This window comes from Burkholderia sp. Se-20378 (assembly GCF_017104665.1).
In the GTDB taxonomy this organism is placed as follows: Bacteria; Pseudomonadota; Gammaproteobacteria; order Burkholderiales; family Burkholderiaceae; genus Burkholderia; species Burkholderia lata.
In genome coordinates this window covers 1-45,039 of the sequence record NZ_JAAGPG010000018.1, presented here as the reverse complement: position 1 = coordinate 45,039, position 45,039 = coordinate 1, and the positions used below count along the sequence as shown (strand labels likewise).

Annotated in this window: 43 protein-coding genes; 33 read left to right on the top strand and 10 right to left on the bottom strand. The window is 64.1% G+C overall.

Going from position 1 to position 45,039, the window contains the following annotated elements:
* The first annotated feature begins 123 nt into the window (after positions 1-123).
* Both G3N93_RS04685 and G3N93_RS04680 read left to right on the top strand, forming a co-directional pair.
* Positions 124-1,251, top strand: a complete 1,128-nt coding sequence (locus G3N93_RS04685; RefSeq protein WP_206132376.1) for an aminotransferase class V-fold PLP-dependent enzyme — start codon at positions 124-126, stop codon at positions 1,249-1,251.
* 177 nt (positions 1,252-1,428) lie between these two features.
* A complete protein-coding gene (locus G3N93_RS04680; RefSeq protein ID WP_206132375.1) occupies positions 1,429-1,839 on the top strand; it encodes a GNAT family N-acetyltransferase in 411 nt (136 codons plus the stop codon).
* Between the two features lie 62 nt (positions 1,840-1,901).
* Here the strand turns inward: G3N93_RS04680 and G3N93_RS04675 are convergent, their stop codons facing one another.
* Positions 1,902-3,131, bottom strand: coding sequence for a peptidoglycan DD-metalloendopeptidase family protein (locus G3N93_RS04675; RefSeq protein WP_206132379.1), 1,230 nt, complete (start codon positions 3,129-3,131; stop codon positions 1,902-1,904).
* A 426-nt stretch (positions 3,132-3,557) separates the two neighbouring features.
* Here G3N93_RS04675 and G3N93_RS41425 point away from each other — a divergent pair, with 426 nt between their 5' ends.
* Positions 3,558-3,899: an SMI1/KNR4 family protein gene (locus G3N93_RS41425; protein WP_374196413.1), complete on the top strand. Its 342-nt coding sequence runs from the start codon at positions 3,558-3,560 to the stop codon at positions 3,897-3,899.
* Between the two features lie 124 nt (positions 3,900-4,023).
* Here the strand turns inward: G3N93_RS41425 and G3N93_RS04665 are convergent, their stop codons facing one another.
* Positions 4,024-4,482 (bottom strand): GNAT family N-acetyltransferase, encoded by a 459-nt coding sequence (locus G3N93_RS04665; protein ID WP_206132374.1) that lies wholly within the window; start codon positions 4,480-4,482, stop codon positions 4,024-4,026.
* Between the two features lie 269 nt (positions 4,483-4,751).
* Between G3N93_RS04665 and G3N93_RS04660 the strand changes: the two genes are divergently transcribed.
* On the top strand, positions 4,752-5,618 hold the full coding sequence (locus G3N93_RS04660; protein WP_206132373.1) for a helix-turn-helix domain-containing protein: 867 nt from the start codon (positions 4,752-4,754) through the stop codon (positions 5,616-5,618).
* An 87-nt stretch (positions 5,619-5,705) separates the two neighbouring features.
* Entirely contained in the window at positions 5,706-6,620 is a 915-nt protein-coding gene (locus G3N93_RS04655; RefSeq protein WP_206132378.1) for an alpha/beta hydrolase, read from the top strand.
* Between the two features lie 342 nt (positions 6,621-6,962).
* On the opposite strand, the gene G3N93_RS04650 is transcribed toward G3N93_RS04655, so the two are convergent.
* Positions 6,963-7,664 carry a hypothetical protein gene (locus G3N93_RS04650; protein ID WP_206132372.1) on the bottom strand — a complete coding sequence of 234 codons (702 nt, stop codon included), beginning with the start codon at positions 7,662-7,664 and terminating at the stop codon, positions 6,963-6,965.
* A 59-nt stretch (positions 7,665-7,723) separates the two neighbouring features.
* On the opposite strand from G3N93_RS04650, the gene G3N93_RS04645 reads away from it, so the two are divergent.
* The 4 genes from G3N93_RS04645 to G3N93_RS04630 all read left to right on the top strand — a co-directional run bounded on the left by G3N93_RS04645 (position 7,724) and on the right by G3N93_RS04630 (position 10,275).
* Entirely contained in the window at positions 7,724-8,092 is a 369-nt protein-coding gene (locus G3N93_RS04645; RefSeq protein WP_011356259.1) for a VOC family protein, read from the top strand.
* Between the two features lie 284 nt (positions 8,093-8,376).
* On the top strand, positions 8,377-8,823 hold the full coding sequence (locus G3N93_RS04640) for a hypothetical protein (protein ID WP_174981606.1): 447 nt from the start codon (positions 8,377-8,379) through the stop codon (positions 8,821-8,823).
* 114 nt (positions 8,824-8,937) lie between these two features.
* Complete coding sequence (locus G3N93_RS04635; RefSeq protein ID WP_206132371.1) at positions 8,938-9,432, top strand: GNAT family N-acetyltransferase; 495 nt, start codon at positions 8,938-8,940, stop codon at positions 9,430-9,432.
* Positions 9,433-9,510: 78 nt separating this feature from the next.
* Positions 9,511-10,275, top strand: a complete 765-nt coding sequence (locus G3N93_RS04630) for a hypothetical protein (protein ID WP_241026396.1) — start codon at positions 9,511-9,513, stop codon at positions 10,273-10,275.
* Positions 10,276-10,411: 136 nt separating this feature from the next.
* Here the strand turns inward: G3N93_RS04630 and G3N93_RS04625 are convergent, their stop codons facing one another.
* From G3N93_RS04625 to G3N93_RS04615, 3 genes are all read right to left on the bottom strand, one after another.
* Positions 10,412-11,470 (bottom strand): S1C family serine protease, encoded by a 1,059-nt coding sequence (locus G3N93_RS04625; protein WP_206121538.1) that lies wholly within the window; start codon positions 11,468-11,470, stop codon positions 10,412-10,414.
* On the bottom strand, positions 11,460-12,098 hold the full coding sequence (locus tag G3N93_RS04620; RefSeq protein WP_174938172.1) for a hypothetical protein: 639 nt from the start codon (positions 12,096-12,098) through the stop codon (positions 11,460-11,462). The genes G3N93_RS04625 and G3N93_RS04620 overlap by 11 nt, the downstream gene beginning before the upstream one ends.
* Positions 12,099-12,511: 413 nt before the next feature.
* On the bottom strand, positions 12,512-13,483 hold the full coding sequence (locus G3N93_RS04615; RefSeq protein ID WP_174938174.1) for a LysR substrate-binding domain-containing protein: 972 nt from the start codon (positions 13,481-13,483) through the stop codon (positions 12,512-12,514).
* Between the two features lie 136 nt (positions 13,484-13,619).
* Between G3N93_RS04615 and G3N93_RS04610 the strand changes: the two genes are divergently transcribed.
* Both G3N93_RS04610 and G3N93_RS04605 read left to right on the top strand, forming a co-directional pair.
* The gene (locus G3N93_RS04610) at positions 13,620-15,920 is read left to right on the top strand and encodes an NADP-dependent malic enzyme (RefSeq protein ID WP_174938176.1); all 2,301 of its coding nucleotides are present in this window, start codon (positions 13,620-13,622) and stop codon (positions 15,918-15,920) included.
* A 417-nt stretch (positions 15,921-16,337) separates the two neighbouring features.
* Complete coding sequence (locus G3N93_RS04605; protein ID WP_174938178.1) at positions 16,338-17,306, top strand: hypothetical protein; 969 nt, start codon at positions 16,338-16,340, stop codon at positions 17,304-17,306.
* 40 nt (positions 17,307-17,346) lie between these two features.
* On the opposite strand, the gene G3N93_RS04600 is transcribed toward G3N93_RS04605, so the two are convergent.
* Together G3N93_RS04600 and G3N93_RS04595 are read right to left on the bottom strand one after the other, a co-directional pair.
* Positions 17,347-19,041, bottom strand: a complete 1,695-nt coding sequence (locus G3N93_RS04600) for a bacteriophage N4 adsorption protein A (protein ID WP_206132370.1) — start codon at positions 19,039-19,041, stop codon at positions 17,347-17,349.
* A complete protein-coding gene (locus G3N93_RS04595; RefSeq protein ID WP_241026395.1) occupies positions 19,038-20,996 on the bottom strand; it encodes a glycosyl transferase family protein in 1,959 nt (652 codons plus the stop codon). Before G3N93_RS04595 ends, G3N93_RS04600 begins: the two co-directional genes overlap by 4 nt.
* Before the next feature lie 964 nt (positions 20,997-21,960).
* On the opposite strand from G3N93_RS04595, the gene G3N93_RS04590 reads away from it, so the two are divergent.
* From G3N93_RS04590 to G3N93_RS04565, 6 genes are all read left to right on the top strand, one after another.
* Positions 21,961-22,266 (top strand): hypothetical protein, encoded by a 306-nt coding sequence (locus tag G3N93_RS04590; protein ID WP_241011418.1) that lies wholly within the window; start codon positions 21,961-21,963, stop codon positions 22,264-22,266.
* A 12-nt stretch (positions 22,267-22,278) separates the two neighbouring features.
* Positions 22,279-23,919: a DUF2334 domain-containing protein gene (locus G3N93_RS04585; RefSeq protein ID WP_206121533.1), complete on the top strand. Its 1,641-nt coding sequence runs from the start codon at positions 22,279-22,281 to the stop codon at positions 23,917-23,919.
* Between the two features lie 106 nt (positions 23,920-24,025).
* Positions 24,026-25,003 carry a hypothetical protein gene (locus G3N93_RS04580; protein ID WP_206132368.1) on the top strand — a complete coding sequence of 326 codons (978 nt, stop codon included), beginning with the start codon at positions 24,026-24,028 and terminating at the stop codon, positions 25,001-25,003.
* A gap of 316 nt (positions 25,004-25,319) precedes the next feature.
* Positions 25,320-26,519 carry a PLP-dependent aminotransferase family protein gene (locus G3N93_RS04575; protein ID WP_206121531.1) on the top strand — a complete coding sequence of 400 codons (1,200 nt, stop codon included), beginning with the start codon at positions 25,320-25,322 and terminating at the stop codon, positions 26,517-26,519.
* Positions 26,520-26,531: 12 nt separating this feature from the next.
* Positions 26,532-26,723 (top strand): hypothetical protein, encoded by a 192-nt coding sequence (locus G3N93_RS04570; protein ID WP_206132367.1) that lies wholly within the window; start codon positions 26,532-26,534, stop codon positions 26,721-26,723.
* 95 nt (positions 26,724-26,818) lie between these two features.
* Entirely contained in the window at positions 26,819-27,406 is a 588-nt protein-coding gene (locus G3N93_RS04565) for a pyridoxamine 5'-phosphate oxidase family protein (protein WP_206132366.1), read from the top strand.
* Positions 27,407-27,441: 35 nt separating this feature from the next.
* Here the strand turns inward: G3N93_RS04565 and G3N93_RS04560 are convergent, their stop codons facing one another.
* Both G3N93_RS04560 and gcvA read right to left on the bottom strand, forming a co-directional pair.
* Positions 27,442-27,723: a hypothetical protein gene (locus tag G3N93_RS04560; RefSeq protein WP_174938190.1), complete on the bottom strand. Its 282-nt coding sequence runs from the start codon at positions 27,721-27,723 to the stop codon at positions 27,442-27,444.
* Between the two features lie 33 nt (positions 27,724-27,756).
* Positions 27,757-28,689 (bottom strand): transcriptional regulator GcvA, encoded by a 933-nt coding sequence (gene gcvA / locus G3N93_RS04555; RefSeq protein WP_174938192.1) that lies wholly within the window; start codon positions 28,687-28,689, stop codon positions 27,757-27,759.
* A gap of 134 nt (positions 28,690-28,823) precedes the next feature.
* Between gcvA and G3N93_RS04550 the strand changes: the two genes are divergently transcribed.
* The 16 genes from G3N93_RS04550 (at position 28,824) to G3N93_RS04475 (ending at position 44,998) form a co-directional block, all read left to right on the top strand.
* Positions 28,824-29,528: an SDR family oxidoreductase gene (locus tag G3N93_RS04550; protein WP_039354670.1), complete on the top strand. Its 705-nt coding sequence runs from the start codon at positions 28,824-28,826 to the stop codon at positions 29,526-29,528.
* A 204-nt stretch (positions 29,529-29,732) separates the two neighbouring features.
* Positions 29,733-31,010, top strand: coding sequence for an epoxide hydrolase family protein (locus tag G3N93_RS04545; protein ID WP_206132365.1), 1,278 nt, complete (start codon positions 29,733-29,735; stop codon positions 31,008-31,010).
* A gap of 334 nt (positions 31,011-31,344) precedes the next feature.
* The gene (gene fabI / locus G3N93_RS04540; RefSeq protein ID WP_374196410.1) at positions 31,345-32,154 is read left to right on the top strand and encodes an enoyl-ACP reductase FabI; all 810 of its coding nucleotides are present in this window, start codon (positions 31,345-31,347) and stop codon (positions 32,152-32,154) included.
* Between the two features lie 61 nt (positions 32,155-32,215).
* Positions 32,216-34,564: a DUF3141 domain-containing protein gene (locus G3N93_RS04535; RefSeq protein ID WP_206132364.1), complete on the top strand. Its 2,349-nt coding sequence runs from the start codon at positions 32,216-32,218 to the stop codon at positions 34,562-34,564.
* Positions 34,551-35,525, top strand: a complete 975-nt coding sequence (locus tag G3N93_RS04530) for a phosphate acetyltransferase (protein WP_374196412.1) — start codon at positions 34,551-34,553, stop codon at positions 35,523-35,525. The genes G3N93_RS04535 and G3N93_RS04530 overlap by 14 nt, the downstream gene beginning before the upstream one ends.
* 4 nt (positions 35,526-35,529) lie before the next feature.
* Complete coding sequence (locus G3N93_RS04525) at positions 35,530-36,708, top strand: acetate/propionate family kinase (RefSeq protein ID WP_206132362.1); 1,179 nt, start codon at positions 35,530-35,532, stop codon at positions 36,706-36,708.
* A gap of 33 nt (positions 36,709-36,741) precedes the next feature.
* Complete coding sequence (locus tag G3N93_RS04520) at positions 36,742-36,996, top strand: RNA-binding protein (protein WP_124581688.1); 255 nt, start codon at positions 36,742-36,744, stop codon at positions 36,994-36,996.
* A 269-nt stretch (positions 36,997-37,265) separates the two neighbouring features.
* Entirely contained in the window at positions 37,266-38,309 is a 1,044-nt protein-coding gene (locus tag G3N93_RS04515; protein ID WP_206132361.1) for an alpha/beta fold hydrolase, read from the top strand.
* The gene (locus G3N93_RS04510; RefSeq protein ID WP_206132360.1) at positions 38,309-38,851 is read left to right on the top strand and encodes a cytochrome P460 family protein; all 543 of its coding nucleotides are present in this window, start codon (positions 38,309-38,311) and stop codon (positions 38,849-38,851) included. Before G3N93_RS04515 ends, G3N93_RS04510 begins: the two co-directional genes overlap by 1 nt.
* A 303-nt stretch (positions 38,852-39,154) precedes the next feature.
* Positions 39,155-39,481 (top strand): DUF4148 domain-containing protein, encoded by a 327-nt coding sequence (locus G3N93_RS04505; protein ID WP_206132359.1) that lies wholly within the window; start codon positions 39,155-39,157, stop codon positions 39,479-39,481.
* An 84-nt stretch (positions 39,482-39,565) separates the two neighbouring features.
* A complete protein-coding gene (locus G3N93_RS04500; RefSeq protein WP_206132358.1) occupies positions 39,566-40,357 on the top strand; it encodes an alpha/beta fold hydrolase in 792 nt (263 codons plus the stop codon).
* Positions 40,358-40,432: 75 nt separating this feature from the next.
* Positions 40,433-41,833: an amidase family protein gene (locus G3N93_RS04495; RefSeq protein WP_174940152.1), complete on the top strand. Its 1,401-nt coding sequence runs from the start codon at positions 40,433-40,435 to the stop codon at positions 41,831-41,833.
* A 426-nt stretch (positions 41,834-42,259) separates the two neighbouring features.
* The gene (locus G3N93_RS04490; RefSeq protein WP_174938214.1) at positions 42,260-42,730 is read left to right on the top strand and encodes a rhodanese-like domain-containing protein; all 471 of its coding nucleotides are present in this window, start codon (positions 42,260-42,262) and stop codon (positions 42,728-42,730) included.
* 28 nt (positions 42,731-42,758) lie between these two features.
* Positions 42,759-43,697 (top strand): serine O-acetyltransferase EpsC, encoded by a 939-nt coding sequence (epsC, locus tag G3N93_RS04485; protein ID WP_174938216.1) that lies wholly within the window; start codon positions 42,759-42,761, stop codon positions 43,695-43,697.
* Positions 43,698-43,705: 8 nt separating this feature from the next.
* A complete protein-coding gene (locus tag G3N93_RS04480) occupies positions 43,706-43,927 on the top strand; it encodes a helix-turn-helix domain-containing protein (RefSeq protein ID WP_011356215.1) in 222 nt (73 codons plus the stop codon).
* A gap of 138 nt (positions 43,928-44,065) precedes the next feature.
* A complete protein-coding gene (locus tag G3N93_RS04475) occupies positions 44,066-44,998 on the top strand; it encodes a family 2A encapsulin nanocompartment shell protein (protein WP_006479760.1) in 933 nt (310 codons plus the stop codon).
* Positions 44,999-45,039 lie beyond the last annotated feature (41 nt).

The following is a 45,039-nucleotide window of genomic DNA, read 5'->3' as shown; positions in this document are numbered from 1 at the left end:
CGCGGCCTTCGTTAGAATCTGCTTTCGTCGAGAAAATAACGCAATTGCATGGGTGCAGGGCGGTATCGCATCACGGACACTGCTCACCCGGATTCCATCGTTCATCTTTCACCGGAGGCGAGCATGCCAGGATTACTTCCCGATGTTGACCGCGAGGGGCTCCTCGAATATTCGGTGGTGTACACCGATCGATCGGTCAACCATATGTCGCAACGCTTTCAGGGCGTCATGCGCGACATCTCCGGCACGCTGAAAAAAGTCTACAACGCGAAGTCCGTCGTGATCGTCCCCGGCAGCGGGACGTTCGGCATGGAAGCCGTCGCGCGGCAGTTCGCAACGAACAAGAAGTGTCTCGTCATCCGCAACGGCTGGTTCAGCTTCCGCTGGTCGCAGATCTTCGACATGGGCAGCATTCCGTCCGAAACGACGGTGCTGAAGGCGCACCCGGTCGAAGCGGGGCGGCAGGCCGCATATGCGCCGGCCCCGATCGACGAAGTGGTCGCCGCGATCAAGGAGCACAAACCGGATCTGGTGTTTGCGCCGCATGTTGAAACCGCGTCCGGGATGATGCTGCCCGACGGGTATCTGCGCGCGGTGTCCGACGCCGTGCATGCGGTCGGCGGCATGTTCGTGCTGGATTGCATCGCGTCCGGCACGGTCTGGGTCGACATGCAGGCGAGCGGCGTCGATATCCTGATCAGCGCGCCGCAGAAGGGCTGGAGCGCGTCGCCGTGCTGCGCGATGGTCATGCTCGGCGAGCTGGCCCGCGAACGCATCGATGGCACGACCAGCACCAGCTTCGCGTGCGATCTGCGCAAGTGGCTGCAGATCATGGAAGCCTATGAAGGCGGCGGGTTCGCGTACCACGCGACGATGCCCACCGACAGCCTCACGACGCTGCGCGACGTGATGAAGGAAACCGAGGCGTACGGCTTCGACAAGGTGAAGGCGGAGCAGCTCGAGCTCGGCAAGCGGATTCGTGCGTTGCTGGCCGAGAAGGGTTTCCGGAGCGTGGCGGCGGAAGGGTTCGAGGCGCCGGGTGTCGTGGTCAGTTATACGGATGACGACGGGATTCGCACCGGGAAGAAGTTTGCGGATGTCGGGTTGCAGATCGCGGCAGGCGTTCCGTTGCAATGTGACGAGGGGGAGGATTTCAAGACCTTCCGTCTCGGGTTGTTCGGCCTCGACAAGCTGCATGATGTCGATGGGGCGGTTGCACGGTTTGCGGATGCGCTGGAGCGGGTTCTGTAAGGCGCTTGGTGGATTTGGCGAGGTGGTGGACGGTGGGTGGCTGCACCTGCGGTCTATCGCCTCGCCGGATTGATGGTTGTGGTGTTGTCTGATGCGCGCGTTCGGGTTCGTGGTTCGATGTACTCATGCGCAGCGAGGTCGGTCCATCTGCCTGTACGGCTAACCTGAAGGGTTCGCATGGCATACGTCGTTCGACAGGAAGTCCCGGCGGTATCCACATACATCGACATTCGTCTTGCCGCAGGGCTGAGCAGGAAGTCGGAGCAGGCTGCGACGATCGGGTTGAGGAATGGGTTATTCAGCGTCGTGGCGTATTGCGACAGCGATCCGGTCGGAATTGGCCGCGTAATTGGCGACGGCGGTTGTTTCTTTGAGATCGTCGATATCGCGGTGTTGCCCGCTCACCAGAAGAAGGGCGTGGGCGACCTGATCATGCAGGCGCTCATGGGCTACGTTCACGAGCATGCGCCGCCAACCGCGTATGTCAGCCTGATGGCGGATCACGGGACACCGAAGTTCTACGAGCGTTACGGTTTCCAACCGTCGGTGCTGCCCGAGAAGGCGGGGATGTTTCTGCGCATCATGTAACGGTGGGGCGTCGTTTTTCCTGTCGCGGTGCGGCGGCACCGGCGTACGCCGGTGCGCCCGCGCTAATTCACGCATTCCGGCACCACCGGGTCGTTGCTGCCCGTGTAGACGAATCCGTCGGAGATCCATTGATTCGAGTCGAGTCGATACCAAAGCCGTGTGGCGCCCCAGTTGCCGTTCACGGAGTCGCCGTACTGGTGGCAAGCGAGCTGGACGGTGCGCCCATTCTCGAGCGAACCGACGACCGGCGCCGACAATGAAGGCGCGCTGCGCAGATTCGCTGAACCCGGTGCCTGGACACGCGCGCTGACGGGCGTGGACGGATCGCCAGAATCCGCACTGCCGTAGTTGACCAGCCATGCCTGCGGGGAGACGCGTCGCTGATTGCGAACCGCGTATCCGGAATACGGCGAAGTGCCTTCGAAGAATTGCCAGCCGCCGATCGTCATGCCATTGACGGACACGTCATTGCCATCCTTGCTCAATGAAAAGTGAACATGCGGCCCCGTCGTTTGTCCGCCGCACGGCAGGCCGTTTCCGACGCTGCCGAGATATTCCCCCTGGCGAACACGCGTACCGCTGTTCAGCGACGTCAGCTGGACCATGTGGTAATAAGTCGTCGCATAGCCATTGTCGTGAACCACCTTCACGATGGCACTGCCGTCGCGCTCGCAGCTCTTGTAAAGATAGCCGTCTCGCGCCGCCAGCACGCGGCCGTTGCCACCCGAGAAGTCGAGGGAGTTATACGGCCTGCTTTGTCCGGACCAGCCGTGTGCACCGCCCGTCCAATACCACCCGGCATTCTGTTCCCACGGCAACGCAAGGCCTGGTTGCGGCAATGCAGCCGACCGTGGTGCAAGCGATGCGCGTCTCGACGCCAGATTTTTCCGTTCGTCGGCCGCGAGCAGCGTAGGTGGCGCCGCATCGAGCAATTCTCCAAACTTGCTGCTGCCCTCCACACCCGAGATCCATTGGCCATTCATGTTGCGCGCAATGAACAGCTTCGTGACGGGATCGCCGGATTCATCCTCGTGCAGGATTTGTGTCGCAGTGCCAAATACCCACCCGGAAACGTCGTCGGTTTTGATTGCCTCGACCAGGCTGTCGTCCGACCGGGCCGGCAGCTTCAACGTTCCACCCGATCGGGATTGAAGCGCCTGCCCGATCGAGCGTTGCAACGACGTCTCGATTGGCGCCGCATGAGCGAATTCGGCAAGGCTGGCTGCAATCAGCAGGATTCCAATGGAGTATTGAATCGAATTCGAGGCAGAACGATTTAATAAATTGCGCATGGTTAAATGCACCGCGAAGAGGGTTTGCAAGAAGTTCATGACGGCGCCAGCAAGCCTACATCATTCGCCAATCATTGCAAGGAAAATGAAATATATCTGGATGTGTTTTTAAATTGGATGCTTCGGATGAAATTGTTGATGCGATAGTTTCAAAGTGATTTGACCACTCGGTGAACCGGAGTCGATTGATCTGGAATCACCTTGCAGCGTGGCCTCGAAGCGTCATCCATGCCCAGCCTCGTGGCGAACCGCGTCGTGAGCTGCTTTGATCGACAAAGGATTCAATAGCCGGTTAATTAGGTTGGATTGTTTATAAAAAAGAAATGGTCATGGTGTGGTCTTGTTAATATCATTTTCATCTTCCTGACAAATATAGCAGTTTGATTTCAATCGGATCGATATTTAAATTGAGCCGCGACAAAATAAATCATTTCGATTGATGAATTTTCCGGAAGCGATGCGCTGCTGAGCTCGCACGAGATCCTCGCGCAATGGCGTATCTGGAAAGGTCTCGTCGACGGAGGCGATTTCGACGGCGTGGAATCGGAACCGGATCCAGGCATCGGGGACGACTGGTACAACCTGAAGTGGATTCCATTCACGCACGACGGTAGCGGCAATCATCTGTGTATTGACCTCGATCCCGCGGACGACGGTTTCTCGGGACAAGTGATTCGGGTCTGGCATGATGACGCGCGACGCGAGCGCATAGCGGGGGGCTTTTCGGAGTGGCTTGCCCGTATCGCCGGCGAGGGACAATCAGGCTGAGCACGCGCCGAGCATGACGGTGGCGGGGTGTTGGCCGTTACGTTGATGAGCATGCTCCAAGGGCAATGCCGGTGGACCCTTGGACAAGCGCTTGGCTGCGCAGCACGGACAGGCGTTTCGTGCGCTACCGTGTCAAGCAGTACAAAACATCGGGACACCCTTCCTCGTTTCGGCTTCCGTCACTGTATGCAATCGCAACGAACCCGTGCCGCTCATAAAACGCAGCAGCATCGCGATTCAACTGGAACGTATAGAGCTGGAGCTTGCCAACCGTTTGCGATTTCACCGATTCGAGGAGGGAGGAACCAATCCCTCGTCGCTTGAATTCGGGGCACACATACAACTGATCAAGCCATGCCACGCCGTCAGCGACAACGTGCGCAGCCATGCCGACGATGCGATCATCGTTCACGGCAACGGTAACGTTGCCCGACGGCACAAGCATGTTGGCAACCCAATCGCGGACGGCGGCTTCCGGATGCGCGAGCGGCGCGTACGATGCCAGCGTATTGCGTGACCGTAGATAGACTTCAGCCACCTCGGCGGCATCATCCGCAATCGCTCGACGCAAGATCAAGGGCATGTATCTCCCGCTCCGAAATCGTCAAAAAGTGAACAACGATAGCAGCACGGAATCGAACTTCCAAGATCGCGCAGCGCGCTGTTGAAACTGGCAAAACCGGAAGTTCAGCGCGACGTATCGAGTGCACGGTACAGCGAATCGCCAGCGCGATCGCGTTACCGATTCGCAGCTTCATTCCGGAAATCCCGAGACTCGACATTCCCGTATCATCTGTCCGACTCACCGGGATCGCATGACCTGGCGATTCCGCACAAACGAGAGGACGAGCGATGAAGGTCGAAGGGCGCGGCCACGGCAAAGCGATCGAACAAAACGCGGCGGCATCCACGAAGCGGGCCGGGATCGCACCCGTCACGAAGAGCACCGACCCGCGCGACTACCAGCACGCACCCGGCATCGCCGCCGTCATGCCGAAAGCCTTCCCCGACGGCTTCGTCGTGGCAGAGCACCGGCACCCGCGTGCACAACTCGTCTACACCACGACCGGCATCGCCGAAGTCATCGCCTGCCAGTCGCTCTGGATGATCCCGCCGCATCGCGCACTGTGGATTCCGCCCGACCTGCCGCACGCGATGCGCGCCCACGGGCAGCTCGAAATGCGCACCGCCTACGTCGACCCGCAAGCGTACCGATCGGCCACCCCGGATCAGCCGAGCCTGGTCAACGTGTCGCCGCTGCTGCGTGAGTTGATCGTGCGCGCGTCGGCGTTCCCGGTCGAGGTCCATCCCGACGGACGCGACGATCTCGTCATCCAGCTGATGCTGGCCGAAATCGAATGGTCGCCCGAGCAACCGTTGCGGCTGCCGTCCGGCCAGGACCGGCGTCTTGCCCGAGTCTGCGACGCGATTCTGGCGAATCCGGCCGATCAACGAACGCTGACGGAATGGGCCGATGAAGTCGGTGCATCGAGCCGGACACTGGCCCGCCTGTTCACCGCCGAAACCGGGCTGTCGTTCAGCCAGTGGCGCCAGCAGGCCCGGATTTCGGCCGCGCGTCCGCTGCTGGCATCGGGGCGCTCCGTGATCGCCGTCGCGGCCGAACTCGGCTACGAAACCACGAGCGCGTTCTCGACCGTGTTTCGCCGGTTTACCGGCATGACGCCCAGTGCCTACGCGAAACTGTCCGATTCCGCGTAGCAAACGTCTTTCCAGCAAACGCGGGGCGTAGCGCGCACGCTTATCGTGTCGGTCATCGAACCCACTGACCGAACGAGGCAAGCCGACATGAAGCGACATGACATCGAATTCCAGTCCGAAGCCGCCACGCTGCGAGGCTGGTACTACGAGCCGACAGAGCACATCGCCGATACCGCAACGTATCCGGCCATCGTGATGGCGCACGGCTTCTCCGGTGTAAAGGAACAATATCTGGACCGCTACGCCGAGGTGTTTGCCGCCAGCGGCTTTGGCGTGCTGCTCTACGATCATCGGAATTTCGGCGCGAGCGACGGGTATCCGCGTCAGGAGATCGACCCCGTGCAACAGAAGCGCGGCTATCGCGATGCGATCAGCTATCTGCTCACCCGCCCGGACGTCGACGCCGCACGCATCGGCATCTGGGGCACCAGTTACAGCGGCGGCCACGTGCTCGAAGTCGCGGCGATCGACCGGCGCGTCAAATGCGTGGTGTCGCAGGTGCCGACGATCAGCGGGTATCAGTCGGCGTTGCGCCGCACGCGTTCCGATCTGGTGCCGGCGGCGCTGGCTCGCTTCGATGAAGATCGTCGGCAGCGATTCGCGGGCGGTGCGCCGGCGATGTTGCCGGCTGTCAGCGCAGATCCCACGGCGGCCTGTGCGATGGCGGGCGCGGATGCATACCGGTTCTTCACCGAATCGGCGGCGCGGTTTGCACCGAACTGGAAAAACGAAGTGACGCTGCGCAGCGCCGAGATGTCGCGCGAGAACGAGCCGGGCCAGTACGTCGATCGCATCTCGCCCACCCCGTTGCTGATGATCGTGGCTGACCAGGATCTGCTGACGCCCACCGACCTTTGCCTCAAGGCGTGGGGAAACGCGCTGGAGCCGAAGCGGCTGCTCATGATCGCGGGCGGACATTTCACGCCTTATATCGAGCACTTCGACGCAACCAGCCAGGCGGCGGTGGAGTGGTTCACGCAGCATCTGTCCGTTGCGCGTTGATCTGGCCTGTTGCTGCGATGGCGGTGTCCACGGCTTGCGCGAATGTTGCCGCTAGGGGGGGGACGGTGACTGCGATTGAAGGGCAAATGGAAGGTTGAGGCGCGATGGCGTTACTCGAAGCGCCTGAAGCGACGCCGGCGAACGACTCGCGGAGCCAGGTCGTTACGCGGGCTCACGAACGATGCGGCATCACCTGGGCACACACGACGGCGACCGATGGCTTCGTTATATGGAGTAATAGCTGTAATTTGGCCTGAAATTTTCTTTCCGGCGACTCGGGCTAGACTGGTCTCGCCTTGATACCCCCCCAAGGTGTTGTTGTGTTCTCGGCTTGGCCCGCACTCAGGTGCGGGCCAATTTTTCGGGCGGGCGCCAGCGGCGGCCGAACGATCGCCGACCGGATGCACATTGGAGGAAACATAGCGTGACAGTACGCCCGACAGTCCGCGATGCCGGTTCGCTCGTGCGGATCGCCGCGTTGAGCGCGGCGGCGGCAGCCGCGACGGTGTCCGCCATGCCGCCGGCGTTCGCGCAAGCCAGCGAGCCCGTGACCAGCAGCGTGTTCGTGCACCGGTCGTACGATACGGGCAATAGCGCGATCAACGAAAACTTCCAGTACATCGCACATCCGCCGATCCAGCCGGTTGCCGCGAGCGCGCCGCCGGTCGCGCGTGGCGCGCACCGCGGCCGCCGCGGACAAACGGGCACCACGAATTCAGCCGGCGCAACCGGCAGCGGGTCGAACAGCGCGGCCATTCCCTTGCCGACCATGCCGGCGGACGGGCCGTCCGGCGCGCCGGTTTCGCAGTAGTCGTTTCTTTCCGAATCCTTCCAGGCAAGCCTGTCGATCGACGACCGGTCGCAACGCCGCACGCGATCGTCGGCTATCGCCAGGATCATGATGACGTCAGGCAGCACGGTGTGACCGCTCGATGAGGGGTGAGCGGGATGTCTCTTTGTATCTCGCTCGTTGGCCCGACAGTGTCGGGCTTTTTTTGTTTGGTCGCGAGCGGGGGTGCCGGCGACGGCGACGTGTGGCACCATCGCGGTGATTTACACAATCCATCCGGGTGCCGGCAGACCCATCTATCCGAGGGGGAGTCATGTTTGACCATGTCAAATTCGGCGTGACCGACTTTGCAGCCAGCAAGGCGTTTTTCCTGAGCGCACTTGAACCGCTTGGCGTCGTGGTGCAGGGGGAGGGCGAGCCGTCGTACGGCATCGAGATTTCTCCGCCGGGCAAGCCGTCGTTGTGCCTGTTCCTGACGACGGAGAAACCGGCGCATCTTCACATCGCGTTCGTGGCCGACAACCGGCAGCAAGTCGAAGCGTTCTATCGCGCGGCGCTGGCGGCAGGCGGGAAGGACAACGGCGCGCCGGGGCTGCGGCCGCACTATCACGCGAATTACTACGCGGCGTTTGTCATCGGGCCGGATGGACACAATATCGAGGTGGTGTGTCATCAGGCGTAGGGGGGATTCCCTGTCAAAGGGAGTCGGGAGGCGAGGTAGCCCGGGACGTCACGCGTTGATGAACTGTCGCTGACCGATGCCTCCGGAACGATGAGCAAACGCATGCCTTCGAATCTTTTGCAAGAAGCAGTGACCGGCGAGTAACGTCAGGACCCTGACCGTACCTGTCGCGATCGCCGGTGCACTACACTCGGCGGACACGCGTTGCAGCGTGATATCGACAAGCGGCGAATACGATACCAACACCATCCGGGGCGGGAGGCGCTGGCTTCCTGAAAGAGACGATGCCAATCAGCAAATTGAAGGCAATGCCGGCGTTTCGCGACGACGCACCGCGGCAGATCCGTCACGCTATCGCACTTTTCACGATTGTCTGGCTCATCGAGATCGGATTCGCCGTCTGGCTGCTGACGGTGAGTTTCGATCTGGCTGGCCAGGTGTCCGCGGAGAAGGCGGCGCTCATGCGTAAAAACGCCGTGACGATTGCGATAGTCCAGGCCTTCTGGCTTTCGTTGAACGCCGGCCTGATCGTGGGCCTCTGCCGGCGACAAAAGCTCGCGCGCATGCTGGAACTGGTGTTCACGATCGTCACGACGTTGGCCTTCATCGTGGCGGGGCTTCCTTTCGGCATGAGTCTGATCGAAGTCGGCTTTTTCGCCAATGCGATCGCCACCGTGCTCATTTTTACGGGCCCGTGTACGCGCTGGTTCCAGGCGGTGGCTTCTTCATAAGCGCGTCGCGCCTTCGGCTTCTGCTGACGGAGCGAGGACTTGCTGCCAGGAGTGCGCCTTTGCGTGATGGCGGCTTTCGAGTCACGACGTGAAGACTCAACGGAGAATCGAGCGATGACCTCGAAAAGCATCCGCAGGGCAACGGCAGACGACATACCGGCGCTGACGCAGATCCGGAATGACGCGCATGCGAAGAAGCTCACGCACGGCGATCATGTGTGGGGCAAGGAAGGCGACGGATTTTCCGAGGCGTGGGTACGCAACAACGTCTCTCAAAAGGACGTGTATGTCGTCGAACTGGACGGCACGTTGGCCGGGACGTTCTCGCTCGCGTTCGACGAGGACAAGCACTGGGGGCCGCAGGAACCGATCGCCGGTTACGTGCACGGGCTGTGCGTGCGGGAAGGTTTCAACGGGCAAGGGCTCGGCAGCGTCATGCTCGACTGGTGCGCTCGCGAGGTGAGCAGCTCGAACCGGCGTTTCGTTCGACTCGATTGCGCCGTCGACAACGTGACGCTCTGCGCTTACTACGAGTCGCTCGGCTTCATTCGCGTCGGGTTGAAATCAGACGGGATCGTCTGGTCACTGTACGAGAAACCGGCCGAGTAGCGATCAATTGAAGCCCCGGCAATGTCACCCGGACATTTCAACCAACCACTGCACCACCGGAACGCACATGCGAGCTTTATGCTCGGCAAGCACGCTCATTCGACAGAAGCCGCCGGATCATCGACAATTCGCGGCGATCAAAACATGAGAGAAGGGGGCAGGGGCATGCGCAGGGTCTTCAAGTCGCTCGGAGTGATCCTGAGCATTTCCGTCGTGGGTATCGCAGCGGCTCAAGCCGCCTCCAACGAACTCGCATTCCCGCGCTTCACCCAGGCGGAGGGCCGGACTGACAGCGACGGGCTTCCGCTGTCCGGCGCGAAACTCTGCGTGCTTCCCGAGCGTGCGCCGTGCTTCCAGATGCCGCCTGCGCCGCTTCCCAATTCGCCGAAGGAGTTTTACCAGTTCGGACTGATGCCACGGTCCGAACGGTTGCCGATTGCGTCGGGTGGTTCCTGGGTGTTCTTCTCGGGGATGTTCTCGGGCGGCGGCAGCGGGATGCTGGAGCGTGTGGCGATCTTGCGTTATGGCGCGAACGGCAAGATCGAAAACCTGATGCCGGAAGTCACCCAGACGGAATCGGCTGACCGCGCGATGTGGAAGGTGCCGGACGTGTCGCCCTATCCGGTGTTCGTTCGGGCGGACTTCGTGTGGGCCGACAACGAGGATCATTTCGGCAAGCACCTCTTCGATGTCGACGCGTGGGTGTTCGATCCCGCAACCAGCCTGTACAAGAAGCGGTTTTCCTACCGGACGACCCGGCGCTACGACCGCGGCGAAGGCTCGGATCATGTGCTGGCCACCGAACGAGCGGAAATTCTGCGACGCCTCGCGGCCAGCAAGTAGCTGCCGTCGCGGCAATGAATGAGGGGCGGTCACGCGACTGCTTTTGGCGGCCGGACGCGTCATTCAGGCGTCTGCGTCCGACGAAGGCTGTCTTTCCGGTCGCGCTAGCGCGACGGGCAGCCACCGTCGGTCGAAGTCACCGTACGTCGATCAGGGCGGTGCGAGTCACGCCAGGCACACTGTCGGCGACATAACGAACCGTTTCCTGCCCCTTGAAACTCGTGTCGGGAATATAGAAAACCTGTGCGCCGTGAACCATCTGCCCGGCGCATGGCGAGTTGGATCCGATGGCATAGTCGCCTTCCCGAATATCGATACTCCCGTGCAAGGGGGGCTGCACCACGGTGATGTGTGGCGTGAAGCGTGCGACACATGCTTTCGACCATGATGCGTGAGAACTCAGCAGCACCGGAACGCCGGATGGCGTCGATCTGTGAAAATCCGCGGGACGAACGGGGTCTTCGGATGCCTTGTTCGTGGTTGCGGGTTCTGCCTTGTTCGTGCTTCTGGACCGCTGCGCCAGCTGCAAGCGCGCTCTCTCCGGCACATCTGCCAGCCATTCGGCCGGTATCGCGAAGTTGATGTTTTCCGCCTGGGATGGCGAGATTTGTCTGGCGGTGATGCCGATCAACCTTCCTCGCTCATCAAACAGGCCGCCACCGCTCGAGCCGGGAGAAATGGGCGCCGAGATCTGGATGCTCGTGACGCCGCGATCCGGATCGCGGACGAATCCGGAAATCAGGCCGTCGCTCATCGTGTTCTCGCGAGCAAACGGAGAGCCGATGGCGTAAACATGCTGACCGATCTTCAACGAAGAAAGCGGTGCGACCTGGGCGCCCGGCAGATGAAGTCCCTCAACCGACAGCACACACAGGTCGCGCTCCGCGTCCGGCTCGATCAGGCGGGCGCCATAACTCATGTTGCCGTGCACGATGGCGGCTGCGACGCCATCCGACAGCACGTGGCAATTGGTCACCACCTTCTCGTCGCCTATGACCACCGCGCTCCCGATTTTCTTGCCATTGGGTGTCACCACCACGACACGCCACACGATGGGGCTCAGCCTGTCGTAGAGCGCCGACGCATCGGTGGCGGCGGCGACAGCATCGTGTGAGGACGTGAGCCCCACGCCGAAAAGCGTCACGCCGAACAGGCACGCAAGCGCCGCGACGTATCGAGTCGTATCAACGCGCATGGCTGCCTCCCGGCAACAACCCGTCGAGAGACTCCATCGGTACTGCACCGGAACGGGACGGGTGTTCGGGCGCGTCCTGACGCGACGACGCGGGGCCGAAAGGGCTCTGGTAGGCGATCTTGCCGGCCACCGGGTCGAACACCGACGCCGGCGGAACATGGCCGGGCGTGGCGCCGTCGCTGTGCACGTAGGCGTCGAGTGCAGAAAACACTTCGTTCACGTCCCAGCCGACCATGCGAAGCGGCACGGCTTTCGGATCCTGCAGCATGTGTATGGTGACCCACTTGCTGCGTGAAATCGAGACCCCGCCCGGCAGGAAAATCACGCCGCCGTACGCGACTTTCCGCAGGAATTGCCGGTCGAAATGCGGGTCTGCGGGAGGCCGGTCGTTCATCGACAATCCACCGGTGGGCGCCTCGGGAACAAGGACGAAATACCGAAAGCCCATCTGGCGCGTGAGATCGGCACAGCGGTACAGGAGGTAACGCCCGACCTTCTCGTCCGACGTCTTGGGATTGCCCGTGAACTTGACGCGATAGGTTGCTTCGTCGATCCGCTCGTCGGTATACCCGCCGGCGGTAAGGGAGCTTCCAAGTCGTTGGTATGGCGTCGCGCATGCGGTGAGCATGCACAGAGTTGAAAGTGCAAGGAATGATTTTGTAAGTGAATTCATCTACGCCCCGTGCTGCATGAATCCTTGAATTATTCTTTCGAGCCCTAACGATCGCGTCACTGTACCAAATGCCCGTGAGCGGCAGTGTGATCGAGCGCGATTCCGTCGCGGCAGTGTACGACTGTCGGTGGTTGCAGCACCATCGATTAACAATGGTTTGCAAGGCAGTGCGTGGGGGCGCGGCTTCGACCGGTTGCAGCCGATCGAAACCTTCGAACAAGCGCGGCTATCCGGGGCGCGCAAGTTAGCGATCCGGTTATCGAGATAGCCGTTTATTGAGGTCCTTTGCCGGCCGTCGGATCACTCGTCACCGATCTTTCGCAGGCGGTATCGGTTTCGCGCTTTCGTCCGTGCGGTCTCCGCAAACCCTATCGCTGCACGTCCCCATACGTCTCCTTGCACACTCCGCGCAGCGCCTCGACGAGCAGATCCCGCGCGGGCGAGCGCGAATCGGCGGCACGCGTGAACAGCGCGATGGGCGGAAGCGTCCACACCAGCGAGTAAGGCACGATCGCCACCCCGGCGATCCGCACCAGTTCTTCCGCGATATCGGCGGGCACGATCGACACGGCCTCGTCGCTCGACGCGATCATTTCGCCGATCAGCTTGGATGAGTAACTCTCGACGACCGGAACGGGCGGCGCGATGCCGGCCGACAGGAACAGATCGGTCACCTGTTCGCGCATCGGCGTGTGCGGTGCGCCGAGAATCCAGTCGAGCGCGTGCAGCTTGTGCCAGTCGAGCGCGGTGCGGGCCAGTTTCGCGGCAAGCCGCCGGCTCGCGATCATGCGCGGCTGCTGCTGGTACAGCACTTCGAAGGAGACCTGGCCGAGGTCGATCGCCGACGACGCCCGCCCGATCACGATGTCGACGCTGTGATCCCTGAGCTGCAACAGCAGCTGATCGCTGGTGCCTTCGTGAATCGTCACGGTCAGGCGCCTTTCCATGCGCGCTTGCAGCCGCTTGAGCGCCGCCGACAGCATCTGTCCGGAAATGAACGGAATCACGCCGATGTGCAGGTGGGCTGCATGCCCGGCGGCGACCGCCTCCATCTCGCGGGCGAGGTGGTCGAGATCCTTGATCATCGCCTTCGCCCGCTCGAGCACGACCGCGCCGAGCGCGGTGGGCCGCATGCCGCGCGACGAGCGCTCGAACAGCGGCGTGCCGAACATGCTCTCCAGCTCGGACAGCGCGTTCGTCACGGCCGGCTGGCTGCTGGCCATGTGCTCCGCGACGCGCGTCAGCGACCCGTGCTGCTGGATCTGCAGCAACAGCACCAGGTGCCGCATCTTCAAGCGGGCGCCCAGCCGCCTGACCACGTCGTTTGCGTCAAAAGTCATTGACTGGTCACGTATTCATCATGAAAAAGTGATGGACCGATATTAAAACAGAATCATCGCCTTATGGCGGATCCCTAGAATCCCCTTCATGGATCGCGCCGGGACTGGCCTGGCGCCCGTGCCCGGATCGAAAAACATGAAACAGACTGAGACACAGCAGCAGGCAGCGTTCGACTATCACGAATTTCCGACCCCGGGAAAGATCTCGGTCGTCGCCAGCAAGCCGCTCGTGACCCAGCGCGATCTCGCGCTGGCTTACACGCCGGGCGTGGCGGGCGTGTGCGAGGCGATCGCCGCCGATCCGCTGCAGGCGCACCGTTTCACGAGCCGCGGCAACCTGGTGGGCGTGATCACGAACGGCACGGCCGTGCTGGGTCTGGGCAACATCGGCCCGCTCGCGTCCAAGCCGGTCATGGAAGGCAAGGCCGTGTTGTTCAAGAAGTTCGCGGGGATCGACGTCTTCGACATCGAGATCAACGAAACCGATCCGGACAAGCTGGTCGACATCATCGCCGGTCTCGAGCCGACCTTCGGCGGCATCAACCTCGAGGACATCAAGGCGCCCGAGTGCTTCACGGTCGAGCAGAAGTTGCGCGATCGCATGAAGATTCCCGTCTTCCATGACGATCAGCACGGCACCGCCATCACCGTCTCCGCCGCGTTCATCAACGGGCTGAAGGTCGTCGGGAAGTCGATTTCGGAAGTGAAGGTCGTGACGTCGGGCGCCGGTGCCGCCGCGCTGGCTTGCCTGGACCTGCTGGTCGACCTCGGGCTGCCGGTGGAAAACGTCTGGGTGACCGACATCGAAGGCGTCGTCTATCGCGGCCGCACCGTACTGATGGACCCGGCCAAGTCGCGCTTCGCGCAGGAAACCGACGCGCGCAAGCTGGCCGAAGTGATCGGCGGCGCGGACGTGTTCCTGGGCCTGTCGGTCGGCGGCATCCTGACCGCCGACATGCTGAAGGCGATGGCGCCGCGCCCGCTGATTCTCGCGCTGGCCAATCCCACCCCGGAAATTTTCCCGGAACTGGCGCATGCGACGCGCGACGACGTCGTGATCGCGACGGGCCGCTCGGACTACCCGAACCAGGTCAACAACGTCCTCTGCTTCCCGTACATCTTCCGCGGCGCGCTGGATGTGGGTGCGACGACGATCACCCGTGAAATGGAGATCGCCGCGGTTCACGCGATCGCGGGGCTGGCCGAGGAGGAGCAGAACGAAGTCGTTGCGGCGGCCTACGGCGCGTACGACGTGGCGTTCGGCGCGCAATACCTGATTCCGAAGCCGTTCGACCCGCGCCTGATCGTGCGGATCGCGCCGGCCGTGGCCAAGGCGGCAATGGAAGGCGGCGTGGCGAAGCGCCCGCTGACCGATCTTGATGCGTACGTCGAGCAACTGCAGCAATTTGTCTACCATTCCGGCGCGTTCATGAAGCCGCTGTTCGCGACGGCGCGTCAGCTGGTGCGCGACGGCGGCAAGGCGCGGATCGTCTTTACCGAAGGCGAGGACGAGCGCGTGCTCCGCGCGGTGCAGGTGATCGTCGACGAGAAGCTGGCGCGGCCGATCCTGGTCGGGCGCCCGGAAGTGCTGCTGGCGCGCATCGAGCGTTTCGGCCTGCGGATCCGGCTCGGTCAGGACGTCGAGGTGACGAATCCCGAGTATGACGAGCGGTTCCCGCAGTACTGGACGACGTATTGGGAGCTGCGGTGCCGGGACGGCATCTCGAAGGAAATGGCGCGGGTCGAGATGCGGCGTCGCTTGACGCTGATCGGCGCGATGATGGTGCGGCTCGGCGATGCGGACGGGATGATCTGCGGGACGGTGGGCGAGTATCACAACCACCTGCGGTTCGTCGACGAAGTGATCGGGAAGAAGCCGGGTGCGTCGACCTATGCGGCGATGAACATCCTGTTGCTCGACCAGCGGACGGTCGCGCTGGTGGATACGCACGTCAACGACAACCCCGATGCGGAGCAGATCGCGGAATTCACGATTGCCGCGGCGCGTCAGATGGAATGGCTGAACCTGACGCCGAAGGCAGCGTTGCTGTCGCGGTCGAACTTCGGGTCGGGGAGCGCGGCGTCGGGCGTGAAGATGCGCCGGGCGTTGGAGATCGTCCGGGAGCAGGCGCCCGATATCGAGGCGGACGGCGAGATGCATGGCGACTGCGCGCTCGACGAGGGCTTGCGGTCGAGGCTGCTGCCGATGTCGCCGCTGAAGGGCGCTGCCAACCTGCTCGTTTGCCCGAACGTGGATGCGGGGAACATCGCGTACAACCTGCTCAAGACCGAGGCGGGGAGCAACGTGGCGGTGGGGCCGTTCCTGCTGGGCGTCAACGCGCCGGTGAACATTCTGACGTCGAGCGCGACGGTGCGGCGGATCGTGAACATGGCGGCGTTGACGGTGATCGAGGCGAATCGCATCGCGTCTGCCTGAGCAGGTAGCGGAAGCGGGGCGGTGGCAGCTCCGCAAGGCGCCGCGTAGCGGAATCCGGTTGTCGCGGGTTCCGCTACCGGTCGCCTGGTGAACGGGTGCCGCGGGTGGTTCGTGACGCGGTGCCGCGTGCGTCCGTCGAGGTTGGTTGCGACCGGCTTCGGAGGTCGGCAATCGTTTGCACGCAGACCCGGACTTCGGCATTACCCGGAGGCGCACCCGTCACATCCAGGCATGGATGATGCAGTGCATTTAATAAGTATCACGTAATAAATGTCTCGGCGCGACACCCTGGCGTGTCCACTTTTGATACCGATCCTAACCATCTTTTTGGGGCTCGCCACTTTCGATATCATCCGATAATTAGCTTTTATTTTCGTCTAAAATCGCGCTTCTTCTTACTTTAGGACGGAAAGCGTTTTGAAAAGACTGACGAAAAATCTTTCGCGCACGGCCATCGCCGCATGCGTTGCTTATGCTGGGCTCCTGCCTTTATCCCAGTCCGCCCAAGCCCAGGTCGAACCCCTGAAGAATCCCGTCTACGGCGTGACCCTCGACGACCTGACCAAGCTGGACGCGATCGTCGCGTCGCTGCAGAACCTGCCGTACAAGCCCACCGTGCGTGTCGTGTTCGATCCGGGTACGTCGGCCGCCGACTACTACGCGCCGCTGCTGCGCCTGCACGCAGTCGCGTACGTGATGGGTGAAATCTACGATTCTTACTATTTCCCTACGACGCTCGCCACGTATCAGGCACGCACGCAGGAACTGGTGTCGCAGTTGAAGAACACCGTCGACGTGTGGGAGATCGCGAACGAAATCAACGGCGAATGGTTGCGTAACAACCCGAGCGGCACGAACGCCGTGGTCAACTCGCAAGAGCAGCAGATCGGCCAGATGGTTGCGGCAGCCAACCAGATCGTCAAATCGAACGGCGGCAAGACGGCCATCACGCTGTACTACAACGACGACAGCAAGGGCAACAACTGCTGGGAGAAGCCGCAGGATTACTGGAAGACGTGGCCGACTACCTTCCTGTCCTCGACGGTCCGCCAGCAAGCCGACTACGCGTTGTTCAGCTACTACCCGTACCAGGATTGCACGGGGCTGAATCCGACGTGGAAGAACGATTTCGCGGCGCTGGAAAGCATCTTCCCGAACGCGAAGGTCGGCTTCGGCGAAATCGGTACCTCGGAAACTTCCGCGCCGGCGTCGGTGCAGCAGAACCTGATCAAGACCTACTACCCGATGGTCGACAGCATGAACGATCCGCGTTTCATCGGCGGATTCTTCTGGTGGAACTACGTCGAGCAAATGCTCCCGTATTCGACGAGCTCGTACTTCCAGTTGTTGCGTCAAACGATCCTTCCGCTCAAGTCGCCCAACTAAGCGAACAGCGTCATTCAAGATCAAGCGTCAGCGTCGATGGCTAGAACCACAATGTCGCGCGTACCACGAGACCACGTGCGCGTGCCGCTGACGTCAACCCGAACCGGTATTGCACCGTGACATCCAGATAGCTTGCCGGCGCGCTATAGCGGCCTTCGCGAAACCAGTACCGAACCTGGATGCCGGGCCCGGCGCCGATCGCCGTCTTGTCCGGCTGCCGATTGTCATGATCGCCGGCCACCGCGGCGTGCGGGTAGACAGTCAGCCGATCGCTGATCATCGGCAACCGCCAGGTGTGCCCGTAGCGCAACTCCGAATAAATGATGTATCGACCCGCGCTGATGAAGTAAGCGCCCTCGACATACGCCTGCCAGCTGCGCCAGCTCGGCTCGGCCACCCTCAGGTCGGTCCCGCCTTCCGACGAATACCCCAGGCGCATCAACCAGTCCGTCATCGACAGGCTGCCGACGTGGAACAGCCGCTCGGCGGTCAGCACGACGTTCTGGTCGGGCAGCGGCTTGTAACGCGCGCCCACCGAACCCTGCACGGTCGGCATGCCGGTCACGTTGCCCGATCCGTCGTAGGCCGTGCCGTATCCGCGCACGAAGAACTGGAAGATGCGGCCGTTCTGATAGCCGATCTTCGGCGGCTGCCAGTACGCCTCGATACCCGGCTGCAATACGCTGATCGTGCCTTGCGGGCCGAACGCGGCCGACTGGTACGGTACGCTCAGCACGAACCCCCAGGTGCGCTGAAGCTGCTCGACTTCGCGCCGATAGCCGAACTTGTGCTGCGCATCGAACGTGTGTTCGTTCTCATCGGCGTCGAGGCTGTGCTCGAACAGATCGATGGACTCCTGGTTCAGCCCGATCCGCTTGGCGGCGTAGCCCGCGTCCGCGTAGTTCATCGCATTGCCGGCCCCGCCGGAAAATCCCTCATGGAATGCATCGAGCGCCTCGCGATCCTTGTGGTCGCGCAGGAGGTCGTAGGCTTCCTGCAATTTCTGTTGCGCGGTATTGTCCACCGGCGCCTCGGCGGCCTGATCTTCCTGCCGCGCCTGCGCCGCGATCGACGCGGCCATGTTGCGCTCGCCGTCGTTCGTCGCGTCGCTGGCCGCCAGGTCTGCCACGCGGATGGCGGTGTCGCGATCGCCTGCCTGCAGGCTCATCTGTGCGATGCGCAACTGGACCACGGCCGATTTTTCATCGGCCAGCGGCGCCAGCGCAACGCCGGCTTCATGCGGAAGCTTCGCCGCGAGCGCGCTGTCCGACCACGCGAGACGCAGGTTGCGCTGCTGATCCTTGCTCCATTTCCCGGTCGCGACGGCGGCCGCGAAATCGCTGCAGGCCACGTCGTAGCGCATCTGACGCTGCGCCAGGTAGCCATGCTGCGCGCGTACCGCCGCACTCTTCGGAAAACGAACGATCAGCGATTCGACCATGTCGTCCGCTTCGTCGACTTTGCCTTCCCGTCTGTATACGTCGACGAGCAGCAGCCCGAGCTGTTCGCTTCCGGGCTGAATCTTGATGGCGCGCGACGCATACACTTCCGCGAGGGGCAGGTCGCCGGCATTGATCGCCTTGTACGCGCTGTCGGCGAGCTTGTAGGCCTTGGGTGTCAGTTGCTGGGCGGCGGATGCCGGCGCCTGCCAGGCCAGCGACACGGCGATCGCCAGTGCGCTCAACCGTGCGCAGCGCTTGAGGCCGGCCGCGATCGGGATTCTTGAATGCTTCATGCCTGTTCTCCCGAGGGTTTTTGCACGGGAGCGCCCTGCTGCGCTGCCGGGTCGCCGTCGCGTAGGCGAGCGAGTTCGACGAAACGCGAGTGCCGGGAGAGTTCGGCGGCAATCTCCGCATCGCACGCGATGAAGTAGGCCACGTTCGATCGGGCTCCGCGCCGCACGACATCCTGTTCGTCCTGCGACAGCGGCCGCCCGACCGCGATGTTCAACGTGCCGTCGTCCGCGGTCGAGAAGGGGACGGCGCGGTACGCGTATTGCAGCTCGAATGCCAGCGAATCCGCGAAGTGGCCCACCGCGACGTTGCCGAGGCTCACGCGGGGCAGCTCGGCCTGTTCGGCGATCGCATCCGCCAGCGATTCGGCGGATATCGCGCAGCCTTCGACCAGCAGTTCCCCGAGCCGCCTGCCGCAGGTCAGCTGCTTCTCCAGGCTCGCCTGCAACTGCTCCAGTGTCACCACGCCCCAGCCGACCAGGATCTCGCCGACTTTCAGGCGCGCTTTCCCGAGCGCTTCGTTCGACAGGTAGGTATGACTGGTCTTGTCCCATGCGATGGGCTTGCCGGTCACCAGGTGGCGGATATAGATGCGCCACGCGCGGCACACCGCGTAGAAGTTGATCAGGTTGTTGACGAACATCCGCGGAATCGACAGCAGCCCCTGGGTCGGGCCGTTCAGCTTGCTGACGAAATGGAAGCGCTGCCCGGCGCGCGCAAACAGCATCGCGGTGTTGATCCACAGCAGCGGCGTGACCCAGTCGGCCGCCATGATGAGCGAGGCGCCATGCGGAATGACATGGCTGGATCGCTGAAGCGCGCCGAGCAGCAGGAAGTTGATCAGCACGCCATAGGCAACGACCGAGAACAGCGAGGTCACGATGCCCTTGCGATCGTGGAAGAACATGTAGCGGGTGAGCAGGTTGCCTTTCCAGCCGAGCTGCTCCCAGCCCTGAAAGGCAATGCCGAGGATCCAGCGCGTGCGCTGACGGTACGCGGTACGAAATGTTTTCGGAAAATACTCGCGCGTGGCCAGCAGGTTTCGGCTGACGACGCCACCCTGTGCCTGCTTGTCGGTGGCATCGCGCGCGATCCCCGTCAGGGGAATGCACGCGAAGGTTTCCTTCATCCCCAGGTCTCTCAACCGGAAGCTGAAGTCATAGTCCTCGGTCAGCGAGCTGGTGTTGAACGGAGAGCCGTTGCGTTCCTTCATCGCCGCTTCGATCGAGCGCCTGCTGTAGCACGACGCCACGCCCGCGCCCGGGACGACGCCGGTCAGCCGGGCGCGCACCGGCACATCCTTCTGGTGCGTTTCGCTGAAGTCGTCCAGGTAGCAGCCGGCGACGAACTCGTTCCATTTCCGCGGCAACGACAGCACGGGAAGCTGGACCAGGTCGCTGTCCGCCACCGCGTGGTTGAGGTACTTGAGTTCGACCGGATGAATGACGTCCTCGCAGTCGTGCATGACGACGCCCGCGAACTGAATGTGATGGACCGATTCGTAACGCAGGATGGCTTCGATGATCCAGTTCAGGCAGTCCGCCTTGCAGGTCGGCCCGTCGTTCATGACGGTCGCGCGCGTGACCCTGCCCGGATATCGGCGGACCATCCGTTCGACCTCGGCCGTGGTTTCGGCATCGTTGTGATAGGTGCCGACGAAGATCACGTATCGCTCGTACTCGAGCGTCGCCAACGTGTTCTCGATCATCTTGGCGATCACGTCGTATTCTTTCCACGCCGGCACCATCAGCGCCAGATGCCGCTCTTCCAGCGCGCGCAGCATGCCAATATCGACCGTTTGCGATTTTTCTCGGCGCAGGATGCGACGGATTTCAAAGGACCAGTAACAGGCATCCAGCGTGAGGTCATCCAGGGTGCTTACCAGGATGACGATTGCGGTCACAATGGCGACAAGGTTGAGTGCGTATAAATACGTACTCCAAATCATGTTATCCATCATTCTTTCCGCGTTTTATCTTTTATCTGGTTATTCCCCCTCGTATCGACGCAAGACGCAACCTTTCCCGTCCTCGTCGCCCCCGTCACGTCCACTCCGTGGCTTGCGCCACGCGAATGCCCGCCGCTCGAAAAAGCGCTGCGCAGGGCGCGAACTTCCTCGATGTGGCCACGTTGCATCGCGCGCGATGCCACGCGTTCAGTGGATGACTTTTTGACCGCCCGTTTCCTGCTTGCCTGCCTCCGTCCCTGCATGCTTCAACGCTTGCAACCGCTCTCCACCCGACGCACGCGCAGTGCCCCCGCGCACCGACTCCGCAGCACACAACTCATCTAGCAAGTCGTGCGCCATCGCTGCGCGACCCTTGAGCTTGCGGGCGTCGAACGGCGCGGCACAGGATCGGCCGACCGAATCCGAGCCAAATGTTTCAGTGCTGAAACACGCACTCGATTGACCGGACGACACATCGTTTTCAGACCCTCTGACGGGCCGCGGCGGCGGCTCTCGTGAAATCGTCACGCGATTCCAGCGGTGACCGGCGGGACGGATTGGCGTTGAACCGGAAACACGGCACCTCGGTCGTCATTGCGCATGCGTGCCACTCGCGACGATTGCAGCGTTGCATCCTTGCGACGCGCAGCGATTGACTGGTTTTCCCTGAATCGTACGAACATGTTTTGCGCGTTTGTCCGATTTAATTCGCGACACCGCCGCGTTGCACGCCTGAAACGTTTTATCGACACATTTTTGAGCTGTGTCGAGGCGTCAATTTTGTCCCCTTGGCGCTATGCCCATTTGCGACGGATGGTACGGTTCTAGCTTGAAAGTCAAACCATCTCCTCCCGGATTTATTTGTCTGGTTTCAATTGCGCAGCAGAATTTCATGACATGGCGCCCCGATTCCGGATGGTGATTCGACGTGCTCGTTTCGCTAACGAGATGAACTTATTTTGCATATCAAAGGATGAAAATCATGCCTTCGCATCGCAATCAATCTTTTCGAAACGGGTTGAGCGCCGCCGGGTCAATCGCCGCATTGATCACGACGCTCGTCTTCGCCGTCGGCGTTCAGGATGTGGGTGCGCAGCAGACGAGTAATTCTTCTGCCCTGAAGATCAAGCCGCCACCGCTGCCCAACGGCTCGGCCCAGGTCAACGTGAAAGCAGGCATGTCCGACGAGGATTGGGAAAAGGCGTACAAGGAAACGGGACGCCCGAAGTTCAATCGAAAGTTGGTCAAGAAAGCCAATGGCAACGTGGAACGCGACTAGGGAGAAACGGTCATGAAAAAGATCTTGCTCGTCATCGCCCTGCTTGCGGGACTCGCGCAAATGACATTGCCGGGCACCGCGCATGCGCAGGCCACTACCGCCCATACGCTTATCCTGTACGACAATCCGGCCAACGATCCGTTTTCGAAGCTGGGACTGATGTACAGCATCATGCTGAGGAATCTTCTGGGTCACTTCAATACGACGATCGACATGGTGCCGATCCAGAACTACACGGCCGGCATGGTCGGGAGCCACGACGCGACGTTCTATATCGGCGACTACTACAACAACCCGATTCCGACGGCGTTCATGAGCGACGTGATGACCACCACGAAGACGGTGGTCTGGTTCAAGTACAACCTGTGGCAGCTCGCATGGAACACGGCCTACACATTCAACCAGACCTTCGGGTTCAGCTTCCTGGGCCTCGCCGGGATGAACGCAACGCCTTCGGCGAGCAATCCGAATCCAGGCTTTTACGACACCGTCACGTACAAGAACCTGTCGATGGTCAAGTACTACGCGTATAACGCGTCGACCGGCGTCATCAGCGCGGATCCGGATGTCGGCCTGACCCAGATCAATACCACCAAGGCGCAAGCGCTCGTCACCATCAAGAACAGCAAGAGCGGGGCAACCACGCCCTACATCGTGCGCTCGGGCAACTTCTGGTACTTCGCCGACATGCCGTTTTCCTATATCGGACCGACGGATCGCTATCTGGTGATTTGCGACATCCTGCACGACATCCTGCAGACCAATGCACCGGTGAATCATCGTGCGCTCGTCCGCCTGGAGGATCTCGACGCGTACACGACCACGAGTTCGATGCAGTTGCTGACGAACTACATGTACTCGAAGAAGATCCCGTTCACGATGGCCACCATCCCCTTGTATACGGACCCGAACGGCTATTACAACGGCGGCGTGCCGGAAACGATCCACCTGGCGCAGGCAACGGGCCTCAAGAGTGCGCTGAACTACGCGCTCGCGCGTGGCGGCTCGATCGTGATGCATGGCTACACGCACCAGTACGATTCGACGCCGAACCTGTTGAATGCAGTCAGCGGCAACGACTACGAGTTCTGGTACGCCGTGCAGAACCGGCCGGTCGATGAGGACTCCATCCCGTGGGCGGAAGGCAGAATGGCCGATGGCCTGCTCGAGTTCACGACCAACGGCTACAAGATCGTCGGCTTTGCCGCGCCGCAGTACCAGATGTCGCCGGCCGCATCGACAGCCACGGCCCTCACGTTCCCGACCACGTTCCAGCGGGCCGTGTATTACACCGCGACCAATCCGCAAATCGGCACGGGTGCCGCCAACCAGGACTTTTCCGCCGGGCAGTTTTTCCCGTACATCATCAACTCCGATTACTACGGGCAGCGGATCGTTCCGGAGAACCTGGGCAGCGTGCAATACAACATCTGCAATATCGACCCGTTCTCGTGCATCACGTACACGTGGCAGCAAATCGTGACCAATGCGCAGTATGGCCTGGCGGTGCGGGACGGTTTCGCGTCCTTCTTCTTCCATCCGTACTGGCTTGAACCGGATCTCGGATTGCCGGCGTACCAGGACTTCCAGAGCATGATTACCGGCATTACGAATCTCGGCTACAAGTGGGTGGACGGCACGACGGCCAAGTGACGCCGACGTAGCGACAACCTCGTGCGACCCGCATTGGCAACGCGGGCCGCACGTTTGCGTTTGATCGGCTACGATGACGCGCAGGCATGCTTCCGGGGAACCAGCGATGACCACGTACGCGATCCCGGCTTTGCGCAGGATTCGACAGCGTATGGGCCGGTTCCGGCTTGCAGCGCGACCGGGCTCGCCCGCCGTCGCGCCGCGTTCGCCGCGCTCGCCTCGCGCGGCGACGCTCGCGGCGATCGGCGCATCGCTCGTCGTGGCCGCCTGCAGCTGGACCGCGCACGACGTACACGCGGACGGCATCGTCTGGCAGCTGGACAACGCGACGACCAATCCGGTCGGCAGCTGGCAGATACTCGGCATCCACGATCTGCTGATTCAGTGGACCGTCGTCGACGATACCGCGTTCATCGCCAACACCCGCATCCAGCCTGCCGCGCACCTTCCCGACTGGGAACGTATCGGCCGTGAGCCGTGGGCCCGCAACGTGATCCTGGGGCTCGCCGGCTACCAGGACGAGAAGCGGGCGCGCACCCATCTGTCGACGCTCGCCGACCAGTCGCTGGAAGTGGTGCACGCAACGGTCCCGCTGCATGTCACCGGCTACTACTTTCCGGTCGAGATCGATCCGACCTGGCAGGACGCGCCCAAGCTCGCCGCGATCCTGCAACGGCTGCCGCGCCCGCTCTGGGTGAGCGTGTACGACCAGACCAATATCGGTGGAAAGGCGCTCGCGGAGTGGCTCGCCGCGTGGCTGCCCGCGGACGTCGGCGTGTTCTTCCAGGACGGCTGCGGCGTCTATGCCCGCGAGCCGTATGTCGCGCGCAGCTACCTCGACGAGCTGGTTGCACGGTTGGGCAAGCAGCGCGTGCGGGTCATCGCCGAGGCGTTCCGGCCCGCCGAGCGGGGCGGGTTCCGTTCCGCCAGCGCCGACGAGTTGAGCAAGCAACTGGTGGCGTATCGCGGCTATCCGGTCTATCTGTTCGACGGTCCGCACTATGTGACGGACGACCTCACGCACGCGCTTTCGACCTGGAAGCCCAAGCCGCCGCCGGCCACGCCTTCCGGGACGCCGCACTGATTCGTTTCGATTCCGGCAAGCGGGGCAGGGTAAGCGTATAAGCGCATGCCGAAACAATCGCCGGGATTGGCTTTTCGCCGGCAACACCCGCACGCAATCCGGTGTCGTCGCGCTGACGGACGGGGCGTTTCGCCGCTGCCGCCCAAGCCCCATGTGATGACCAAACCGCAAGACCTAGTGCATAGATATCGTTTGCCGCGGCCTTAATGACTATCGACAATCGTGGCTCGATTTCACCGCCGTGGCGCCAGAAGCGCCGCGGTGGCCGGTATCCGGCGGCTATCCCGGCCGTCCGCGCCATCCAGCTCACGACGACATGTACGCGTTCACTCCCTCATTCCAGAATCCCGCCGGCTCGCCGATCCGCGAACTGTTCAAGTACCTGTCCGAACCGGGCATGATTTCCTTCGCCGGCGGCTATCCGGCCAGCGACCTGTTCGACGTCGACGGCCTGAACGCAGCCGCCGAGCGTGCGTACGCGCAGCCGGTGCGCTGCCTGCAATACGGCCCGACCGACGGCCTCGCCGAACTGAAGCAGCAACTGATCGCGCTGATGGGGCGCCGCGGCGTGGCGTGCACGCCGGCCGAACTGCTCGTCACGACCGGTTCGCAGCAGGGCCTCGACCTGCTGCTGCGCGTGATGGTGTCGCCCGGCGACGTCGTGCTGACCGAGCAGCCGGCTTACCCGGCGACGCTGCAGGCGATGCGTCTGCAGCAGGCGCGCATCGTGACGATTCCGGTCGACGGCGCGGGCCTCGACGTCGAGCGTCTCGGCGAACAGCTCGCGTCCGGCGCGATTGCGCAGCCGAAGCTGCTCTACACGGTGCCGACCTTCGCGAATCCGACGGGCGCGACGCTCACGCGCGAGCGCCGGCTGAAGCTGCTGCGTCTCGCGGTGCAATACCGTTTCCTGATCATCGAGGACGATCCGTATGGCGACCTGCGTTTCGCGGGCGAAGCCGTGCCGTCGATGCTCGCACTCGCCGATGAAGTGGACGGTGCGCGCGACTGGATCGTGCATTTCGCGAGCCTGTCGAAGATCGTCGCGCCTGGGCTGCGCGTGGGCTGGACGATCGCGCCGGCCGAGATCGCGCGGCGCTGCGTGATCGCGAAGCAGACGGTCGATCTGTGCAGCACGCCGTGGACCCAGGCGGTCGCCGCCGAATATCTGGCCGACGGTGCGCTCGAACGCCATCTGCCGCGCATCACGGCTGCCTACCAGCGCAAATGCGATGCGATGTGCGACGCGTTGCGCGACGGCCTTGGCGATGCGATCGAATTCCATCGTCCCGAAGGCGGGATGTTCGTGTGGGCGCGGATCGGCGCGGTGTCGTCGGACGTGCTGCTGCAACAGGCGATCGCGAACAAGATCGTGTTCGTGCCGGGCAAGGCGTTCTTCGCGGACAACGTCGACGCCGCGTCGCTGCGCCTGTCGTTTGCCGCGCCGGACGTCGACGCGATCCGGGAAGGCGTGGCGCGCCTCGTGCGCGCGTATGGTGCGGCGCTGGCCGCGTGAGGAGACAACAATATGAACATCACCGTCAACGACACCGTATCGACGAGCGTCGCGCCGGGTGCGGGCGATAACCGGCCGGTTGCGCACCGGTCGTCGCAGATCAGCGCGGGGCCGCAGTATGTGGCCGACGTGCTCGGCCGCTTCGGCGCGGAGCCGGCGGCCGACCTCGGCGATGCGGCGCCGGTCGTGCTCGGCTACAACTGAGCCGCACGGCGACGGCGAGCGCGCCACACGCGTGCCGTCGCCGCTGCAAACGGTTAAGCTTGCGCGATCGCAACCTGTACGATCGCCGCACCGTCATGTCCGACTCCACTTCCGAATCGCTCGCGCAAACGTACGAGCGCCTGTGGTCCTGTCTCGAATCCGGCGTGAGCGTGCAGCGCTCGCCGTTCACGATGCTGCAGGCCGCGACGCTCGGCGTCGACGGCGCGCCGAAGGTGCGTACGGTCGTGTTGCGTCAGGTGAGCCGCGCCGATCGTGTGCTGTCGTTTCATACCGATGCGCGTTCGGAGAAGGTCGCCGAGCTGCGTCGCGATCCGCGCATCGCGCTCGTCGCCAACGATCTCGATGCACTCGTGCAGATTCGCGTGGAAGGCGTCGCATCGATCTGCGACGACGAAGCGCAGCGTCGCGCGATCTGGCAATCGAGCCGTCCGCATACGCTGCTGCTGTATCGCGCACCGTTGCCGCCGGGCACGCCGGTCGAGTCGCCGGAAGCCGCGCATGTCGACAGCACCGCATCAACCGACGACGGCTACGACAACTTCTGCCTGCTTCACGTGACCGTGACGCGCATCGACTGGCTCGAACTCGCGCGCGCCGGCCATCGCCGCGCGGTGTTCGACTTGCATGAAGGCGGCTACGAAGGCCGCTGGATCGCGCCCTGAGTGCGCTCAGGGGCCGCCCGTCGGGACGTCATCTTTCACGAGCCGCGCTCGACGAGATTGGCCAACGCCGCGACGAGGTACTGCTCGGCGTCATCGATCGACGAAGCCATCGCCGGCGCCGTGACTTCTCCCCAGAACGGCACGCGCCACTGAGGATCAGGGCGATGCCCCAGGACGACGGCCCGATAAAGGCCATCAGGCCGTCGGGCAATCAGCGCGACCAGATGGCGATCGACGAGATGCGTTTCGGCAACGGGCATCTCGCCGGGCATCAGCACGCCAGTCCAGATACCGCCGTACTTTTCTTCCCATCCCATCGGATCCTCTCCTCACGCCATGGCGCCCGGCGCCTAGGCGTTGCTTCCCGCACCGCGACTGCCGGTTGAACTGGACGGCCGCCCGTCCGACACCACCTGCGCGGCCATCCACTCGCGCATCACGACGATCGCGTCGTCGTCGCGTCGCTCGGCCGGATACACGAGATAGAACCCCACCGACAGCGGAAACGCGAAATCGAACGGCTTGCACAGCCTGCCCGCGGCGATGTCGCGCTCGACCAGCGGATCGGTGGCGAGTGCGATGCCCTGGCCGGCGACGGCCGCATCGATCGCGAGCGACGTCTGGTTGAAGCGCAAGCCCTTGTGCGGATCGAGGTCGACGGGCTCGGGCATCGCGGCGAGGAATTCGGGCCACAGGTCGTGCGCGTCGTGCAGCAGCACATGGCCCGCAAGCGCGCGCGGCGAGGCGGGCGCGGCCAGCAGCGCCGGGCTGCACACCGCACACACGTCGAGCGGGAACAGCGCATGCGTGGCGAGATGCTTGCCGAACGGCGGCTTGCCGTAGCGGATCGCGAGATCGACGCCGTCATGGCGGAACGTTGCGATCTGCGGGTCGGCGATCACGCGCACGTCGTAGTCGGGATGCGCATCGGTGAACTGCGCGAGCCGCGGGATCAGCCATTTCGACGCGAACGACGGCGTCGTGCTGATCGTCAGCGCGGCGCGTCGCTTCACGAGCTTGTCGGTCGCGTCGGCGATCGCGTGCAGCGCGCGCTGCACGTCGGAGAAGTAGGCGGCGCCGTCGTGCGTCAGCGCGAGGCCGCGCGGCAGGCGTTCGAACAGCTTCAGGCCGAGCACGTCCTCGAGATGGCGCACCTGCTGCGCGACCGCGCCCTGCGTGACGCCGATCTCGTCGGCGGCGGCGCGGAAATTCAGGTGCCGTGCGGACACTTCGAACGCGCGAAGCGCATTCAGCGGCGGCAGGCGGGAGGGGCGAGGCGGCATCGTCAGGCTGTAGAAAAACTATCGGCTGGAGGCAGAAATACTGGTTCGACAGTCGTGATTGATGCGCCTACATTACCACCATGGCGCGCCGAACGGCGGCTGCGCGGCGGCAGGATTCGAATGAGGAGCATATCGTGACTGTAGAAAAAGTAGCGTTGATCACGGCGGCAGGCAAGGGCATGGGCGCGGCGATCGCGCGTGAACTGGCGGCGACGGGCTATCGCGTCGCGCTGATGTCGCCGTCGGGCAGCGCGGTGGCGCTCGGCGAGGAGCTGGGCGGGTTCGGCATCCAGGGCTCGGTGACGGAAGAGGCCGACATCGACCGGCTCGTGCAGGAAACGGTGGCGCGCTACGGTCGCATCGATGCGGTCGTGAACAACACCGGGCACCCGCCGAAGGGCGAGCTGCTGGCGATCACCGACGACAACTGGCACGCAGGGCTCGACCTGATCCTGCTGAACGTGGTGCGCGTGATGCGCCGCGTGACGCCGATCTTCCAGAAGCAGGGCGGCGGCGCGGTGGTCAACATCTCGAGCTTCGCGGCGGACGCGCCCGAGCAGCCGATGCCCGTTTCGTCGGCGCTGCGCGCGGCGCTGAGCGCGTGGACGCGTCTTTACGCGGAGCGCTATGCGGCCGAGAACATCCGGATGAACGCGGTGCTGCCGGGCTTCATCGACAGCTGGCCGGAAACGCCGGAAATCGTCGCCCGCATTCCGGCGGGCCGCTTCGGCAAGACCGGCGAGATCGCGAAGACGGTCGCGTTCCTGCTGTCGGACGGCGCGGGCTACATCACCGGGCAGAACATTCGCGTCGACGGCGCGATCGTCAAGGCGCTCTGAGCGTCGCACCGGCGAGCGGCCGTAGAAGCCCGGCCGCTCGCCTCGCAGCAGCTACAAACGCGTACAAATCAGACAAATCCGGGATACATCAGACCTTTCAAATGGGCGACGCCGCGTGACGAGGGCGCGCCGGATTGAAAGCCTGGGTGCGTTTCCCGCGCGCGGCATGTTCACTTTCCACTTCACGAAAGGAGATGCCGAACGATGTCTTCCACACCGTTTTCCCCGATGCGTCGCCACCTGCTGGCCACCTCCGTGGCCGCCGGGGTCTCGGCGATGCTGCCCACCGCGCTGCATGCGGCGACCGGCGCCAGCGGCATACGCCCGTTCACCGCGCACATTCCCGATGAGGCCGTGGCCGACCTGCGCCGCCGCATTGCCGCGACGCGCTGGCCGGGCCGCGAGACCGTCGCCGACGAATCGCAAGGCGTGCGGCTCGCGCGCATGCAGGCGCTGCTGCGTTACTGGGGCACCGACTACGACTGGCGCAAGGGCGAGGCGCGCCTGAACGGTTTCCCGATGTTCATCACGGAAATCGACGGGCTCGACATTCATTTCATCCACGTGCGTTCGCGGCACGAGAACGCGATGCCGATGATCATGACGCACGGCTGGCCGGGCTCGATCTTCGAGTTGCTGAAGGCGATCGGCCCGCTGACCGATCCGACCGCGCATGGCGCGAGCGCGGACGACGCGTTTCACGTCGTCGTGCCGTCGTTGCCGGGCTTCGGCTTCTCGGGCCGGCCGACGCAGACCGGCTGGGGTTCCGACCACATCGCGCGTGCGTGGGGCGAGCTGATGGCGCGGCTCGGCTATGCGCGCTTCGTGTCGCAGGGCGGCGACTGCGGCTCGGTGATCTCGCACCGGATGGCGATGCAGCGCGTGCAGGGCCTGGCCGGGATTCACGTGAACATGCCGGCGACGGTGCCGCCGGATATCGCGACGCTGCTCGCGACCGATGCGCCCGCGCCGGCTTCGCTGTCGCCGAAGGAGAAGGCCGCGTACGAGAAGCTCGCGACCTTTTATCGCGACAACTGCGGCTACTCGGCGATGATGGTCACGCGCCCGCAGACGGTCGGTTATGCGCTGGCCGATTCGCCGTCCGGGCAGGCTGCGTGGATGTACGACAAGATCTCGCAATGGACATACAGCGGCGGCGTGCCCGAACGCTCGATTCCGCGCGACGAGATTCTCGACGACATCTCGCTGTACTGGCTGACGAACACCGCGACGTCCGCCGCGCAGATCTACTGGGAGGATCACTCGAACAACTTCAACGCGGTGGATATCTCGCTGCCGGCCGCGATCACGGTGTTTCCGGGCGAGATCTACCAGGCGCCGCGCAGTTGGGCCGAGCGCAGTTATCACAACCTGATCTACTTCAACGAAGTCGACAAGGGCGGGCATTTCGCGGCATGGGAGGAGCCGGAACTGTTCGCCCGTGAAGTGCGTGCCGGGTTCCGGCCGTTGCGGCGCGGGTAAGCGAGGGAATGTGGCGAACGCGGGCCGAGGGCAGTCATGCGGCCTGCGTTCGCTTTTGTTTTATAGCGAAACCGTCGGCGGCTTTATTTCTCTCTGCGAAAACGGCACGTCATGTCCACACACGATTGAATGACATATCGATGAAATCCGTCCTTCCGGATCGAAACATTCCATCGTAATTATATGATTCCAAAGCGATTTTGATAAAAATCAAAAATATATCGCACGAATGATCTGAGTGTTTGAAACCCTCAATACAATGATTCGCGACAGAAAGGCAAATCGGCCCTTTCACAGTTTCGCCCTGCGAAAAAATACGACCTGAGGTTTCGCGATGACGATTAGCGACGTGCGCGAGTCGCGCGTGTCCGGCAATGGCATGCGGCTGCTTGAAGGCAAACGAGGCATCGTCGTCGGACTGGCGAACGAGCAGAGCATCGCGTGGGGGTGCGCACGCGCCTTTCACGCAGCCGGTGCCGAGCTGGCCGTGACCTGGCAATCCGACCGCGCGTTGCCGTACGTCGAACCGTTGCTGGAACAACTGAAGCCGGCCATTGCGATGCCCGTCGACGTGAGTCGCACCGACCAGATGCGCGCGGTGTTCGACACGATCGGCGAGCAGTGGGGCGGCCTCGATTTTCTGCTGCATGCCGTGGCCTATGCCCCCCGGGCCGACCTGCACGGGCGGGTGGTCGACAGTTCGCCGGAAGGGTTCGCACTCGCGATGGACACCTCCTGCCATTCGTTCATCAGGATGGCGAAGCTTGCCGAGCCATTGATGAATTCCGGCGGCAGCCTGATGGCGATGACCTATATCGGCGCCGACCAGGTCATCGCCGAGTACGGCGTGATGGGGCCGGTCAAGGCGGCGCTGGAGGCCACCGTTCGCTACCTGGCCGTCGAACTGGGGCCGGCAGGCATTCGCGTGCATGCGGTGTCGCCCGGTGCATTGTCCACGCGAGCGGCCTCCGGGCTGCCGAACTTCGATCACCTGCTCGACGACACCGCACGGCGCGCGCCGTTGCGCCGGCCGCTCGACATCGACGACGTCGGCGCGCTGTGCACCTTTCTCGCCAGCGATGCCGCACGCGCGATGACCGGCGGCGTTCACTACATCGACGCCGGGATGCACGTGCTCGGCTGACGCGAGACGGCCGCTCCCGGAATGCGTCGAGATTCACCTAGCCCCTCTGGAGAACAGTGTTATGGATGCTGCCACGCAACTGGCGCGCAGTCATGAGATCGCCGCGGAGATTGTCCACGTCCTGCAAAAGCGCACGCAGCACGCGCTCGAACAGTACGGGAAGCGGCTGAGAGAAGCATTCGACGGCAGCGACAGCCCCAGCCACGACCCGGGCGCCGCCCCTTTTGCCGCACAGTTTTCGCCGCTGGGCGCATGGCATTACGCGGTCGACGCCGCGCAGCGCTCGCTGCTGTTCTGGGACACGCTGCGCGAGCGCGGCTCGCAATTCGTCGAGCGCACGGCCCAGGGGCTCAAGCCGGTGCTGCATTTCGACTACGACGTCGTGCTCGACGGCAGGCAGTTCGAGCGGCCCGTCAATTACGCGCTCGTTCACATCCAGCCGCCGGACGGCGTGATCGTCGACGCCGCGAAGCGGCCTTACCTGATCATCGATCCGCGCGCGGGGCACGGCCCCGGGATCGGCGGCTTCAAGGACGATTCGCAGGTCGGCGTGGCGTTGCGCGCGGGGCATCCGGTGTACTTCGTCGTGTTCTTCCAGGAGCCCGAGCCCGGCCAGACGCTGCTCGACGTGTGCGCGGCGGAACAGGCGTTCGTCCGGAAAGTGCGGGAGCTGCATCCGGACAGCCTCAAGCCGGCCATCGTCGGCAACTGCCAGGGCGGCTGGGCCGCGATGATGCTCGCGAGCTCGTCGGCGGACGATACGGGCCCGATCGTCATCAACGGCGCCCCGATGTCGTACTGGAGCGGCGCGTGGAGCGAGGGGCCCGGCGACAATCCGATGCGCTATGCCGGCGGCCTGCTCGGCGGCACCTGGCTCGCGTCGTTCTCGTCGGACCTCGGCCACGGCAAGTTCGACGGCGCATACCTGGTGCAGAACTTCGAGAACCTGAACCCGGCGAACACGTTGTGGGACAAGTATTACCACGTGTACGACAACATCGACACCGAGCCGCCGCGCTTCCTCGAGTTCGAGCGCTGGTGGGGCGGCTATTACCTGATGAACCGCGAAGAGATCGAATGGATCACGCGCAACCTGTTCATCGGCAACAAGCTCTGGTCCGGTGAGGTGCGGGACGGGGCGGGCAAGGCGTTCGACCTGCGCGAGATCCGCTCGCCGATCATCCTGTTCGCATCGATGGGCGACAACATCACGCCGCCGCAGCAGGCGTTCAACTGGGTCGCGGACATCTACGGCAGCACGGAGGAGATCAAGTCGCGCGGGCAGGTGATCATCGGCTTGATGGAAGAGGACGTGGGGCATCTCGGCATTTTCGTGTCGGGCAAGGTCGCGAAGAAGGAGCACGCCCAGATCGTCAGCGTGCTGGATGCCGTCGAAACACTGCCGCCGGGCCTCTATGCGATGTCGATCGAAGAGGTGAAAGGCGCCGACGGGAAGGTCGCTTACGAGGTCACCTTCGCCGAGCACCGTCTCGAAGAGATCGCGCAGCACTTCAACCGTTTCGGGCGCAAGGACGAACATGCGTTCGAGGCTGTTGCCGAGCTGTCCGAATTCACGCAGCGCGCCTATGAACTGTTCATGCAGCCGTTCGTGCAGCAGGCCTCGAACGAAACCACGGCACGTTTGCTGCGCGATTTTCATCCGCTGCGCTTTCAGCGCTGGGCGTTTTCAGACCTGAACCCGTGGCTTGGCTGGCTGAAGCCGGCCGCCGACACGGTCAAGGCGAACCGTCAGCCGGCCGACGATATCGAGCCGTGGCGCAAGCTCGAACGCCGTGGCTCGGATGTCGTCAGCGCGTCGCTCGATTTTTTCCGTGCGATGCGCGATGCGAGCACCGAGTCGCTGTTCTTCACGCTGTACACGCAACCCTTCATGCTGCATTTCGCGGAGCAGTATCGCGATCGTCACGCGGCTACGCCGGTAGCGACGGACCCTCGCGACCTCCCGTTCGTGAAGGATGCGCTCGCATCGATCGACCGGGGTGGCTACACCGAAGCGGTGGCGCGCGCAGCGTTTCTGCTCGAACGCAGCGGCGAGCCATTTCCGCTGGCGCAGCTTGCGACCGAGCGTGAACTCGCCGAAACCTACGCCGAGTATCTGCCGGACCTGCCGCCCGACCAGTGGCGGCGCATCTATGGCGAGCAGGAAATCATCGCGACGTACGCGCCGCAGCAGGCCGTCGCCACGCTGCCGGCGCTGCTTGCCCGGCCGGAGGACCGCCAGCGGTTGCTGACGTTGCTGGACAAGCTGCTGGGCGATCCGCGCGTGCAAAGCGCGTCGGTGAGCGAGCAACAGTGGGCGGCCCTGCAACGCATCCGCGCGGTGCTGGGCGCAGCGCCCGCGAAGCGGCCGGCCAAGGGGCCCGTGGCGGCCCTCGATCGTGTGCAGTGACGGACAACAGCCAGGAACCGTGATGGAAAACAGACACGAGAAATATCACCGCCTCATCGAACACTGCGGGACGCTGGCGCCGATGCCGACGGCCGTCGTGCATCCGTGCGATCGAAGCTCGCTCGAGGGCGCGCTGGAGGCGGCGCGCAAGCGGCTGATCGAACCGATCCTGGTCGGCCCGCGTGCAAGGATCGAAGCGACCGCCGCGGCGTGCGGGCTGTCGATCAGCGATCACGAGATCGTCGATGCACCGTACAGCGAGGCGTCGGCCGCCGCGGCGGTGCGGCTCGTGCGCGACGGGCGGGCGTCCGCACTGATGAAGGGCAGCCTGCACACCGACGAGCTCATGGCCGAAGTGGTGCGTCACGATGCCGGGTTGCGCACCGGCCGGCGCATCAGCCATTGCTTCGTCATGGACGTGCCCGCGCACGCCGATCCGCTGATCGTGACCGACGCGGCGATCAATATCGCGCCGACGCTCGAGGAAAAGGTCGACATCCTGCAGAACGCGATCGATCTCGCCCATGCGCTGGGATTTCCGCAGGTATACGTGGCGATCCTGTCGGCGATGGAGACGGTCAACCCGAAAGTGCCGTCGACGCTCGAAGCCGCCGCGCTGTGCAAGATGGTGGATCGGCGGCAGATTACCGGCGCGCTCGTCGACGGCCCGCTTGCGCTCGACAACGCGATCGATCCCGAGGCCGCGCGCATCAAGCAGATCGATTCGCCGGTGGCCGGGCATGCGAACGTGCTGATGGTGCCGAACCTCGAAGCGGGCAACATGCTCGCCAAGAGCCTGTCGTTCCTGGCCGGCGCGGACGCGGCGGGGATCGTGCTAGGCGCGCGCGTGCCGATCATCCTGACGAGTCGCGCCGATTCGTTGATTACCCGGCTGGCTTCATGCGCGGTCGCGATGCTCGTCGCGAACGTGCAGCGCGAAGCGGCCACGCGCGCGGGGTGACGCGATGGCAGACGTGATTCTGGTATTGAACGCGGGCTCGTCGAGCATCAAGTTCTCCGCATTCGACGTGCAGCGCGACACGCTCGGGCTGATCGTGCACGGTCAGGTCGACGGTCTGTACACGGACACCGCGCACTTCAGCGCCGTCGACCATCACGCGGAACGTCACGAGCAGCAATGGGCCGGTGGCGAGTCGTTCGGCCATCACGAAGGGCTCGAGCAGATCGCCGCGTTCCTGGAGGCTCATCAGGAAGGGCATCGCCTCGCGGCGGTGGGCCATCGCGTCGTGCACGGCGGGCAGCGCTTCAGCGGCCCGGTGCGCGTCACGCCCGAGATCGTGGCCGAGCTGGACAAACTCACGCCGCTCGCGCCGTTGCATCAACCGCACAACCTGACGCCGATTCGCATCCTCGAAACGGTGCAGCCCGGTATCGAGCAGGTGGCCTGCTTCGACACGGCGTTCCACTGCACGCAGCCCGCGGTGACCCAGGCGTTCGCGCTGCCCGAGTCGATCACCAGCCGGGGCGTGCGCCGCTACGGCTTCCACGGGCTCTCGTACGAGTACATCGCGAGCGTGCTGCCCGACGTCGCGCCACCGGCGGCGCGCGGGCGCACGGTCGTCGCCCACCTCGGCAACGGCGCGAGCATGTGTGCGCTGGTTGCGGGCAAGAGCGTCGCGAGCACGATGGGGTTCACGGCCGTCGACGGGCTGCCGATGGGCACGCGTTGCGGCAACCTGGACCCGGGCGTCGTGCTGTTCCTGATGGAAGAACTCGGGATGGACGTGCGCGCCGTCGAGGATCTGATCTATCGGCGTTCCGGGCTGCTCGGCGTGTCCGGCATCTCGAGCGACATGCGGACCCTGCTCGCGAGCGACGATCCGCACGCGCGGTTCGCGATCGAGCTATACGTCTACCGCATCGCGCGTGAACTCGGGTCGCTTGCCGCCGCGATGGAGGGCATCGACGCCATCGTCTTCACGGCCGGGATCGGCGAGCATGCGGCGCCGATTCGCGAAGGGGTGATGCGTCGGGCGGCGTGGCTCGGCGTCGAGATCGACGTCGAAGCGAACAACGCGGGCGGGCCACTGGTTACGACGGCGTCGAGTCGCGTACCGGCATGGGTGATCCCGACCAACGAAGAACTGATGATCGCGCACCATACGCGCCGGTTGATCCGGTGACGGACGGATGAGCGAACAGGAAAAGGAGCCGTCATGGCCGAACTGTTGCTGGTCAATGTCGAAGAACACGCACGCGACGACGAGGTCGGCGCGTTCCTGACACGGTATGGATTCCCGCTGTTCGATTCGATCGAGCGCGTGCCGGCCGGGATCGGCGACCCGATCGCGCTGCTCCGGTTCAGCACGCTGTCGTCGGTGGCGCTCTACACGCTGCGTGCGCGGATCGATCACCTGTCGTGGCGGGGGCGGTCGATTCGTGCGCATATCCTGCCGGACCGGAAGGTGTGAGCGGCTTCTCGCGCCAGCGTGGTTGAAGGGGGGAATGCGGGCCGGCTCCCCCGCAAACAGGCGTCTCCAGCACGATTTTTGAATCGTCGTGTGTCGTGTTCGCACACAGATACGTTGGGATACAAAGCCTCGGGATGGATCGGATATAAATCCGGTGAAGCGATTCACACGGCGGCGCAGTGCCGGCGCCGCCGCTGAGAACGCCGATTCCCGAGCGCCCGCCCGTGCCGCGGGCCCCTTTCGTAGCGATCGACAATGGAGAACGAGTCATGCCTGAAACCGTGAACACCCGCCGCCGCCTGATCCTGGGTACGACGCTGGCCAGCCTGAGCCTCGCCGACCTCGGCTTCAGCGCCCTCGCGCATGCGCAGTCGGCGCCCGATGCCCCGCCTGCGAAGCGTTCGGCCGGCGTCGCGTCGCTGGGCACGATTCACCAGATCGACGCGGGCGTGCTCAACGTCGGGTATGCGGACCTCGGGCCGAAGAACGGCCCCGTCGTGTTCCTGCTGCATGGCTGGCCGTACGACATCTACAGCTATGCGGAAGTCGCGCCGCTGCTCGTCGCGGCCGGCTATCGCGTGATCGTGCCGTACCTGCGCGGCTACGGGTCGACGACGTTCCGCTCGCCCGACACCGTGCGCAACGGCCAGCAGGCCGTGACGGCGGTCGACATCATCGCGCTGATGGACGCGCTGAAGATCGACCGCGCGGTGTTCGGCGGTTACGACTGGGGCGCGCGCACGGCCGACATCATCGCGGCGCTGTGGCCGCAGCGCGTGAAGGCGCTGGTATCGGTGAGCGGCTACCTGATCGGCAGCCAGGAGGCGAACCGCAAGCCGCTGCCGCCGCAGGCCGAGTTCCAGTGGTGGTATCAGTTCTACTTCACGACCGAGCGCGGCGCGCTGGGCTACGCGGCGAACCGCGACGCGTTCAACAAGCTGATCTGGCAACTCGCATCGCCGAAGTGGCAGTTCTCCGACGAAACCTATGCCCGCTCGGCCGCGTCGTTCCAGAACCCCGATCACGTGGCGGTCGTGATCCACAACTATCGCTGGCGCCTCGGACTCGCGAAGGGCGAGGCGCAGTACGTCGACATCGAGCGGCGTCTTGCCGCCGGGCCCGCGATCACCGTGCCGACGATCACGATGGAAGGCGACGCGAACGGCGCGCCGCATCCGGAGCCGGCCGCGTACGCGAAGAAGTTCACGGGAAAGTACCAGCACCGGACGATCACCGGCGGCATCGGCCACAACCTGCCGCAGGAAGCGCCGCAGGCGTTCGCGGAGGCGATCCTGCAAGTGGAGCATCTGTGATGCGGGCTTGCGTGGGTGTGGCGCGTCGCGGCCTGCGACGCGCGGTCGTCGCGGGCGTGCTGTTGGCCGGCGCGTGGTCGGCGAGCGGCCCGGCCGCGTTCGCGGAGCAGCCGAAGCCGGCTGCCGCCGCGTCGCCGATCTACGGCGTGACGATCCCGCCCGGCTACCGGAAGTGGGAAATGGTCGCGCCGGCCGAAGAGGCCGCGCCGCTCGATGAACTACGGGTGGTGCTCGGCAATCCTGTCGCGATCCGTGCGCTCGAACAGGCGACGTTGCCGTTCCCGGACGGCACGATCCTCGTGAAGCTCGCGTACAAGCGCAAGCAGTCCGACGAGTTCGCGCCGGCGACGGTGCCGGGCCAGGCGACGACCGTGCAGGTGATGGTGAAGGACTCGCGCCGCTATGCATCGACGGGCGGCTGGGGCTTCGGGCGCTTCATCAACGGCGTGCCGGCCGATATCGGCCAGCATCAGACGTGCTTTGCGTGCCACCAGGCGCGCGTGAAGAACCACGACTACGTGTTCACGCGGCTTGCGCCGTGACGTGCACGTCTTGATGTATTCGACGGAAAGGCGTGCCATGCGTGGCACGCCTTTTTTCATGGTGGGTGGGCTTTGGGGGCGCCCATCGGCAGATGGGGCCGCGAACGATGCGGCAGCCCGGTTTGTATCGCACTGTATCTGCGGCCGCTCCTGAAAAACTGGCATGCAGAAAGCCTCGGTTTCGGAAACATGGCAGATACGTGCGCGGGTTCTACTGTCGACATGCAGGAAACGTTCGATGCCAGACGATCTGGATCGGATGCCGAATGATCGACTGACCTACCTCTCTCAAGGAGAACCTTCATGAAAGCCGCTCGACTCCTCGCCGTTGCCGTCCTCGCTGCCATCCCCGCCTTGTCGTTTGCCGATTCCGGCCACGGCCTCACGCGTGCCGACGTGCGCGCAGAACTCGTTCGCCTGGAACAGGCCGGCTACAACCCGGCGCGCAGCGAACCGCACTACCCGGAAGACATCGCCGCCGCGCTGCAGGTCGCACGCTCCGACCAGAACGGCCCGTCGAAGTCGCAGGACGACAACGTCGCCGATGCGTCGACGCCTGCCGGCCATCGCGATGCCGCCCAATCGCGTTCCGCACGGAATGCAGCCGACGACCTGTACGCGCATTCGTGATCCGGTGCCGCGCCTGCAGCAGAGAGGCGCGGTTGCCCGTGCAGCACTTCATTTGAATAACACGACACAAATAGGAGCATGACGATGGCCGGTTTGATGAAACGCGTTCTGGTATCCGCCGCGGTGATCGGCGGACTGTTCGGTGCGGTGGCGGCGCAGGCTGCGCCGAAGGACGACCTGAAGGGCACGAACGTCGTGCTCGTGCACGGCGCGTTCGCCGACGGGTCGAGCTGGAACCGCGTGATTCCGCTGCTCGAGGCGCGCGGGCTGCACGTGGTGTCGGTGCAGAATCCGTTGAGCTCGCTCGCGGACGATGCGGCCGCCACGAAGCGCACGATCGACGCGCAGAAGGGGCCGGTCGTGCTGGTCGGCCATTCGTGGGCCGGCGTCGTGATCAGCGACGCGGGCAACGACGACAAGGTGAAGTCGCTCGTGTACGTCGCCGCGTTTGCGCCCGACAATGGCGAGTCGATCGCCGACGTCACGCAGGGGCTGCCGGCCCCCGCGTGGGCCGGCGAGCTGCGCAAGGACGCGGGCGGTTTCGCGACGCTGTCGGACAAGGCGATCGCGCAGGACTTCGCGCCGGACCTGCCGCCTGCGCAGCAGCGCATCGTTGCGGCGACCCAGGGGCCGTGGTATAGCGGTTGCATCTCGGAGAAGGTCACGCAGGCCGCTTGGCATGCGAAGCCGTCGACGTTCGTCGTCGCGACGCAGGACAAGATGATCGACCCGACGCTTCAGGAAGCGATGGCGAAGCGAATCGGCGCGACGGTCACGCGTGTGAACGGCAGCCATGTGTCGATGCTGAGCCAGCCGAAGGCCGTGGCCGACGCGATCATCGCGGCCGCCGAACGCGCGAAGCAGGATACGCAGTGAGTGACGCGGCGCCGCGCTTTCGTGGGGAAGCGCGACGCCATGAGTGATTGTGATGTCCTTCCAAAAGGAGAAGTCATGACGCAACTCTGGCAACTGCCGGCAACCGAACTCGCGAAACGCGTGCGGCATCGTGAGGTATCCGCGCGCGAAGTGGCCGACGCGGTGCTCGATCGTCTCGATGCTGTGAATCCGGCGATCAACGCGGTGATCGAACACCGGCCCGACGAGGTACGGCAGCAGGCCGACGCAGTCGATCGCGCGATCGCGCGCGGCGACGATCCGGGGCCGCTCGCGGGCGTGCCGGTCACGGTGAAGATCAATGTCGACCAGGCGGGATTCGCGACGACCAACGGCACGCGTTTGCAGGAGAACCTGATCGCGCAAGCCGACAGTCCGGTGGTCAGCAACATCAGAAAGGCCGGTGCGATCCTGCTCGGCCGCACCAATTCACCTACATTCGCGTTGCGCTGGTTCACGTCGAATCTCGTGCATGGCCACACGCGTAATCCGCGCAATCCTTCGCTGACACCGGGTGGATCGAGCGGCGGCGCGGCGGCGGCCGTGGCCGCCGGGATCGGGCCGCTTGCCGTCGGGACCGACATCGGCGGTTCGGTGCGTTATCCGGCCTACGCGTGCGGCGTGCACGGAATCCGGCCGTCGCTCGGACGTGTGCCGGCGTTCAATGCGTCATCGCCCGAGCGTGCGATCGGCGCGCAACTGATGTCGACGGCGGGGCCGATTGCTCGCACGATCGACGATCTCTCGCTCGCGCTGCGTGCATTCGCCGCGCCGGACCCGCGCGATCCGTGGCACGTGGCGGTGCCGTTCGACGGGCGCGAGGTGCCGAAGCGCGCGGCGCTGTGCGTGCGGCCGGGTGGCTTGCAGGTCGTACCTGAAGTGGAGGCCGCGTTGCGCGATGCCGCACGGCGGCTCGTCGATGCGGGTTGGACCGTCGACGAAATCGACGACACGCCGCCGATGCGCGAAGCGGCACTGTTGCAGGAGCAACTCTGGCTCGGCGACGGATTCGACGCATTGACGAGCGCGGTCGTGAAAGACGGCGATCCGGGTGCGGCTGCCGTGGTCGAGGCCGTGCGCGGCAAGGTGCGCGATTTGCCGGCCGACGTGATCAGTCGCGCGCTCGTCCAGCGCACGACGCTGACGCGGCAGTGGCGGCTGTTCCTCGACGAATATGCGGTCGTGCTGCTGCCGGTGTCGTCGGAGCTGCCGTTCCCGGACGATCTCGACCGGCAGGGGCAGGACGGGTTCGATCGCGTGTGGGAAGCGCAGCTCACGTTGCGCGCGCTGCCGGCGATGGGGCTGCCGGGGTTGGCCGTGACGACGGCGCTCGTGAACGGCGTGCCGGTCGGTGTGCAGGTGGTCGCCGCGCATCACCGCGAGGATCTGTGCCTGCTGGCCGGGCGCGATATCGAAGCGCGCGGCGTGCCGGTTGCACCAGTCGACCCGGTGCAGTAACCGGTTGACGGAAGGCGAATGCATCGGCGATGCCCGTCCGGCATCGTGCCGATGCGTTCCGCCAGCCAGCCGGATTTCATCAGTCGTCCCTGCATGCGCGCCCGTGCAGGCACTCCGTTTCGGATTCCGTTGCAACGCGCCATACGCCGCGTTGATCGTCTCCCGCCATGCCTTTCAAAGTCCTTCGATGCGTGACATCGAACGGTCGCCAGTCTTCCCGTCCTGCTCGCCCGCGAACCCGCCCCGATAGCGCGCGTCTGCTATTGCATTCTTCGCGCCGCTGATTAGGAAATGAATTTTTATTGGTTCTGCTTGCCCGGCCGCACTCGCATAGTGGCGCTGACGGCTATAGACAGCATGCAAGCTGCAACGGCCGCATTCCCGGTGTTTTTTGATCATACGAATCAACGAAAACAAGGAAGTGTCATGACGGTTGCATTGGAAGAACGAACCGCTGCGCAGCAGGCGCTCGAAGACGCGCGCGCAGCGGCGGCCGCGGCCGGCACGCCCTATGCGGGCGGTGTCGCGCCGGAAGCGGCGTGGGCGCTGTTCTCGTCCGGCGACGCGTTGCTGGTGGACGTACGCACCGCCGAGGAACGGAAATTCGTCGGCCATGTGCCGGCGTCGCTGCACGTGCCGTGGGCAACGGGCACGAGCCTGACGCGCAACCCGCGCTTCGTGCGCGAACTGGAAGCGAAGACCGGCAAGACGGCTGTCGTGTTGCTGTTGTGCCGCAGCGGCAACCGCTCGGCACAGGCAGCCGAGGCCGCGACGAAGGGGGGCTTGACGCAGGTATTCAACGTGCTCGAAGGGTTCGAGGGCGACCTCGACGAGCGGCAGCATCGCGGCGGCAGCAATGGCTGGCGTTTTCGCGGCCTGCCGTGGGCGCAGGACTGATTCACGGCCGTTACAGGGAGAAAGCAGCATGGCCGCATTCGACATCGACGACATCGTTCAATCGCTGCAGAGCGTGCGCCGCGCATGGCGCGAGAAGCAGCGGCGCTCGCTCGAACCGGGCGGGCGCGACCTGCCGGCGCGCGAGGCGCTCGCGCAGATCATCGGCGCGCTGAAAGGCGTGCTGTTCCCGATGCGGCTCGGGCCGCCCGACCTGCGCCAGGAGAGCGAGAACTTTCACGTGGCCCATGCGCTCGACACCGCGCTGAATGCGCTGCTCGCGCAGGTGAAACTGGAATTGCGCTACGCGGCGCGACAGCGCAATGCCGATGCGTCGGTCGATAACGTCGACGAAGTGGCGTCGACGGCCGTGCAGGCATTCGCCGCGCGCCTGCCCGAGATTCGCCGGCTGCTCGACAGCGACGTGCTGGCCGCCTTCCACGGCGATCCGGCGGCCGGCAGCGTCGACGAGGTGCTGCTGTGCTACCCGGGCATCCTCGCGATGATCCACCACCGGCTCGCGCACGAGCTGTACGGGCTCGGCCTGCCGCTGCTCGCACGGATCATCGCCGAGCAGGCGCATGCGGAAACGGGCATCGACATTCATCCGGGCGCGCGCATCGGCGCGGGCTTCTTCATCGACCACGGCACCGGCGTCGTGATCGGCGAGACGGCGATCATCGGCGAGCGCGTGCGCGTGTACCAGGCCGTCACGCTCGGTGCGAAGCGCTTTCCGCGCGACGCGGCCGGCCACCTGGAGAAAGGGTTGGCGCGCCATCCGATCGTCGAGGACGACGTCGTGATCTATGCGGGCGCAACGATCCTCGGCCGCGTAACGATCGGGCGCGGCGCGGTGATCGGCGGCAACGTGTGGCTCACGCAGGACGTGCCGGCCGGCGCGAACATCACGCAGGCCGTGCTGCGCAGCGAAGCGAACACCGCACCGCGCGCGGCAGCGCGTGTCGCCTAGGAGGCGCGATGAGCGACCTCATCCATCACTTCGGCGCCAACGTGCGCAAGCTGCGCGAAGCGCGCACGTGGTCGCAGGAGCAACTGGCCGAGCATGCGGGGCTGAACCGCTCGTATGTCGGCGAGATCGAGCGCGGCGAGGCGATCGCGTCGATCGTCACGGCCGACAAGATCGCGCGTGCGTTCGACGTGTCGATCTCGACGCTGCTGCCGGGCGCGTACGTCACCTGAGGCTGCCCCGTTCCGTTTCCCTTTCGGTTGCACGCGACATGACGGCTATAGCATGTTGAGCCGGCAGGTGCGTGCTTCCGATAATCACCGAGCGTCATAAGCAATCCCGTTTTTCATCTAAAGAACCCGGAGCCACACATGTCGACCGTTGCAAGCGGCACGGCCGCGCTGAGCGATCACGCCGCCCGCCAACTAGCGAACGCTACCAAGACCGTCCCCCAGCTTTCCACGATCACGCCGCGCTGGCTGACCCACCTGCTGCAATGGGTGCCGGTCGAGGCGGGCATCTATCGCCTGAACCAGGTGAAGAACCCGGAAGCCGTGCGCGCCGCGTGCACGCAGCTCGAGGACGAAAGCGTGCTGCCGCAGACCTTCGTGCCGTACGAGGAACAGCCGCGCGAGTATTTCCTGAACGCGGTGAGCACGGTGCTCGACGTGCATACGCGGATCTCCGATCTTTACAGCAGTCCTCACGACCAGATCAAGGAACAGCTGCGCCTGACGATCGAGACGATCAAGGAGCTGCAGGAAAGCCAGCTGATCAACAACCCCGATTACGGGCTGCTCGCCAATGTGACCGACGAACAGCGGATCTTCCCGCTGACGGGCGCGCCGACGCCGGACGATCTCGACGAGCTGCTGACCAAGGTGTGGAAGGAGCCTGCGTTCTTCCTCACGCACCCGCTCGCGATCGCCGCGTTCGGCCGCGAATGCACGCGGCGCGGCGTGCCGCCGCCGACGGTCAGCCTGTTCGGCTCGCAGTTCCTCACGTGGCGCGGCATTCCGCTGATCCCGTCGGACAAGGTGCCGGTCGCGGACGGCAAGACCAAGATCCTGCTGCTGCGCGTCGGCGACAAGCGCCAGGGCGTGGTCGGCCTCTATCAGCCGGGCGTCGCGGGCGAGCAGGGCCCGGGCCTGTCGGTGCGCTTCATGGGGATCAACAACCAGGCGATCGCGTCGTACCTGATCTCGCTGTATTGCTCGCTCGCGGTCCATTCGCCGGATGCGCTGGCTGTCCTCGATGACGTCGAAATCGCCAAGTTCCATGACTATCCCGACACCTACCGTTAATCCCGGCCTGGCCGGCGGCGACGCGCACGCGCTGCCGCACG

Excerpts from the sequence above, each read along its gene's own strand:
- G3N93_RS04685 (WP_206132376.1), top strand. The coding sequence starts at position 124 with ATGCCAGGATTACTTCCCGATGTTGACCGCGAGGGGCTCCTCGAATAT.
- G3N93_RS04680 (WP_206132375.1), top strand. The coding sequence starts at position 1,429 with ATGGCATACGTCGTTCGACAGGAAGTCCCGGCGGTATCCACATACATC.
- G3N93_RS04675 (WP_206132379.1), bottom strand. The coding sequence starts at position 3,131 with ATGCGCAATTTATTAAATCGTTCTGCCTCGAATTCGATTCAATACTCC.
- G3N93_RS04665 (WP_206132374.1), bottom strand. The coding sequence starts at position 4,482 with ATGCCCTTGATCTTGCGTCGAGCGATTGCGGATGATGCCGCCGAGGTG.
- G3N93_RS04660 (WP_206132373.1), top strand. The coding sequence starts at position 4,752 with ATGAAGGTCGAAGGGCGCGGCCACGGCAAAGCGATCGAACAAAACGCG.
- G3N93_RS04655 (WP_206132378.1), top strand. The coding sequence starts at position 5,706 with ATGAAGCGACATGACATCGAATTCCAGTCCGAAGCCGCCACGCTGCGA.
- G3N93_RS04650 (WP_206132372.1), bottom strand. The coding sequence starts at position 7,664 with ATGGTGCCACACGTCGCCGTCGCCGGCACCCCCGCTCGCGACCAAACA.
- G3N93_RS04645 (WP_011356259.1), top strand. The coding sequence starts at position 7,724 with ATGTTTGACCATGTCAAATTCGGCGTGACCGACTTTGCAGCCAGCAAG.
- G3N93_RS04640 (WP_174981606.1), top strand. The coding sequence starts at position 8,377 with ATGCCAATCAGCAAATTGAAGGCAATGCCGGCGTTTCGCGACGACGCA.
- G3N93_RS04635 (WP_206132371.1), top strand. The coding sequence starts at position 8,938 with ATGACCTCGAAAAGCATCCGCAGGGCAACGGCAGACGACATACCGGCG.
- G3N93_RS04630 (WP_241026396.1), top strand. The coding sequence starts at position 9,511 with ATGCTCGGCAAGCACGCTCATTCGACAGAAGCCGCCGGATCATCGACA.
- G3N93_RS04625 (WP_206121538.1), bottom strand. The coding sequence starts at position 11,470 with ATGCGCGTTGATACGACTCGATACGTCGCGGCGCTTGCGTGCCTGTTC.
- G3N93_RS04620 (WP_174938172.1), bottom strand. The coding sequence starts at position 12,098 with ATGCTCACCGCATGCGCGACGCCATACCAACGACTTGGAAGCTCCCTT.
- G3N93_RS04615 (WP_174938174.1), bottom strand. The coding sequence starts at position 13,483 with ATGACTTTTGACGCAAACGACGTGGTCAGGCGGCTGGGCGCCCGCTTG.
- G3N93_RS04610 (WP_174938176.1), top strand. The coding sequence starts at position 13,620 with ATGAAACAGACTGAGACACAGCAGCAGGCAGCGTTCGACTATCACGAA.
- G3N93_RS04600 (WP_206132370.1), bottom strand. The coding sequence starts at position 19,041 with ATGAAGCATTCAAGAATCCCGATCGCGGCCGGCCTCAAGCGCTGCGCA.
- G3N93_RS04595 (WP_241026395.1), bottom strand. The coding sequence starts at position 20,996 with ATGGATAACATGATTTGGAGTACGTATTTATACGCACTCAACCTTGTC.
- G3N93_RS04590 (WP_241011418.1), top strand. The coding sequence starts at position 21,961 with ATGAAAATCATGCCTTCGCATCGCAATCAATCTTTTCGAAACGGGTTG.
- G3N93_RS04585 (WP_206121533.1), top strand. The coding sequence starts at position 22,279 with ATGAAAAAGATCTTGCTCGTCATCGCCCTGCTTGCGGGACTCGCGCAA.
- G3N93_RS04580 (WP_206132368.1), top strand. The coding sequence starts at position 24,026 with ATGACCACGTACGCGATCCCGGCTTTGCGCAGGATTCGACAGCGTATG.
- G3N93_RS04575 (WP_206121531.1), top strand. The coding sequence starts at position 25,320 with ATGTACGCGTTCACTCCCTCATTCCAGAATCCCGCCGGCTCGCCGATC.
- G3N93_RS04570 (WP_206132367.1), top strand. The coding sequence starts at position 26,532 with ATGAACATCACCGTCAACGACACCGTATCGACGAGCGTCGCGCCGGGT.
- G3N93_RS04565 (WP_206132366.1), top strand. The coding sequence starts at position 26,819 with ATGTCCGACTCCACTTCCGAATCGCTCGCGCAAACGTACGAGCGCCTG.
- G3N93_RS04560 (WP_174938190.1), bottom strand. The coding sequence starts at position 27,723 with ATGGGATGGGAAGAAAAGTACGGCGGTATCTGGACTGGCGTGCTGATG.
- gcvA (WP_174938192.1), bottom strand. The coding sequence starts at position 28,689 with ATGCCGCCTCGCCCCTCCCGCCTGCCGCCGCTGAATGCGCTTCGCGCG.
- G3N93_RS04545 (WP_206132365.1), top strand. The coding sequence starts at position 29,733 with ATGTCTTCCACACCGTTTTCCCCGATGCGTCGCCACCTGCTGGCCACC.
- fabI (WP_374196410.1), top strand. The coding sequence starts at position 31,345 with ATGACGATTAGCGACGTGCGCGAGTCGCGCGTGTCCGGCAATGGCATG.
- G3N93_RS04535 (WP_206132364.1), top strand. The coding sequence starts at position 32,216 with ATGGATGCTGCCACGCAACTGGCGCGCAGTCATGAGATCGCCGCGGAG.
- G3N93_RS04525 (WP_206132362.1), top strand. The coding sequence starts at position 35,530 with ATGGCAGACGTGATTCTGGTATTGAACGCGGGCTCGTCGAGCATCAAG.
- G3N93_RS04520 (WP_124581688.1), top strand. The coding sequence starts at position 36,742 with ATGGCCGAACTGTTGCTGGTCAATGTCGAAGAACACGCACGCGACGAC.
- G3N93_RS04515 (WP_206132361.1), top strand. The coding sequence starts at position 37,266 with ATGCCTGAAACCGTGAACACCCGCCGCCGCCTGATCCTGGGTACGACG.
- G3N93_RS04510 (WP_206132360.1), top strand. The coding sequence starts at position 38,309 with ATGCGGGCTTGCGTGGGTGTGGCGCGTCGCGGCCTGCGACGCGCGGTC.
- G3N93_RS04505 (WP_206132359.1), top strand. The coding sequence starts at position 39,155 with ATGAAAGCCGCTCGACTCCTCGCCGTTGCCGTCCTCGCTGCCATCCCC.
- G3N93_RS04500 (WP_206132358.1), top strand. The coding sequence starts at position 39,566 with ATGGCCGGTTTGATGAAACGCGTTCTGGTATCCGCCGCGGTGATCGGC.
- G3N93_RS04495 (WP_174940152.1), top strand. The coding sequence starts at position 40,433 with ATGACGCAACTCTGGCAACTGCCGGCAACCGAACTCGCGAAACGCGTG.
- G3N93_RS04490 (WP_174938214.1), top strand. The coding sequence starts at position 42,260 with ATGACGGTTGCATTGGAAGAACGAACCGCTGCGCAGCAGGCGCTCGAA.
- epsC (WP_174938216.1), top strand. The coding sequence starts at position 42,759 with ATGGCCGCATTCGACATCGACGACATCGTTCAATCGCTGCAGAGCGTG.
- G3N93_RS04480 (WP_011356215.1), top strand. The coding sequence starts at position 43,706 with ATGAGCGACCTCATCCATCACTTCGGCGCCAACGTGCGCAAGCTGCGC.
- G3N93_RS04475 (WP_006479760.1), top strand. The coding sequence starts at position 44,066 with ATGTCGACCGTTGCAAGCGGCACGGCCGCGCTGAGCGATCACGCCGCC.